The organism is Nocardiopsis suaedae, from assembly GCF_027706745.1.
GTDB lineage: Bacteria > Actinomycetota > Actinomycetes > Streptosporangiales > Streptosporangiaceae > Nocardiopsis_A > Nocardiopsis_A suaedae.
Genome location: NZ_JAQFWP010000015.1, coordinates 1 through 57,671, shown reverse-complemented (window position 1 = coordinate 57,671; position 57,671 = coordinate 1). Strand labels below are relative to the sequence as shown.

Here is a 57,671-nt window from a genome sequence, read left to right as displayed (position 1 = left end):
TGTTTCAAGCCTCAGGAACTCGTGGTGTCCAGCGAGACGAGGACGTCGTCGCCGTCGATCTTGACTGCGTAGGTGGGCACCGCCTGGACGGCGGGCGGGTTGATCGGCTTGCCGGAGGTCAGCTCGAAGCAGGAGCCGTGCAGCCAGCACTCGATGGTGCCGTCCTCGACCTCGCCCTCCGACAGGTTGACCTCGGCGTGCGAGCAGATGTCGCTGATCGCGTACACCTCGCCCTCGCTGCGCACCACCGCCACCGGGGTGCCTCCGACCTCCACGCCGAGCGCCCCCTCCTCGGGGAGGTCGCCCAGCGCGCAGACCCGGGTGAAGGTGCCCTCACTCATGCTCGGCCAGCTTCTCCTCGACCTCGGCCATGATCCGCTCGCGCAGCTCGGGCACGTCGATCCGGCCGATGAGCTCGGCGAAGTAGCCGCGGATGACCAGGCGGCGGGCCTCGTCCTCCGGGATGCCGCGCGAGCGCAGGTAGAACAGGTGGATCTCGTCGAGCCGCCCGCTGGCGCTGGCGTGCCCGGCCCCCTCCACCTCGCCGGTGAAGATCTCCAGGTTGGGGACCGAGTCCACCCGGGTGCCGTCGGTCAGCGCGAGGTTCCGGTTGTACTCGTAGGAGTCGGTGCCCTCGGTGCCCTCGCCGATGATCACGTCGCCGATCCACACGCCGTGCGCGCCCTCGCCGCTCAGCGCGCCCTTGTACTCGACGCGGCTGCGGGTGTGGGAGACGTTGTGGTCGATCAGCGAGCGGTGCTCGTGGTGCTGGCCGTCGCCGGTGAAGTAGAGCCCGTGCAGCTCGGCGTCGCCGCCGGGGGCGGTGTAGCCGACCTTGGGCGACATGCGGACCAGGTCCCCGCCCAGGGTGATCACGAAGCTCTTGAACCGGGCGTCGCGGCCGACCTTGGTGTAGTGGTGGCCCACGTGCACCGCGTCGCGGCTCCAGTCCTGCAGGCTGATGACGGTCAGCTCGGCGCCGTCCCCGACGACGAACTCGACGTTGTCGGCGTAGACCGCCTCACCGGCGTACTCCAGGACCACGGTGGCCTTGGAGTGCGCTTCGGCGCGGACCAGGATGTGCCCGTAGGCGTCGCCCCGGTTCTGGCCGGTGACCTTGATGTAGGCGGGCTCGGCGACCTGGGCGTCCTTGGCGACGGTCACCACGGTGGCGCCGCCGAAGGAGCCGAAGTCGCGGAAGGCCAGCGCCGACACCCGGTCGGTGGGCAGGAACGTGGTGCCCAGCCGCGGGTCGTCGGAGCCGACGGTCTCGTGGGTGACGCCCTCAGGGGCGGTCACCTCGACCGAGACGCCGCCGTCCTTGATGTCGCGGCCGTCGTGCAGCCCGCGCAGACGGCGCAGCGGCGTGAACCGCCACTCCTCCTCCCGGCCCGTGGGGACCGGGAACGCGTCCACGTCGAAGGACCCGTGGACGTCCAGCTTGGAGATCGGGAGCTCGCCGCCGTGGCTGTGCTCCTTGACTCCGAGGTTCGGGCCGGCCATTAACCAACCGCTCCTTCCATCTGCAGCTCGATGAGCCGGTTCAGTTCCAGGGCGTACTCCATGGGCAGCTCGCGCGCGATGGGCTCGACGAACCCGCGCACGATCATCGCCATGGCCTCGTCCTCGTCCATGCCGCGGCTCATCAGGTAGAAGAGCTGGTCCTCGCTGACCTTGGACACCGTGGCCTCGTGGCCGAGCTCGGTGTCGTCCTCGCGGATGTCGTTGTAGGGGTATGTGTCGGAGCGGCTGATGGTGTCGATCAGCAGCGCGTCGCACTTGACCGTGGACTTGGCGCGGTCGGCGCCCTCCTGCACCTGCACCAGGCCCCGGTAGGAGGCGCGGCCCCCGCTCCGGGCCACCGACTTGGAGACGATGGTGGAGGAGGTGTTGGGGGCGCAGTGCACCATCTTGGAGCCGGTGTCCTGGTGCTGGCCCTCGCCGGCGAAGGCGATGGAGAGCGTCTCGCCCTTGGCGTGCTCGCCCATGAGGTACACCGCGGGGTACTTCATGGTGACCTGGGAGCCGATGTTGCCGTCGATCCACTCCATGGTGGCGCCCTCGTAGGCGACGGCACGCTTGGTGACCAGGTTGAAGACGTTGTTCGACCAGTTCTGGATGGTCGTGTAGCGGCAGCGCGCGTTCTTCTTGACGATGATCTCCACGACCGCCGAGTGCAGCGAGTCGGTCTTGTAGATCGGCGCGGTGCAGCCCTCGACGTAGTGGACGTAGGCGCCCTCGTCGACGATGATCAGGGTCCGCTCGAACTGGCCCATGTTCTCGGTGTTGATCCGGAAGTAGGCCTGCAGCGGGATCTCCACGTGGACGCCCTTGGGCACGTAGATGAAGGACCCGCCGCTCCAGACCGCGGTGTTGAGCGCGGAGAACTTGTTGTCGCCGGCCGGGATGACCGTGCCGAAGTACTCCTGGAAGAGCTCGGGGTGCTCCTTCAGCGCGGTGTCGGTGTCCAGGAAGAGGACGCCCTGCTCCTCCAGGTCCTCGCGGATCTGGTGGTAGACGACCTCCGACTCGTACTGGGCGGCGACACCGGCGACCAGGCGCTGCTTCTCGGCCTCGGGGATGCCCAGCTTGTCGTAGGTGTTCTTGATGTCCTCGGGCAGGTCCTCCCACGAGGCGGCCTGCTGCTCGGTCGACCGGACGAAGTACTTGATCTTCTCGAAGTCGATCCCGGACAGGTCGGCACCCCACGAGGGCATCGGCTTCTTGTCGAAGAGCTTCAGCGCCTTGAGGCGGGCCTTCTGCATCCATTCCGGCTCATCCTTCTTGGCCGAAATGTCGCGGACGACCTCCTCGTTCAGGCCGCGCCGAGCGGAGGCGCCGGCCGTGTCGGGGTCGGCCCATCCGTACTCGTAGGTGCCGAGCCCTTCGAGCTCGGGGTGCGCGATAGACGTCATTACGCGGATCCTCCTGGACTCAGACGTCCTGATTCGTTGGTGCTGTCCTCGGCGCCCTCTGCGGCGCCTGCGGGTTCGCTCGGGGTCACGTGGGTGGTGCAGACCCCGTCGCCGTGGGCGATGGTGGCCAGCCGCCGCACGGGGGTGCCCAGCAGCCGGGCGAAGGCCTCGACCTCGGCCTCGCACAGCTCGGGGAACTCGGCCGCCACGTGCCCCACCGGGCAGTGGTGCTGGCAGAGCTGCTGGCCCCCGCCGGGCGCGGGCGCCCGGTCGGCGGCGGCGGCGTAGCCGTCGTTGCTCAGCGCCTCGGCGAGCCTGCGCACCCGCTGCTGCGGGGGCACGCCCTCCAGCAGGGGGCGGTAGCGCTCCTCCAGCTCGGCGACCTGCCGCCGGGCGAACTCGGTGACGGCACCGGGTCCGGCCCGCTCGGCGAGGAAGCGCAGTGCGCTGGAGGCCAGGTCGTCGTAGCCGTGCACGAACGCGTCGCGACCGGCCTCGGTGATCGCGAAGACCCGGGCCGGGCGGCCCCGGCCCCGGCGGCCCAGGGGCCGCGCGTCGCGGGCTTCGACGAGCCCTTCGCCCATGAGGTTGTCAAGGTGCCGGCGGATCGCCGCCGGCGTGAGCCCGAGCCGCTCGCCGAGTGTGGAGGCGGTGATCGGGCCCTGCTCCAGGATGAGGCGCGCCACCCGCGCGCGCGTCCCGGTCTCGGCGCCCAGGTCGGGCGCAGGCGCGCGCGGGACGCCGGGCGCGGCGCCCCCGGTCGTCTGCTGTCCGCTGCTCACCTTTTTCACAACATCAGTGTGGCGTAAATACTTCCGTGCGGGCAAACCGTGATGCATGCCATTGATCACCCAGGCAAGCCTTACCTTTCAGGGGTTTCGCGGTGCGGGCCCGGCACCCGGGTCCGCGCGTGCACGCGCAGGATCGGTTACCCGTCCGTATCGCGAGACGAACGTCCTGCGATCCGGACGCCCGTCGCGCCGTCCGCGCACCCGCCGCCGGGCACCCGGTTCGGGCCCACACGCGGGCGGCCATAGACTCTGAGGCCATGGAGACAGCCGCGGTCGAGGTCACCGACCTGGTGAAGAGGTACGGCGCGACGACCGCCGTCGACGGCCTGTCCTTCACCGCGCCCCGCGGGGCGGTGACGGCGCTGCTCGGCCCCAACGGCGCCGGGAAGACCAGCACCGTCGAGGTGTGCGAGGGCTTCCGCCGGGCCGACGGCGGCACCGTGCGCGTGCTCGGCCTGGACCCGGCCGCCGACGCCGCGGCGCTCAAGCCCCGGGTCGGGGTGATGCCGCAGTCCGGCGGGGTGCCCACCGGCGCGCGCACGGGCGAATGGCTGCGCCTGACGGCCTCGTTCCACGCCCGCCCCCTCTCCGCCGACACGCTGCTGGAACGCCTCGGCCTCACGAATGCTTCCCGCACCCCCTTCCGCCGCCTGTCCGGGGGCCAGCAGCAAAGGCTCTCCCTGGCCGCCGCCGTGATCGGCCGCCCCGAGCTGGTATTCCTCGACGAGCCCACCGCCGGCCTCGACCCGCAGGCCCGCCGCGCCACCTGGGACCTGGTGGCCGAGCTGCGGGAGGCCGGGGTGGGCGTGGTGCTGACCACCCACCACATGGAAGAGGCCGAGAACCTGGCCGACCGCGTGGTGATCATCGACCGGGGCCGGGCGGTGGCCGACGGCGCCACCGGCGACCTCACCCGCGACGGGCAGGAGCTCCGGTTCGAGTGCCGCGAGGCGGTGGACACCGAGGCGCTGCGCGAGGCGCTGCCGTCGGGCGTCCGCGTCGAGGCCCGGCCCGCCACCGCCGGGCAGGCGCCGGGGTGCGCCATCGCCCGCGCGGACGGCGGCGAGATCGGGCCGGAGATGCTGGCCACCGTCGGCACCTGGTGCGCGGCCAACGGCGTGCAGCCGGAGGGGCTGCGCGTGCAGCGCCGCACCCTCGAAGACGTCTTCCTCGAACTCACCGGCCGGGAACTCCGCTCATGACCGAGACCACCGCCCGCGCCGCCCTCGACCTGACCCCCGCCCCGGGCGCCGCGCCGATGGCGCGCATGGTGGCCGCGCAGGCCGGCATGGAGCTGCGCATCATGCTGCGCAATGGGGAGCAGCTGCTGCTGACCATGGTCATCCCCGTGCTGCTGCTGGTGGGGTTCAGCACCGTGGACGTGGTGGAGCTGGGCGACGGGGCGCGGGTGGACTTCCTGACCCCGGGCATCCTCGCCCTGGCCGTGCTGTCCACCGCCTTCACCGGGCAGGCCATCGGCACCGGGTTCGAGCGCCGGTACGGGGTGCTCAAACGGCTGGGGGCGACCCCGCTCTCCCGGTTCGGGCTGCTGGCCGCCAAGACGCTGGCGGTGCTGGCGGTGGAGGCCATCCAGATCGCGGTGCTGTGCGCGGTGGCCCTCGCGCTGGGGTGGAACCCTTCGGGGGGCCTGGCCGCGTTCGGGTACGCCCTCCTCCTCGTCCTCCTTGGCACCGCGGCGTTCAGCTCGCTGGCGCTGCTGATGGCGGGAACGCTGCGGGCGGAGGCGACACTGGCGGCGGCCAATCTGGTGTACGTCGTCCTGCTCGGGCTCGGCGGGGTCATCTTCGCCACCGACCGGTTCCCCGGGGCGGTGCAAACGGCGGTGGAGGCACTGCCGATCACGGCGCTGGCGGGAGGGCTGCGGTCGGTGCTGGCCGACGGGGCCGCCCCGTCGCTGCTGCCGGTGGCCGTGCTCGCCGTGTGGGCGGCGGTCGGCGCGGCCCTGGCGGCCCGTCTCTTCCGCTGGGAGTAGCCGTTGGAGCTGATCGGGGTCCCGGCGTACCAGCTCGTGCGCTCCCTCGCCCCGCCGCTGGTGCTGTTGGCGGTCGCGGCCTACCTGATCCGCCGCAGACGCCCGTCGCGCCCCGGCCTGGTGTGGGCGGCCGTCGGGGTGAACCTGGGGGCCGCCGCACTCCCCTACGCCTGGCTGCTCCTCCAGGCGACGACCGGCATCGGCGGCACGACGCTGATCGGGTTCATCATGACCCTGATCCAGCCGGGACTGGTGTTCGGAGCGTGGCTGCTGATGCTGGGGGCGGTGTTCGCCGGAACGCGCCGCACGAATCCCCGGACACCGCCGGAATCGGCCGCACCTGATGAGATGATCCTCGAAGAGGTCGATTCACCACGCTCCGAGGAGCATCGCTGATGAGCCGGTACGTGGTCCTCGTGGAGCGGAGCGAGGACGGCTTCGGGGCCTGGTGCCCGGACCTGCCCGGCTGCGTCGCCGTCGGTGACACGGTCCCCGAGACCATCGAGGAGATGCGCGGAGCCATCCGCTTCCACCTCGACGGCCTCCGCGAGGAAGGCCTTCCCGTCCCCGCGCCTTCGACCGTCGCGAGTTCCGAGGTCGAAGCCGCCTGATCACGGATCCCGCTGGATAGGGCAGGTCATGCAGTGGGGGCCGCCCCTCCCCCGGCCCAGCTCGCCTCCCGCTATGGGCAGGACCTCGATGCCGCTGGCCCTCAGGTGGGCGTTCGTGGTCACGTTCCGCTCGTAGGACACCACGACGCCGGGCTCCAGGGCGAAGACGTTGCAGCCGTCGTCCCACTGCTCGCGCTCCGAGGAGAACACGTCCTGAGTGGGCGTGAGGACGCGGATCTCGTCCAGCCCGGCCGCCTGGGCGATCGCGCGGTGCATGTCCTCAGGCGGGTGGTCGGTCACCTTGAGTTCCTTGCCCCCGTCGGCACCGCCGTCACCGGGCTCCAGGGTCGACGACGGGAGCATGCCGAGGCCCGCGTACTTGGTGAAGACGCCGTAGTCGACCTCGGTCATGACGGTGTCGAGGTGCATCACCGCGCGCGCGTGCGGCATGCGCAGGCACAGGATGCGCTCGGCGCCACCTCTGGCGAACATCTCCCGCGCGAGCAGCTCCACCGCCTGCGGCCGGGTGCGCTCACTCGTGCCGACGAACACGGCCCCGTTGCCGATGGGCATCAGGTCGCCGCCCTCGATCGTGGCGGGGGCGTGCGAGCGGCCGCGGTTCCACACCTCGAAGCCGCCTTGGGCGAACATCGGGTGCCACTGGTAGACGGCTTCGTAGTGGATGGTCTCCCGGCGGCGGGCCTTCTTGCGCATCGCGTTGATGGAGACCCCGTTGTACAGCCACGCGGAGGTGTCGCGGGTGAACAGGTGGTTGGGCAGCGGGTCGAGGACGAAGTCGTCGTCGGCGAGGGAGTGCAGCCACAGCGAGGCGGGGTCGTCGATGCGCTCGCGGATCTCGGCCTTGGTGATTCCGCCGATGAGGAAGCGCCGCAGCTCGGTGTCGTCCATGGCGTCCAGGGCGGAGCGGATGGGGCCGGCGGCCTGGGGGCCGTGGAAGCGCTCGTCGACGACCTCGGCGAGGATGTGGGCGCGGGCGTCGGGGACAGCCAGCACCTCCTCCAGCAGCTCGTGGAAGTAGTGGACGCGCACGCCGTGCTCGCGCAGGAGGTCGGTGAAGGCGTCGTGCTCCTCCTCGGCGCGGCGCTCCCACAGCACGTCGTCGAAGAGCAGGTCGTCCTTGTTGGACGGGGTGAGACGCCGGAGCTCCAGGTCGGGCCGGTGCACGATGACCTGGCGCAGGCGGCCGACCTCCGAGTCCACGCGGAACACCATGCGTACGCGCCTCCCGTCTCCGGAGTTCCGACGCAGGCTGCATTCCCCCGCTGGGGCGGCCGGAACCCGCGCTCTGGACCCAGACGGCGGGGAGGTCGGCGGGATACCTAGGATGGTGGGACGTGACTACCGACGCCGCCGCCGAGCACCCCGGCGGACTCCCCAGCGCTCCCCGGTTCGCCAACCCGTTCGCGGCCGGGCGGCTGCGCGCGCTCGGCGACTCGATCCCGCCGACGTGGATGGTGCTGGTGGGCATCGTGTCGGTGCAGGCCGGGGCCGGGGTGGCGAAGAACCTGTTCGCGGTGCTGCCGCCGAGCGCGGTGGTATGGCTGCGGCTGCTGACGTCGGCCGTGCTGCTGCTGGCGCTGGCCCGCCCGGCGCTGCGCGGGCGCACGCGCGCCGACTGGGCGGTGGTGGTCGGGTTCGGCGCGGCGCTGGCGCTGATGAACTTCTCGATCTACCAGGCGATCGCGCGCATTCCGATGGGGATCGCGGTGACGATCGAGTTCCTGGGGCCGCTGGCGGTGGCGGTCGCCGGGTCGCGGCGCAAGACGGACGTGGCGTGGGTCGGGCTGGCCGCCATCGGCGTGGTGCTCCTGGGCCGCGACGACGGTTCGGGCACGGTGACGCTCGCGGGCGTTCTCTTCGCCCTCTTGGCCGCCGTCGCCTGGGCGGGTTACATCCTGCTGAGCGCGGCCACCGGGCGCCGGTTCTCGGGCACGTCCGGGCTGGCGATCGCGAGCATGGTGGGCGTGGTACTGGTGGCCCCGGCGGGCATCGCCGAGGGCGGCACCGCGCTGCTGGACCCGCGCCTGCTGCTCTTCGGGCTGGTGGTCGGGCTGCTGTCCTCGGTCGTGCCGTACACGTTGGAGATGCAGGCCTTGCGGAGGATGCCGCCGAGGGTGTTCGGCATCCTGATGAGCCTGGAGCCGGCGGCGGCCGCGCTGGTCGGCCTGGCCCTGCTCGGGGAGATGCTGACGGTGTGGCAGTGGGCGGCCGTCCTGTGCGTGGTGGCCGCGAGCGCGGGGGCGACGAGGTCCCAGCAGAAGCGCGAGAGGCGCGCACGGCCCACGGAAAGCCGACAGGACGCCGACGGACCCGAGTAGCGGGGCGCCTCGCTCAATGGCCCTTCACGCCTGTGTGCGGGTCGAGGCCTAGGGCGTGTTTCTCGGATCATTTTCGGCTCGCGACCACCAGGACGACGCTCGCTGCGCCGGGACGCTCGAGCAGCCAACCAGGATGAACTTCGCGCCCCGTCTTGCGAGCGCCGCCCGGGACGGCCGCTCGCTGATCGAAAAGCCTCCGAGAAACACGCCCTAGGCGAAATCGGCTCAGAGCATCACACCGAGGAAGAACCCGGCGAACGTCGGGATGAGGATCCGGAGACCGAGGTAGGGCCGGACACGCACTTCCGCCCCGACGGCCTTGTCTCCACGGGTGTTCGCGGAGTACCGCACCAGCTCGTCGAGGACGCGCTTGTGCGTCGGGTACCCGGTCAGCGCCCCGATGAGCGACGGGGTCAGGTGCGCGCTCCAGTACTCCTTGCCTCCGACGACCAGCACTGTAGGCCGGGAGAGGTTGCCGACGGCCTCGATCGCCCCACGCGGGATGTGGGCGACGGATAGGAGGTTGTAGATCCGCACCTCGTCGTCCCACAACTCGAACCTGGGCAGGACCAGCATCTTCGTGATGAACCACATCGCGACCGCCGTGAAGACGGAGATGAACAACGCGTTCCCCAGCGACGCGTGCCCACTCACTCTCGTCTCCACCAGCATGATTCCACAGAAGCAGAGAGTCCCGCAGGCGAGGACCACTCCGATGACATACGTGGGCCTGCTGCGAAGGATCTTCCTATTTGAGTCCACAAAACACCTCGATCAACTCCCGTAGAGTCGACGTTCCATGACGCGGTAACCAAGCGCCGCATAGAGGAGCACCCTGACCTGCCCGGTCCAGCCGCCCACCAGGTCGACCTCCGACTCGGCGGCACTCAAGCCGAGGGCCTCGAAGCCGCGCGTCGCCCCATCTTCACCGGTGAGTTCATTCGATCACTCGGCATTCACCACGAAGAGAATCCCCCCAAAGAACATGACACCTGCCATAGCCGGAGGAATCAAGACTCCTACAATCCATTCTGGAGTATTTTCGGACCCCAGTTCATCGAGAGACCACTCTTCCATCGCACTCCTTGCTCCATAGATCGGCCTCCATATACAGGCTTAAGCGGATCTGCCGTATAGAGGAGGAGTCAGCTGACGCCATCAGTGACGCTGCGAGCAGCCGCGCTGCGCCGGGACCCTCAATGCGATTATTGAATTGCGTAATCGCCCCATTGGAATCTATGAGGGCCTGGAGCAGCATGTAGGGGAGGAGATCAGTCGACGCCACCAGTGATGCTGTAGATGGTACCGGCGACGAGGACACTCAGAGTGTATGCCGCAAGCGTGAACTTCCAGGGGAACCAGAGATGTTTGTGCGGCGCCCCGGCGTCCTGATTGGGAGAGGCCGAATCAATCGCCTCCTGGAGCCGCCTCCTGGCTTTCGTATTGGTCGGTTGACCAGCCAACATCCCCACAAGGGAATTGGCCATAATCACCATACCCACCCGCTCACCACCCTGGACACCGATGTACATATCGTCCACCGGCCCCAAAGACCTGACATAGCCGAACGGGATGACATGCTTCACCAAAAAATTGACAACGACGATCCCGTTTGATGTCACGACGACTCGAGAGAAAAATCCAATCATGAGAGCAAAAACAAGGAAACCGACCCCGACCACCGGGAGAACAAACAACTCGAAGAGCACGTTCTCTGCATTTTTCATCCGCGACGTCAGCCATGTGAATGCGACATATACTCCACCGCCGGACAGCAGCGCAAAGGTCGCGGTATACCAATTACGCAACACTTTCCCCTGTTGCGTGCACGGAAATCTATTTAGGCAAAACTTCCCAGGGGGACTCAAGTCGCCACCTCCGACACTAACTAGCCGGCAAATACAAAAACCAGATAGGAGAATAGGCAATAAATACGAGACTGGCGAGCCAATAGAGCGGTAAATTCACCCGCTCGACAATACCCTCGTTTCCGTTTTTCTCGTATTCGCAAAAACACTCGACCCTCTCAACTGCGCGTCGATGAGTGGGGTATTTAAAAATCTCTCCAATGAAGGAACCGCCATACTGCAACGACTCATAGCAAGTTCCATTCCTAACTTCAATCCGAAATTGTCTAGTAGTTGGATCGGAGGCCGAAACGATCTCCCCCCACGGAATCTCCACCTCTTTAAAAACATTTGTGATTTTGACACTTGATTTTGTCAATGCCACCTTCGAATGAATTCCCATAATCCAGATCGCTATAAATATTCCACCAAAAACAGTGCCTGGGCCAAGAAACTCAATAGGCCTTCCACTCTCATGGATTACAAAGGCCGCCAACATCCAACCAAGGAACACCAAGACCATGGCCAGAAGCAACGAAGACGAGAACACCCATCTCCTTACAGGCCTCGCCGGAGACTTCGAACACTTATCCCGATTCCAATTACCTTTGCGCACGCAACACCCCCTTCTTCGACGATAAGTGAAAGTGCAAAACAAATTTGGGCCCCGATTCGAGTCGTCGAAACGGGGTCCAGGGATTCGGTTAGACCCATTGCCTCTGCGACACTCCACCCGCCAAGGATGCGCCAACTGCATTACCGGCAAAATTCTTTCCCAAGCAAAGACCGCAGCGAACGGGTTGCCTACAGATTGCTTCCTTGAAATTATTCCCACATTTCTCAAACCCGCATCAGGCTAATCAGATATTCCCCGACTTCCAGCCACTACCCGAACAATTACCTACCGTTACACATGACCGAAAAATCGTAGGGAAACGACTTAAAACTATAACTCATAATTGTAGGTAGCTAGCACCCACCCACAGTCGCTGCACCATGCACTATCCTCCACGCGAGCAGCGGTAGCACACGCATCTCATGTGACCATCGTCGGAGCGCTCCGACTATCTGCCCTCGCACGGATTCAATAATTCCAAGGAGGCCGGATATCGCTGCCGGAAAAGCGATGAGCCCAGCGATGAAGTAGGCGATTTTCCCCCAGTCAGGGTTCACCCGCGATACCACTTCGGCGACGACCCCAACCGGGACCATATACGCGACACTCACCCAACCATCGACAAAATTCCACTGCATCACACTCCATGCATTCCGACGTCCACTCCTAACCTTTCTTCTTTCTGACACCACAAGGGTGATCGTTTTTCGCAGACAGGGAAAACACACTGCCAGGAGCCACTCCATCCATCGAACTCTTCCATAGCCGAACACAATATGACCGAAAAGAGATTTACCCTTCTGCGCATCAGACCCGTCATCCAACATGAAAGTCTCACCACCCCCAAGACGGATCCTGCACCGTACGTGCTGCACTGACACCAGCATGCACGTCACCTGCCAAGTTCATCGTATCCTGAATTACGAAATCCCGGCCCCGCATGCCCCCGATCTGACTTTGCAGAGAATCAAACCTGTCACGGACGGCCTTGCTCCCTTTCTTCTTCTTGATCGACTTGTAGTCGAAATATTCCTTAGCCGCTCCTCTGATCTTCCCTCGCGTTACCACTTTAGAGATTCTTCCAACGCCAAACGGCAACGCTCCCACCATGTCCCAGATTCCGTCTTTTGCATTTCCTTTCACAATCTTGTAGGCACCCAGACCCGCGCTCACCCCTGCTGCTACTCCGGCGCAAACAGCGCAAAGCAACCCGCCGACAAGCGCTGCATCACCGAGGATGTTTACCCAGTTCAGCCCTTTCAGGTTATCCATGAACCCTTGGTCTGAGTCCCAGCTTCCCCAGCGTTCGCTCGCCCAACTCGCCGCCTTGTCTATGGCAGCCTCACCCAGCGACTTCTCGCCGGAGTTGTTGTCGTAGGGGTCATAGGTCGGTGCAGGCGCGGCAGTCACGCCGGTGTAGAACGTGCTTCTGGAGTTCTGGTAGTACGGCCGCTGGTACACCCCACTGCCCTGGCGCATCTTCGCCACATCGCGGCCCTGCTGGGTCCACATCGCCTCCTGCTTGATCTGGGTGAGGTCGTTGATCCCCTGCGGAGGACTCGATGTGCACCCGCACCCGCCCGGACCGATCATCAGCAAGCCCGAGGCATCGCTGGAGGCGACCGGACTGCTGTTGGCATAGGAATAGCCGTGCATCTGCTGAGAATCATCAGCCTTCATCAACGGGTCCACCGAGATGAACCGGCCGATCGACGCATCATAGGCCCGCGCCCCCAACTGGGTCAGGCCCGTCGCCTCATCGATCGTCCCGCCGACGAACCCCTTCTCCCCCGGCCAGCTCGCCGACGACGAGCGCAGCTCACCGAAGGGGGAGAATCTTCGCTGTACCGTCTCGCCGGTCCGAGCATCGAGCGCGATCTGGGAAGAACCGTTGTGGTCGGAGAACAGCCAATACAACCCTTCCCCATCGCGAACCGCGACCGTTTCGCCGGCGTGCTCGTAGTAGCGGGTCGCCTCAGCCGTCTCGTCACCAGCGGTCCAGGTCACCTCCTGGCCAGGCAGGTACAGGGTCCACTCCGGCCCCTCGCGGCGAATCAACCGCTCCCCGTCGGCGTCGTAGACGTAGTCCGTCTGAGCCGCTTCGCCCGTGACACTCTTCAGATTGCCCTCGGCGTCCCAGGTCAGCTCCTAGTCGCCGTCCTCGGAGTTGCGGCGCACCATGTTGCCCGCCTCGTCGTACTCGTACGTCGAGACGCTCTCGCCCTCATGGCCGTTCTGATCGACCTGTGCCACGCCGTGCCCCGGGCCGCCGGTCTCCGCCGTGCCGGTGTACGCACGATCGGTCGTCCCGCCCGGCGTGCGCTTGGTCTCGCAGACCTGGTTCCCGGACTCGTCATATCGCCCACTTGGCAAACACCGCGCCACCCCCGACGGGCGCAGCGTTCACACCGCCCCCTTCCGGGAAACACTATCCCCTCCTTCAGAGAGTAGATAAAGTTGCAATCACCCAACACGAAGCACCGGAAAATGTAATTGCAAAAAGAAGTACGCCTAGATTCAAATCAAGAGATATCTCTTTTTCGCCCCCCCTCTTTCGACTTTCCCTCCTATTCGTCTTTACATACCTCTCAACCTCTTCGGCGCAGCGTAGATTTACTTTATTTCCAAAAATATCTCCAATAAGAGACGAAGTCAGCGGCATGCACCATAGAACTTGCTTGTCGCTCAGGATGATCCGAACACCGTCGTGCGCAGAAACCCGGCTCACCATATATGCGGGCGCTGCAACTCTCTTCAAAAAATTACGAACAACGACACACCCGTCTTCCAGTTCGACGCGAGACAGCCACGCCATTTTCAATGACCACCACCAGACCGCCCCAATAACGATTGGAGCAATCAGCTTTCCACTCCAGTCGGCTTCCAGCCATTTATCACCCTCAGCCATCATTGCAAGTGCAGCCAGTAACGACAGAGCCGTGCATGCCACGACCGCAAATGCCAGTGAATAGGGGTTCCCCAGCCTCTTCTTCACTTCAATATCCCTCACCCTTATAGCCCACTAGTGTACAGACCATGGCCATTGTATATCATTCCGTCCCGGGCATTATCCATGTAATTTGCGCGAGTCTGGGTTCGCGCAGACTCTGGGGATACACCCCAGAACCCTTCTCTGCGTTGCGGGTTACCGGACCTGGGATTCTGATCCCAGAACGGCTTCACCCTGGGGGAGGAAAACATCCCCCTCACGGAGCCAGCAGCTACCCTCGCAGCCCCTACCCCGGATGCATAGAGCGCGCCGTCGACAGCGTGCTTTTTCCAATTCATCTTGCCACCATCCCAATTATTCTTAGCGCCATCCATAAAGATATTCGCCCCCCAGAGTACACCTCCCGCTACCGCACATGCCCCTGCAGAGACGAATACGCAGACGCCAAACGCCCCGATCCCCGCCCATGTCGAAATGGTGCCCCAGTTGTCAACTGTCCAGTCCCAGGCCGACTCAGCCCAGTTCTGATCGCTTTCGGCTTGCTGCTGTGCCTTCTCGCTAGCACTCTGTCTGTGAGAGTCGTTGTCATAGGGATCGATATAGGTGGGTGCGGGGGCCGACCCTCGTGCTCCCGTGTAGAACGAGCTCCGGGAGTCCTGGAAGTACGGCCGCTGGTACACCCCACTGCCCTGGCGCATCCGCGAGACGTTGCGCCCCTGCTGGATCCACATCAACTCCTGCCTGCGCTGCCTGAGGTCATGGTTCCCCTGCGGCACGCTGTACCCGGAGTCCCTTCGGCTGGTGGGATGGCCGCTCGGCTTACTCGGGCTCGTGCACCCGCATCCGCCCGGGCCCATCATCAGCAGGCCCGAGGCATCGCTGGAGGCGACCGGACTGTTGTTGGCGTAGGCATAGCCGTGCATCTGCTGAGAATCATCAGCCTTCATCAACGGGTCCACCGAGATGAACCGGCCGATCGACGCGTCATAGGCCCGCGCCCCCAACTGGGTCAGGCCCGTCGCCTCATCGACCGTTCCGCCGACATACCCCTTGTCCCCCGGCCAGCTCGCCGAGGACGAGCGCAGCTCACCAAAGGGCGTGTACCGCCGCTGCACCGTCTCACCGGTCCGCGCATCCACCGCGAGCTGCGAAGAACCGTTGTGATCGGAGAACAGCCAGTACAAGCCCTCGCCGTCCCGCACCGCCACCGTTTCACCGGCGTGCTCGTAATACCGCGTCGCCTCGGTCGTGTCCTCGCCGGCCGTCCAGGTGACCTCCTGGCCCGGCAGGTACAGCGTCCATTCCGCCCCCTGGCGGCGGATCAACCGCTCCCCGTCGGCGTCGTAGACGTAGTCCGTCTCGGCCGCACCACCCGTGACACCGGCCAGGTTGCCCTCGGCGTCCCACGTCAGCTGCTGGTCGCCGTCCTCAGAGTTGCGGCGCACCATGTTGCCCGCCTCGTCGTACTCATACGTCGAGACGCTCTCGCCCCCATGGCCGCTCTGGTCGACCCGGGCCACGCCGTGCCCCGGGCCCCCGGCCTCCGCCGTTCCGGTGTACGCCCGGTCGGTACTCCCGCCCGGCGTGCGCTTCGTCTCGCTGACCCGGTTCCCGGCCCCGTCGTAGGTGTAGGAGTCCCAGCATGCAGCCCTTCCGAATCTATGAGGGCCTGGAGCAGCTTGTAGGGGAGGAGATCAGTCGACGCCACCAGTGATGCTGTAGACGGTACCGGCGACGAGAACGCTCAGGACGTATGCCGCCAGCGTGAACTTCCAGGGGAACCAGACATGCTTGTGCGGAACCCCCGCATCCTCTCTGTCTGGAGGGGCCGAATCGAGCGCCTCCTGGAGCCGCCTCCTGGCCTTCGTATTGGTCGGCTGCCCAGCCAACATCCCCACAAGGGAATTGGCCATAATCACCATACCCACCCGCTCACCACCCTGGATATCGATGTACATATCATCCACGGGGCCAAGAGACTTGACATAGCCAAACGGGATAGCATGCTTCACTAAGAAATTTGTCACTAGAAATCCGCCGGGCGTCACAGTCACTTGCGTGAAATATCCGACCAGAAGGGAAAAGACAAGGAACACGACGCCGAAGAGAGGGGCAAGGAGGAGCTCAAGGATAACATTTTCAGCATTTTTCATGCGCGATGTCAGCCATGTACTCGCAACATACACACCTCCCCCAACCAACAAAGCAAAAGTTGCAGTATACCAGTTGCGCAGAACTTTCCCTTTTTGCCTACATGGAAAGGTGCTCGCACATTTTCCCTCCCGGAGATTCATGTGAGCACCTCGGAACCAGACTGCCCGATCGTCCACGACCCGGCATTGACCCCCATATTAAAGGTCGTCTGCCCGGGGTGCCGTGGGGTAACAATCGGCTTTCCGGCAGGAATCGAATTGCCGTACACCTTTCTGTTCGCTTCGAGATACCTCGTGTAGGCATTCGGGTCGAACCTGGTCATCTTTTCGTGAGGAAATTTCGTCATGAAATCCTTCCAACCTCGCGTAGTCACAACTCTCCCGCTCATCGCCCACTTGGCGAATACCCCGCCACCCCCGACAAGTGCAGCGTTGGTGGCATGCCTCCCCCACGAGGCCCCGCTCCATCCGTTCTTATTTACATCGACCAGCGCTTGAGCGGCCACCAGCGCTCCACCGGCGAGAAGACACGCGCCGGCCGTAGTCGCAATGCAAACTCCCATGACTCCTACCGTGGCGATATTCTCCCAGTTGTCCTTGGTCCAATCCCAGGCAGCTGATGCCCCGCTCTTCGTGGCGTCCCAAGCTGCCGACCCCCACTCCTTTGCCGTATCCAGCGCAGACGACACCGGATCCTGCTCATAAGAGGTGTTGTCGTAAGGGTCGACTGGCACCGGAGCCGAGTAGCTGACCCGACTGACGCTGCCCGAACCGGAGTAACTCGTGCGTGTAATCTGGCCCGAGCGGTAGTTCCTGGTCGTCCTTCCGTAGTAGGACACATACGGCCGCCCGCTGGAAGTCCTCACCGCGGTGTTGTACGTGATCCGCGTCGTGGTCGTGCCCTTCTTCGACTTCGACTTGCCGATCACCGTCGTCCGACTGCCGCCCACACACACACCGTCCGAAGGCGAGCATGCCGCCGCAAGACCACTGGCGTCGTGGAGCGCAAGCGGGCTGTTGTGCGCGTACGCGTACCCGTTCATCGACTCCGAACTCCCGGGCATCATCAGCGGGTCCACCGAGATGAACCGGCCGATCGACGCATCATAGGCCCGCGCCCCCAACTGGGTCAGGCCCGTCGCCTCATCGACCGTTCCGCCGACATACCCCTTGTCCCCCGGCCAGCTCGCCGAGGACGAGCGCAGCTCACCAAAGGGCGTGTACCGCCGCTGCACCGTCTCACCGGTCCGCGCATCCACCGCGAGCTGCGAAGAACCGTTGTGATCGGAGAACAGCCAGTACAAGCCCTCGCCGTCCCGCACCGCCACCGTTTCACCGGCGTGCTCGTAATACCGCGTCGCCTCGGTCGTGTCCTCGCCGGCCGTCCAGGTGACCTCCTGGCCCGGCAGGTACAGCGTCCATTCCGCCCCCTGGCGGCGGATCAACCGCTCCCCGTCGGCGTCGTAGACGTAGTCCGTCTCGGCCGCACCACCCGTGACACCGGCGAGATTGCCCTCGGCGTCCCACGTCAGCTGCTGGTCGCCGTCCTCAGAGTTGCGGCGCACCATGTTGCCCGCCTCGTCGTACTCATACGTCGAGACGCTCTCGCCCCCATGGCCGCTCTGGTCGACCCGGGCCACGCCGTGCCCCGGGCCCCCGGCCTCCGCCGTTCCGGTGTACGCCCGGTCGGTACTCCCGCCCGGCGTGCGCTTCGTCTCGCTGACCCGGTTCCCGGCCCCGTCGTAGGTGTAGGAATCCCAGTAGGGCGCCGCGCCGCCGAGGGTGTCGGTGCTCGGGGTCTGAGAACAGGCGCTCTCGCCCGTGGCGTTCGGGGTCCAGGCCTCGCTCAGGCGCTGCAGGTGGTCGTACTGGAAACACTGCACATCCGAAGGCCGCTCCTCGTCCGTGGGCTCATCGCGGATGGACAGGATGTTGCCCGCGTCGTTGTAGTCGTAGGACTGCGTGGTCAGGGACCCCGCACCGACCTCGTGGACCATGCTCGCCTCGGCCAGACGGTCGGTCGCCTCGTCGTAATCGCGGGTGACCCACGTCTCCTCGGATCCGCTCGTTCCGCGGGTGAACTCCCGCTGGAGGAGATTGCCCGTCTTGGAGTAGATGGTCTCCTTGATCATCCGCTGCTGGAATCCGGCATCGGTGCCGTCGAGCGCGACCTCCTGTCCGATGTCGTCGTACCTGTAGCCGACCCTCTCCTTTTCAAGGTCGCCGACCTCGGGGACGATCATCGATTTCCGGCTGCCGTCGCCGTTGTAGGTGTACTCGTAGGAGTAGCTTCCGGCGAGCCCTTCCTCGGATTCCGGGATGGAGATCTTCTTCTCCTCCACCCGGTTCATCCGGTCGTAGCTCACGATCTCCGACGTGTAGGCGTCACCGTCGACGTAGCGGGTGGAGGAAGCGGGCTGTCCCTTGGCCACGGTGTCGTAGGTCCACTCCGCGCGCAGTGCCCCGTCCGGGCCGTCGTCGCGGCGCTCGGTCTCCCGGCCCAGCGCGTCGTAGCCGGTGTAAAGGGTGCGCCCCCGCGCGTCAGTCGTGGTCACCAGCCGATCGGCCGCGTCATAGGTGAAGGTGGTCCGACCGGTGTCGGGATCGACCTCCTCGATCTTTCGGCCAGCAAGGTCGTAGGTGTACTCCCAGGTGTTGCCGCCGGGATCGGTGATCGAGGCGATCTCGTCGTTCTTGGCGTAGGTGTAGGTGGTGGCGTCGTACTCACCGATCGGCTCGCGGCCGTGGTGGGTGCGCTTCTCGGTCGTTCGGCCGCGCGCGTCGGTGAGTGTGGTCGTGCCCGTGCCGCCTTCGGGCTCGGTCACGAGAGTGCGGTCCCCCAGGTACCCGGTGCTGGTGCGCCACTGCTCTTCGCCACGGGCGACGTGCACCGAGGCCGTGACCCGCCCGGCACCGTCGTACTTGGTCTCGGTCTGGCGGGGGATCTCGTCGTGGTTGTTGACGATGAACAGGTCCCCGGAGGGCTCCTGTTCGTTGTAATACGTGTCGCGCTCGATCACCGTGTTGCCACGGCTGTCGTGGAACACGTCGGTGATCCGGCGCCCTCCGTCGGTCGCTGGCGACTGCGTCTGACGCTTGCGGAGCAGGCCATCGTAGATCTCGTACGAGGTGACGTAGTCGGCGCTGGCGTTGAGGGTCTTGGTGACCACTTGCGCCGGCGCGTCCTTGGCCACGTGGTACTCGAAGGCCATGCTCGGGCGCGGATTGTTGGCCTTGGGCCGGTCCGGCAGCCAGACCTGGGTGAGCCGCCCGAAGGCGTCATAGGTGAGATCCGCGCGGTTGCCGTTCGCGTCGATCTCTGCGACAGGGTTCCCGCGCAGGTCGTGCTCGGTCTTCTTCGTGTGCCCGAGCGCGTTCGTCACCGTCGTGGTGGCCGGGGCTCCTCCTGCCACGTTCGACGTGTACTCGGTGGTCGCCGTGTTGCCGAGCGCGTCGGTCGACGTGAGCGCACGCCCGTAGGAGTCGTAGGTCGTCTCTTCGGTCACCTGGTACTGCGGCGTGCCGTCCGCGTAGTCATCGACACGCTCACTGGTGGTCGGCAGGCCCGCCGTGGGCGCTTCGCCGTAGGCCTTGCCGTCGAAGTGCGTGCGCACGTCGCTGATCACGTCGCCGGGCTTTTCGGCGGTGTCGGCATCGGCGCAGGCCACGTCGAGCGTCTGCACCCGCGAGACCGTCTTCATGATCCAGGCATCGGTGTTGCGGTTGTACGTGGTCAGCGTGCAACGGTCATCGCCCGGGTCGCTGGTGTCGCCCTCGTCGTGGGTCTCGACGACGTACCCGCGGTCATCGAATGTGTTGGTGGTGCGGGTGGTGCGCCAGCCGTCCGCGCCGTCCTTGCCCAGGGCGGTGTAGGCCTCACTGGACTTGGTCTTGATGATGTGGGCCTGGAGGGTGCCCCAGGAGTACTCGCGCTCGGCGGTCTTCTTCTTCCAGGGCTCGCTGATGGTCTTGGACACCACCGCGCCGTCGGGGCCGTTGCGGGTGATGACCTCGCGAGTCTGGCCGTTGAACTGCTCGTCGTCGGTGACCTCGTTGCCTTCGGTGTCGGTGATGGTCACCGACCGCTCACCGCCGTCGGGCAGCTCGTCGCCGTCCATGCCCCGGTAGTAGAGGTACTCCTCCTCCGTCTGCGTCGCGTCCGGGTGGCCGGTGCGGACCTTGACGGTCTCATAGCCGCGGAAGACCGACCAGGTCTGGTTCTCCTCAGGGGTGAAGCCGTTAGGTTTCGCGTGCGCCCAGGCCGCGTCGCCCACGTAGTCATAGGAGGTGAGGACATCGGGCTGGTCACCGACCAGGTCGATCTCGGCGACCTGGGTGACGGTGTACTTGTGGAACCAGTCGGTGAGCTCTTCCTCGCCCTCGGGGGTCCAGATCACCGGGTAGCACGCCTTGGTGTTCTCGTGCGGCTTCGGTGTCTCGCCGGCCGTGCACTCCGGTTGCGAGTAGGAGACGTCGACCTGCCCGCCGGTCTCGGTGTAGATGGCGGTGACGCGCCACTTGTACATCTCGGCCAGGCCGTCGGTGGTGGCGTCGACCCGGTTGACCATCGGGGTGCCGCCGAAGGTCACCGAGGGGTAGGCCTGCGGGTCGCCGCTACCGGTGTGGCCGGTGTGGGTGATGGAGTCCAGCCACAGGGCCGGGTCGGTGCCGTCGCCGGGATCGGGGTACTTGTGCTCCAGCTCGAAGGAGTCGATGGTGGCGTAGCCGTCGCCATCGTGGGCCTTGGTGGTGATGCTGTCGAGCTTCTTGGTGGAGAAGAACGCCGGGGAGTGGTTGCCCGTGCAGTCCTCCCCCGATCCGCATTCGCGGTCGATGGGCACGTCGGGCCAGTGGTCGGCGTTGTCTTCGGTCCGGTCGTCGGGGTCGCAGGAGAAGGAGTCGGTGGGCAGGCAGCGCTCGGACACGCCGAACTCGACCTTGGCCGGAGCGGTGCCGTACACGTCGTCCGAACGCAGCCCGTACTCGATGCGCTTGAGGTATCCAGCCCGGTCGTAGGGGGTGGCGGTGGACTCCAGGTTGCGCCCGTAGTGATTGCCTTCAACGTCGTAGTAGAAGGCCATGGCGTTGCCGTGGGCATCCTCGACGTAGTCGAGGTTCCACTTGTAGGCCTGCTGGCACCAGGAGTCGGCGAAGGTGGTGGCGTTGCAGGGCTCGCCCGAGTCGTCGCCGTAGACGGGCTGGGTCCAGGCCGAGTCGGTCTCCCCGTCGCCGCTGGTGTAGCCGGGCAGGCGGTTGCGGCCGAAGTGGTACTGGGTGCCGTCGGGGGTGGTGAGCTTCCAGTACTCGCCGTCGTCGTCGCCGTTCTTCGCGCCGGTGAGCTTCTCGATCCTGGAGCCGTCGTCGTTCTTGAGGTGCCACTCGCCCTCGGAGTCGATGATCAGCTCCGAGGACATGCCGTTCAGCGACAGGGTGGCGTTCTCGCGCTCCCAGCACTGGTCGGCGACCTCGTGCCCGTCCTCCTGGCACAGCTTGTAGCGGCGCTCGATGTAGCCGGGGTGGTAATCGAAGCCCTCGCCGACCCAGGAGGTCTGGTTGTTGGAGGAGGCGGTGCGCCCGTCCACGCTCTGCGAGGAGTAGCCCAGGGCGATGTCGGGGGTCAGGCCAGAGGCCACCGGGGGCGTGCTGACCGGGTAGGACCAGGTGAACCCGCCGGTCTGCGGCCCCACGTTCCACTCGGAGGAGGCCTGGAGCTTGGTGGCCGAGTAGTCGCCGTCGCCGCCGTTGCTGGTCGCATCGGCGGTCGCGGCCAGCAGGGTGCCCTCCCCCGAGGTAGCCGGGGCGACGGCGCTCAGGGTCTGGGCCTCGGTGTCGTTCTCGGAGTCCAGGTCGACGGTGGCGACGCAGTCGGGATCGGCGCCTTCGCCGCACGCGTCGAGCGCGGTGAGCTCCAGCCGACTGCCGTAGTCACCGCCGAAGGCGGTGGCGAAGTCGGAGTAGTCGACCTCGACCCGGACGGGGGCGTGCTCGCTGCCGCCGTCGGTGCGCTTGAGGCGCAGCAGGAGGCCGTCCACGCCGCGGGAGTCGGCCTGTTCGCGGCTGAGGACTTCCAGCTCGGCGGCTTCGAGGTTTTCCGGGGCCTGGGCCTGTTCCTGTCCCTCCTCGGTCGGTTCCTCCTGAGGCCGTTCTTCCTCGGTGGACTCGTCATCCCCGTCTTCCCTCTGCTCGGGAGCGGGTGTCCCTTCTTGTCCTTCGTCCTGTGGGGAGGGGCTGGTGGAGGGCTCGAGCGACGGGGCCGGGCTGGACGAGACACCGGGATCCGGCTCCTGCGGCTCGCTGGGGAACCGGCGCTCACTGACCCGGTCGGCCTCCTTCTCGGCCCCGGCCCCCTTGAGCGGCGACTCCCACTTGTCGGCTTCCGAAGCCTCGACCGGCCCGAGGCTCACCGCCTTCCCCTCGCCTTCCTCCTGCTGTTCACCGTCGGCGGGGGCGCTGAAGGAACGCATCTCCTGCCGCCCGTCGAGCGCGAGCGCCACGCTCTCCGGCTCTGGCCACTCAGCCGCGTCGAGTCCGGTCACCGCCGCCTTGTCCACGGTGTCGTCCTGAGCAATGGCCTCTTGAACGGCGGCACGGCCGTCGATGGACCGGTCGTCCTCGACACCGGGCCGGTCGTTGAACATCAATGCCGACGCGGGTACCGCGAACAGCGAGCCGGCCACGAGAACCATCGCCGTGGCCTTGACTCCGAGCCGGGAGATCGTTCCTCGCCGCCGGGCGCCCGTGGCGTCGGCGGACGTGGTCGCGTTCGCGCTCTCGGGGGGATTGGACACTTTTTGCCTCCACCCCGGCGGCCGAAGTGCCGGGGATACCTCAAGGGGGTCGCGGGCTCGGGGTCAGAGACTGCTCGGAGATGGGAGGAACCCGTCGGCGATGGCCTGGACCTCCCTCTCTTCGAGCACGCCTTGGTAGACGTGGACGTCGTCGATGTCGCCGTTCCAGGCGCCGGTCAGCTGTTCCTCGAACCGGGCGGCGCCGATGACCAGGGAGCCGTCGGCGTGCCAGGGCGTCTCCTGCACGTCCGTGCCGACCTCGGTTCCGTTGAGGTAGAGCGTCATCCGCCCACCGGTGTGGTCGTACGTGGCTGCCAAATGCGTCCAGGTGCCCAGCTCGGGGGCTTCTTCCGAGAGCGCACGCGACCAGCCCGAGGCGCCGATCTCATCGGAGGGGGCCATCTTGAGCACCCACTGGTCCCAGTCGTAGGTGTTCTGATGGCCGAGGTAGAAGCCCGAGTGCGCCTGCCCGTCCTGAGACAGGGCCGTGGAGTTGGTGCCGGTCTCGTCCAGGCGCACCCAGGCGGCCACGGAGAAGCTGCGGTCCGTGCGGATCGCAGGGCCATCAGTGGTCAAGCGCTCGTCCTGACCGTTGAGCGTGGCGCCGTCGCCGCCCTCCGGCCACACGGTGGCCGGGTCGCCGTGCAGGGTGGCGTCCAACCCGTGGTCAGAAGAGTCGGCGGCCGTGGTCCCCTCGGTCTCGTCCAGCTTCCAGCGCCCCTCAAGGGCCACTTGGTTGGCCAGAAGCCACGGCTCCGAGCGCTCCTCGGGGGCGTCGGTGGGCCGGACGCCGATGACGACCCGGTCCCACACGCGCACGTCGTCGACGGCGCCGGGCCAGAGCTCGGCCGCCCCGCCCTCGAACTTGCCCCGACCGAACACCAGGTCTCCCGTGCCGTTCCACGGCTGGGCGATGGTCTCTGTGGTCTCCTGGCGCACGCCGTCGACATAGAGAACGGCTTCACTGGTCTCCGGGTCGACCACTCCCAGCAGGTGGGTCCATACGCCGACCCGCGCCGGTTCGTCCGAGACCGCGCGTGTCCACCCGGAGGCCCCCGTCTCGTCCGACGGCGGGAGCTTGAGGACCCAGTTGTCGTAGCCGTAGGTGGACTGGTAGCCGAGGAAGAAGGAGCTGTGCACGCTTCCGTCCTGGCTGACCGCGGTGGCATTGCCGTTCTTGTCGTCCAGCCGCACCCACGCCGAGACGCTGAACGCGCCCGAAGTGTCCACCACCGGGCCGTCGGTGGCCATGTGGCCCCCGGCCCCGTCGGTGGCGATCGCCGCGCCCTCCAGCTCGTGCCGCTCGCCCACACGGCCGCGCGTCCACTCCACGCCGCCCGACACCTGGGCGGTGCGCCCGTCGCCGATGCTGTCGGCCGCCGTGTCGCCGCTGCCCTCGTCGAAGGTGAAGTGGGCGACCGGGTTGCTCGGCGGCGCGACGGTGAAGGTGTGCACCAGCACGCACCCGGACGAGTTGCCGTGCGCATCGACGGTGCGCGCGTGGATCAGGTTGGGGCCCGAGTCGCGCGGCGTGATGGTCACCGTCGCATCCGCCCCGGCCTCGTCGAGTTCCACCGTGGTGGAGCAGGAGGCGTCGTTGACGCTGTAGTGATAGGCGGCCGCATCCTCGACCCCGTTGGCCGAGAAGGTGAAGTCGCCCGGACGCCCGACACCTGCGACGGCCTCGTCGCTCTCCGGGTAGTCCTCAGAGGCCACCGCCGGACCGGTGTCCGGTGCCGAGGTGTCGACCTCGATCCAGCACGGGTCCGACCACGCCCCCCAGTGCTGCCCGTCGTAGACCACCGCCCGGTAGGAGAGCAGTTCGCCCTCAGGAAGGTCCTTCGCGGTGGCGCTGCGGTAGATCCCGTCCGGATACGGCTTGGGATCGGCGTAGGAGGCGTCCGCCTGTCCCAGCCGGTCCCCCGTGTCGTTGATCCACCACGCGAAACGCGTCAGGAGCTTCTGCGAGGCGAACTTGGTGTCGTAGTCGCGCACGTAGGCGCGCAGCACCGGCGAAGTGGAGTTGATCAGCCGCGGGTTCTCGGGGTCGGTCGAGCACACCCCGCCCAGCGAGTCCGACATCTTCGAGGTCGAAGGCTGGGACGGCTTGTTGTTGTACCGGACGACCAGCTTGGGGTCCTTCTTGAAGCGCCGCCAGTCCCAGTTGCTCCCCGACGTGCTCTCGTTGCCGAACAGCCCGTAGGTCACCGTCTGGTTGTCCGAGGCGGCCGCCGACTCGTACGCCTGCGTGGCGTCGAACTCCACGCCCTCGCCCCCGCACTGCGGTCGGCCGATGTCGACGTTGACCTCGTCCTGCTTGGTCAGCTTCTCCGGCTGGTCGTTCCAGGTCGCGCTGGACTTCAGGTACCGGGTGCGCCACAACTCGAAGGTGGCGTCCGTGCAGGCGAACCCGTGCGAGACCTCGAAGCGCATGGTCGCCGAGTCGATGACCGTCCCGGACTTCTTGGTGCGCTCGTAGACCTTGAACCGCCAGAACGCGCGCTTGGTGTTGCCGTACTGCGGCTCATAGCCCACCCCGGTGTCGGAGTCGGAGGAGTTGTAGTAGCTCGTCGACGGAAAGCGCTTGTTCACGTACGCCCACGAGTGGCGCGCCACCGACACCGACGGGTCGATGTAGACGGGGAACTCCGTCGCCTCGTCGGCCAGCATGTCCGCATCAGGCGTCAGGCGCAGCCGGTCGACCTCCACCTCGGCCTCGACCTGCTCGACCCGCGCCCCGGCCTTGGGGGCGACGGCCTGCTCTTGGGTGCTCATCTCCTCGCTGCCCGAGGAGTCCCACATCTCCGGGGCCGGCGCGGTGAACACCTGCTCGCCGCCGTTGTCGCCGACCGCGCTCAGGTTGCCCGCCGTGTCCTCGCGCATGGTGACGCCCTGGGTGGCCAGGGCCATCTCCACCTGGGCGAGCGCGTCCTGCTCGGCTGCCTCGCGGGTCTTGACCGCGAGCACCTGGTTGAACCCGTCCACCGAGGCGGTGAGCACCAGGTCCACGCCCGGCAGCACCTCCGGGTAGGTGGCCTGGGCGCCCTCCAGCTCGGGTTCGGGCAGCGGCTCGGGCCAGTCCAGCTCGACGGCGTTGGAGCCGATCCCCACCCGGGCCATCGGCGCGCCGTCGCCGCCGCCGGAGAAGGCGACCTCGGCCGCCGACGCCTTGGGGCGCACCGTTCCGTCACCGGTCGTGACCAGGTCGGTGTCGACCGGCGCCCACCCGTCGTCGGCGCGGACGCGCTGCGGGACCGGGGAGCTCTCCATGGTGAACGAGCCGTCGGGCTCGGCGAAGACCTGGGTGGTCTCGTCGGTGAAGGCCTCGATCTCCACGCGCTCGCCTGAGGAGGCGGCCTGCTCGGCGGCCTGCTCCTCCTCCGGGGAGAGGTCGCTCGGCTCGGCCGAGGCCGGGGCGGCCAGCAGCGACGTGGTCAGCAGCAGGCCCAGTGCCGCGGCGCCCGCAGGCTTTCCGGACAGCATTCGGACACACCTGTTCCAGGGTCGGGGGATGAGCCCACCTGGAGCGGGTGCGGCAGGCCGTGCATAAAACGCGGGTAAACGTAGACACGCCCCACAGACGACCGCAACACGTGACCCGAATCACACAGAAAACTTTCCTGACAGTTAGCGACACCCTGTCCTGCGAACCTGAGAATCCGTTCAGGTTTCCCGCGGCTTGTCTGGGAATCCTGTGTCCGCGTCCGGCCACGCCCGCAATCGTCTTGTTATGTCCGTTATGCCCTCTTTACTTGCGCGACGTACCGTCTGGTTGGCCGCATCTTCGCAGGCCACAGCAATCATGCCCGGTTTCCGGGTGAACAGGTGAAACGTCGAGGCGTCCCCCGCTCCGCCTCCGGAAGGAGCGCCGCATGGGCGCCAAAGCGCGCATCAGAAGAGCAGGGAAGCACCTCCTCCCGCCCACCGTCCGGACCCGCATCGAAGAGGAGCGCCGCCGCGAGCGCGAGGAGGCCGCAGAGCGCAAGCGGGCCGAGCGCAAGGCCGCCGAAGAGCGGGAGCGCGCCGAGCGCATCGCCCTCAAGCGCCGCGCGCTGCTGGCCTCCGACGAGCGCCTCCGCGCCTTCGCCGGCCCCGACGGGCAGGAGCTGATCGGCCGGACCGTCGACGCCTTCACCTCCCGCGACGCCTCCGCGCACAACCTCCGCCTGGTCACCGAGGCCGCCGTCCGGGCCGGCGCCGACTACTTCCTCGTGCCCGGCCGCTCGCGCACCCGCCACGTGGTGGGGCTGCGCCGCGCGGACAAGAAGGCCTTCCTGGAGGCCATGCGCGCGCTGTACGGCGCCGCCTCCGTCTATGCCGCCAAGCCCGCCCCGGGCGGCACGCTCGCCGCCGGTCCCGCCCTCTACGCCGAGGGGGCGCTTCCCTCCGGAGTCAAGAAGAGCGCCGTGATCCGCTTCGGCCGCCATCTCCTCGGCCCGGACGGCCAGCTCCTCTCGGGCCTGGAACACGGGTGCGACGTGGAGTTCTGGCGCGACGGAGAGGAGTTCTCGGCCGATGAGGCGTACACGGAGAAGTACGCCCGGCTGCGCGTCCAGGCGCCCGAGGACGTCCTGGCCGACTCCTGGGTCGCGCCGCGGCGCAACCAGGTCGCCGACGTCCTGCCCACCGGCCAGCGGATCCCGGCGACCACGCTGGTGGACGGCCGCGAGCACCCCCCCTTCGCGCCGTTCACCCGCCCGCGCCCCGACCGGGTCGACTTCCCCGTCGACGCCGTGTTCACCTGGGTCGACGGCGACGACCCCGTGCTCGCGGCCGAACGCGAGCGGCACCGCGGGGGGACCGGGGAGATCGCGGCCCGCGAGACCGGTGCCTCCCGGTACACCGACCGCGACGAGCTCAGGTACGCGCTCCGGTCACTGCACACCTACGCCCCGTTCATCCGGCACGTCCACATCGTCACCGACCGCCAGACACCGCACTGGCTGGACACCTCGGCGAGCGGGGTGACCGTCGTCGACCACCGGGAGATCTTCGCCGACCCCTCGGTGCTGCCGGTGTTCAACTCCCACGCCATCGGGACGCAGCTGCACCACATCCCCGGGCTCAGCGAGCGCTACCTGTACCTGAACGACGACGTCTTCTTCGGCCGGGCGGCGGCCGCCGAGGACTTCTTCCACGCCAACGGCATCGCCCGGCTCCCGTTCTCCCCCTTCCAGTTCGGCCTCGGCGAGCCGCACCCGGAGGAGCCCGCGCCCAACTCGGCGGGCAAGAACGTCCGCAGGCTTCTGGAGGCCGAGCACGGGCGGTTCATCACCAACAAGTTCAAGCACGTCCCGCACCCGCAGATCCGCGAGGTCATGGGCGAGCTGGAGAAGACGTTCGCCGAGGAGGTGGCGGCGACGGCGGCCTCGCGCTTCCGGTCGACCGGCGACGTCGGGATGGGCGCGACGCTGCACCACCACCACGCCCTGCTCACCGGGCGGGGGGTCCCGGCCGACTACCGGCTGCGCTACGTCGACGTGGCGACCGACGACGCCCCGGAGCGGTTGGAGGAGCTGCGCACCCGGCGCGGACACGACTTCTTCTGCCTCAACGACGTGGACACGCCCCCGGAGCGCAGAGAGGAGATCGACGCCATGGTGCGCGGCTTCCTTGAGGAGTACTTCCCCTTCCCCTCCCCCTGGGAGAAGAAGGGGTCGTAGCAGGAGCGGCGGCGCGGGCCGCGTGACCGGCCCCCGCGCCGCCGCGGTGTCGCAGTGCCGCGGTGCCGGAGGGGCCGACACGCCGGGGCGTCCGTCGGTCCACGGCGGGGAGCGCCGCCTTAGCCTGGTACGACGACCGCGCACCATGGCCAGGGCGGGCTGCACTGATGGACATCGACACGCTGGTCAACTTCGGACTGGTACTGGCGTTCGTCCTTCTGGGAGGCGTGTTCGCCGGGACCGAGCTGGCGCTGGTCTCGCTGCGGGAGAGCCAGATCCGACAGCTTGAGCGGCGCGGACGCCGGGGCGCCAGGGTCGCGGCACTGGCCCGCGACCCCAACCGGTTCCTGTCCGCCGTGCAGATCGGCGTCACCGTGACCGGGTTCTTCTCGGCCGCCTACGGCGCGTCGACCCTGGCACCGGACTTCGCGCCCCTGCTCGTGGAGGCGGGCCTGGCCCCGGCGCTCGCCGACGGGGTCGCCCTGGTCGTGCTGACCCTCTTCGTCGCCTACCTGTCGCTGGTCCTCGGCGAACTGGCGCCCAAGCGCTTCGCCCTCCAGCAGGCGGCGGGGATCGCCCTGGTGGTGGCGCCGCCCCTGGACAGGTTCGCGACCGCGATGCGCCCGGTCATCTGGCTGCTGTCGGTCTCCACCGACGCGGTGGTCCGGCTCTTCGGCGGCGACCCCTCCGCCAAGAGCGAGGACGTCACCCGCGAGGAGCTGCGGGACATGGTGACCACCAGCGCGGATCTGGCCACGGACGAGCGGGAGATCGTGGCCGACGTCTTCCAGGCCGCGGACCGGTCGGTGCACGAGGTGATGCGGCCGCGTGTGGAGGTGGAGTTCCTCGACGCCGGCATGGGCATCGCCGAGGCCGCCGACCGGGTGGCCGACCGGCCGTACTCCCGCTACCCGCTCAAGGGCGAGGACATCGACGACATCGTCGGGTTCCTCCACATCCGCGACCTCTTCGTGAACCTGGGCCGCGGCGGGCGCCTGCGCGACATCATGCGGCCGATCGTGGCGCTGCCCGCGACCAACCTCACCCTGTCGGCCCTGAGCCTCATGCGGGACCGGCGCACCCACATCGCCGTGGTCGTCAACGAGTACGGGGGCACCGACGGCATCGTCACGCTGGAGGACCTCGTCGAGGAGCTGGTCGGCGAGATCCACGACGAGTACGACGTCCCCGGGCCGCCCTCCGGTGCCGAGGACGGCTCGGGGACCTACGACGCCGGCCTGCGGCTGGAGGAGTTCGCCGAGCAGGCGGGCTTCCCCCTGCCCGAGGGGCCGTACGAGACGGTGGGCGGACTGGTGATGCACCGCCTGGGGCGGATCCCCCAGGAGGGCGACTCGGTGACGGTGGACGGGCACGTCCTGCGCGTCGTGCAGATGAGCGGCAACCGCACCCGCCTCGTCGAAGTGCGCGGCCCCGGCCCGGGGCGGGCCCCGGCGGGGTGACCGGCGGTTCGTCGTCCTCCGGCCGGTGATCCGTGTCGAAGGACGGGGCATTGCGGCCGTCGGAGTCGAGCACCGCGAACTGGCCGGAGCGCGGAGAGGGGATCGGCGCCGCGGTGCGGGACCTCCTGGAGGAGTACTTCCCCTTCTCCCTCGTCCTGACCGGAGCCAGGTGGCGGCCGGGGCCGGACACGGGCGGTTATGTAAAAAATCTTGGACATCATGTCAATGATGCTTTACATTGAGCGTACCCCCCGCCCCTGCCTGAGGAGGCTTCACATGGACGCACCTCCCTCTTCCCCCCGGACCTTGCGCGCCCCGTCGCTCACGGCCGGGGTCGCCCTGATCCTCATGGGCGTCCTCGGCGCCTTGGGCGGCGTCGTCGTGCTCCAAGGGCTCGTCACCCCCGGTGACGCCGCCCGCACCGCCGCCGACATCGCCGCGTCGGAGTCCCTCTTCCGCGCGGGTGTGGCGGCCCTGGCGACCGTCGCCGTGCTCGACATCGTCGTCGCCGCCGCCCTGTACGCACTGTTCGAGGGCGTGAACCGCGCCGTGGCGACCGCGGCGGCGTGGTTCAGGGTCGCCTACGCCGCCGTCCTGGCGGCCTCGACCGGACACCTCGCGCTGGCGCTGGACCACCTCGACGACCCGGAACGCGTGCTCGCGGCCACCGAGGCCTTCGCCTCCGTCTGGGGTCTGGGCCTCGGCGTCTTCGGCGTCCACCTGCTCGCCGTCGGCTGGCTCGCCGTCAAGGCGGACTTCATCCACTCGGCGTTCGGCGTGCTCCTGGCCGCGGCCGGCCTCGGGTACCTCGCCGACGCGCTGGGGCCCATCCTGTTCAGCGGCTACGCCGTCCCAGCGGCGCTGTTCACCTTCGTCGGCGAGCTCGCCCTCATCGTCTGGCTGCTCACCAGGGGTCCCCGCGTCGTCCTGCCCGCCCGGGCTCACTCACCGTCGGGGTAGGCGAACACGTCGTCGATCCGCACACCGAAGACCCGCGCGATCTGGAAGGCCGTCTCCAGCGACGGCGAATAGCGCCCCTGCTCGATCGCGATGACCGTCTGGCGGGTCACCTCGATGCGGTCCGCCAGCTCGGCCTGGGTCATCCGGCCGTTGGCGAACCGCAGGTCACGGATCCGGTTGGTCACCTTGGTGGGCTTGCCCATGGTCACAGCCCCCGCCGGTAGAGCACGAGCTTCACCGCCGACGACACCACGGCCGACGCCACATAGGCGAGGTACATGGCGTGGGCGGCCCAGAAGTACGCGGCTTCGGCCATCACCAGGGCGAACGGGACGACCATCGCCGCCCCCAGCACGATGAAGCCGACGCGCTCCCCTCTGCGGTCGATCTCGGCGTCCCGCTCGTCGCGGCGGTCCCGCCCCTTGCGCGGCGGCCGGACGAAGAACATGTTGGCGACGATCCCCGCGCCGACGGCGGCCAGCAGCGGCGCCTGGAAGGCCCCGTCGGCCGAGGCGGAGAGGCCGCCCGGCCCGACGAGGAGCACCAGGAGGTAGCCCACGGGGATGACGAGCGCGGTCGCGAGGTAGGCCCACGTGCGCCGCTCCCCGTAGGGCATGGCCGCCTCCCGATCGTCTTTCCCCTCGGCCGGAGGCGCCACCAAAGCACGGAGCGGCGGGATTGTCAACTATTTTTGACATAACCGCGGGGGCCGGGTCAGGGAGGGACCCGCCCCGGCCCCCACGCGGACGGCCGACGGCTACGGCAGGTCGTCGGTGACCCGCTTGCCGTCGCCGCCCTTGGTGATGTGGAAGCGGTCGACGATCTCGCCCTCGCGGGTCTTGGAGACGTAGTCCAGGCGCGAGCCGTCGACCTCGACGATCTGGTAGGTCTGCGCCTCCTCGCGCTGCACCCGCGCCTCGGCGCCGTTGTCCGTCCAGTTGGCGTCGCTGACCCCGTACATCTTCGGCCCGGTCACCGCGACCGCGTAGACGGGCCCGGTCTGCACGTCGGGGTCGCCGGTGCGGTTGTCGACCAGGTTGCCGCGGCCGTAGCCGTGGTCGTGGCCCTGGAGCACCAGGTCGACGTCGTACTCCTCGAAGACCTCCAGCCACATGTCGCGCAACCGCCCGTTGTCCCGGGTCGGCGAGTTGGAGAAGACCGGGTGGTGGAAGGTGACCACGGTCCAGGGGTTCGGGTTGTCCTCCAGCACCCCGCGCAGCCAGTACTGCTGGTCCTCCAGCCAGTCCTTCGTGTCGAACCACGGGGCGTTGCGGTAGTTGGAGTTGAGCACCACGAACCGCACGCCCTGGTGGTCGGTGTAGTAGACGGTGTCCTCCAGGTCGTCGTCATCGGGGCCGTTTCCGGCGCCCGGGAACTGCAGGCCCCAGTGGTCGGTGATGCTCCACCCGGAGTACTCGTGGTTGCCCGGGGCGGTGACCTGGTTCATGCTCCCGGTGGCGTCCTGGCCGAACGCGCCGAACCACTCGCCCCATTCGGCGTCGGACCCGCCGGAGTTCACCAGGTCCCCGGCGTGCACGGCGAGCTCGGCGTCGGGGGCGTCGGCCAGGGCGGCCTCGATGGTGGGCGCGGCGCCGCCGGTGATGTCGTTCTGCACGTCGCCGAAGTAGAGGAAGCGGAAGGGGTCGGGCCCGTCGGCGGCGGTCTCGAAGGCCAGCCAGTCGCCGAACGCCCCGCCTTCGGCGGAGCCGACCCGGTAGCGGTAGTCGGTGCCGGGTTCGAGGCCGTCGGCGGTGGCGCGGTAGTGGACGCCGTCGGTGGAGCCGGTGCGCTCGCCCTCGACGCGCCGCACCTGGTCGGGGGCCGAGGCGGGGGCGATCTCCAGTACGGGCGCGTAGTCGTCGGCGGCCCGCCAGGTGACGGTCTGGGAGGTGGAGGGGTCGGCGGTCGGCGACAGGGTGGTGCGCTCGGGCGCGGAGGCCGCCTGGGCGGGCGCGGCCGCGGCGGCGAAGGTCAGGGCCGCGGCGACGGCGGCCCCGCGGTGCAGGGCGGCGCGCGGGGCGCGGGAGGTTCGGGGCGCACGGGAGGTACGGGGGAAGGGGGATCCGGCCATGGCTCCTCATCCACACGGGGGCGATGCGGTCGTCCGTGACGATAAGGAACCATGGGTAACGTGTGGTGAATAGTCGGGTACGGGGCGGATTCCTCGGCGTGCCCGTCAGGCCTTGCGGGCCAGGCCGCAGTACTGGGCCACCCGGTCCGACGGGCGGACGATGCCCTCGGGCCGCCAGTCGGTGCAGGACACCACACCGGGGTCGAGCAGCTCCAGCCCCGCGAACATCGCCTCGATGTCGGCGGCCGTGCGCAGCAGCAGCGGCGTGGAGCCGCTCTCGTTCCAGATGCGGGCGCCCTCCTCGGCGTTCTCCTTGCGCACCTCGGTCGTGCTCAGGGACAGCGCCAGGAGGCTTCCCGCGGGCACGGCGGCCATGACCGCGTCGATGATCCCCTTGGCCTGCTCGTTGTCGGGGACGAACTCCAGTACCGCCAGGAACATCACCCCGACGGGGCGGTCCAGGTCCAGCGTGCGGCGCGCCCCGTCCAGCACCGTTCCGGGCTCGCGCAGGTCGGCGTGGACGTAGTCGGTGGCCCCCGGGGCGCCGTCGGCCATGAGGGCGCTGGCGTGGGCCAGCACGACCGGGTCGTTGTCGACGTAGACCACGCGCGCGTCCGGGTCGACCTGGCGGGCGATCTCGTGCGTGTTGCCGGGCCCGGGGATCCCCGTACCGATGTCGAGGAACTGGCCGATGCCGTGCTCGGCCGCCATGCGGCGCACGGCGCGCGCGAGGAACGCCCGGTCGGCGCGGGCGTTGGCCGCCATGTCCGGGATGGCCTCCAGGACTTGGTCGCCCGTCTCCCGGTCGGCGGCGAAGTTGTCCTTGCCTCCGAGCCAGTAGTCCCAGATGCGGGCCGGGTGCGAGACGGAGGTGTCGATCCCGGCCGGAACGCGGCCCGGCGTGCCGACGGTGTCGGAGTCGGGTTTCATCCACGCGGGAACGTCGGTCATGAGGGGGTCCGTTCCGGTCGGGGGCATGACGGCGGTCCCGGGCAGCCTAGGGACTCCCGGCGATCGGCGGATGGGACGTCCGGCCCTCCGGGGCGGCCGACTCCGGCCATGGCGCGCGGGACGCACGCGGGGGCGCGGTGCGCGAGCAGGGGGCGCTCAGGCCTCGGCCACGTCCTCCGCGTGCCGGTCGAAGAGGTCCTCGACCAGATCGTGGGGGACGTCCCGGTGCTCCCAGGAGCAGTTGCAGCACCTCAGGGTCACCGTCGGCGCGTACTCGTACCGCGGGGCCCCGCGCGGCCGGGGGACGAGGCTGCGGGTACCGGACTTGATCACCCAGTGGCCGTTGCCCGCGTCCAACTGGACCGAGTAGGGCTCGACGGACATGCCGCACCTCCGGAGGACGGGACCTTCGGCGAGGATCTGTGCTTGGGAAGACGAACGGCGGCCGGGTAGGGGTTGCCACCCAGCCGGGTTTTCCGGGTCGTCGCAGCCCACCGGCCGTTTCCGGCCATGGTCGTGACGCAGGGCGACCGCCGGGTTACCTTCGATGCGGCGGGGCGGCGCGAACGGAGGGGCCGGATGGCCAAGCACGCGGACCAGGACACCCCCGGGGACGGCGGGTCGGGCGGGAGCGCGGGAACGGACGGCGACAAGCCGAACGACCACGGCGCGGAGCGCTTCCCCGAATCGGGCCCCGACGGAGAGAAGCCCGAACGGTGACGGGTCGCCCCGGCGCCGGACTGGCGCGTGAACTCACCGCCCGCGGCGTGATCACCGACCCGGCCTGGCACCGTGCGGTCCTGGCCGTCGGCCGGGGGCCGTTCGTCCCGGACACGGTCTGGGTCGGCTCCAAGGAGCACCCCGGCTGGAACGTCCCCGTCACCCGGGAGGACCCGGACCACGCGCGCTGGGTGGACTCCGATCTCGCGCTGGTCACCCAGGTGGACGACGGCGTCCCCGCAGGCGGGGACGGTTGGGGGCGGCTTCCGACCTCCAGCGTCTCCCAGCCGTCCCTGGTGGTGGCCATGCTCCAGGCCACCGGGGCTCGAGAGGGCGACACCGTGCTGGAGATCGGCACGGGCACCGGCTGGAACACCGCCCTGCTGGCGACCCGGCTCGGCGACGAGGCGGTCACGTCGATCGAGGTCGATACCGGCGTCGCCGCCCGCGCGAGGGCGACGCTGGAAGGGCAGGGGTTCAAACCGTTCCTGGTCACCGGCGACGGGGAGGCGGGGGTGCCGGAGCGCGCCCCGTTCGACCGTGTACTGTCCACGGTCGCGGTGCACTGGGTGCCCCCCGCCTGGATCGAGCAGACCCGGCCGGGAGGCACGGTGGTGACGCCGTGGTCGACCTGGTTCGCTCCCGGGTCCCTGCTCCGGCTGGAGGTGCTCGGCGACGGTACGGCGAGCGGGCGCTTTCTGGGGACGGCCGCGTTCATGATGCTGCGCGCGCACCGCTCGGCCCACCCGGTGGACGAGTGGTCGCGGTTCGTCGACGAGGACGACCCGGCCGCGCGGCCCGGTGGCACCCGCACCAACCCCCGGTGGATCGCCCACCGGGACGAGGGATGGCGCCTGGTGGCCGGGCACCTGGTCCCCGGTGTCGATTTCGCGTCCTCCGAGGCCGAGGACTCCTCGGGCGAGGCGAGCGTGTTCGTCTACGACCGCGGCACGGCCGGCGGGTCATGGGCGCTGGGCGAATACGAGCCGGACCGCACCGAGTGGGAGACGCTCGCCTGCGGACCGAGGGACCTGTGGGAGGAGGTCGGACGCGCCTGGGACGTGTGGCGGCGGGCGGGGCGCCCGGGGCGGGAGCGGCTCGGGCTGACGGTCGGCGCCGACGGCGCCCAGACCCTGTGGGTGGACACCCCGGAGCGGGTTCTGGCGCCGTGACCGTTCCCCGGCCGCCCGCGGTCGCGGCCGGAGAACGGCCGGAAACCGATGGGGGGGCACCGGTTCTCCCGCGCGGTACGGTCGTGCGATGCCCGGAACGACTGCAGACTCACCCGGCTCCCCCGCCTCCCCTGGCCCGGTCACCGCCGACGACCTCGACCGCGCCGTCCGGCTCGCCGTGGACGCGCTCCACGGGGCGCCCGCCGACGGGTGGGGCCGCAACGCCGGCCCGGTGGACTGGGACTGCTGGGAGACCGTCGAGCACCTCAGCGACGACCTGTTCGCCTACGCGGTACAGCTCGGCCCCCGGAATCCGCCGGTGGAGGGCGAGGTGCCGATCACCTACGCGAGTCGGCGGCCCGGCGGCCCGGAGACCACCATCCGCGTCGGGCGCGAGGCCGGGGCCGCCGGCCTCCTGCAGGCGCTGGAGGCGAGCGGCGCGCTGCTGGCCGCCATGGTGCGCACGGCCTCTCCCCGGACACGCGCCTACCACCCCTTCGGCGTCTCGGACCCGGAGGGCTTCGCCGCCATGGGGGTCGTGGAGACCCTGGTGCACACGCACGACCTGGCGCAGGGGCTCGGGCTGGAGTGGGAGCCCCCGCCGGACCTGTGCGCCCGGGTGCTCGCGCGTCTGTTCCCCGACGTGCCGGTGCCTGGCGACGGCACGGAGTCCGGGCCATGGGGCACGCTGCTGTGGGCGACCGGTCGCGCCGACCTGCCGGGGCGGCCGCGTCGGACCGGATGGCGGTGGGACGGCACCCCTCGGCCTTAGGGCGTGTTTCTCGGATCATTTTCGGCTCGCGACCACCAGGACGACGCTCGCTGCGCCGGGACGCTCGAGCAGCCAACCAGGATGAACTTCGCGCCCCGTCTTGCGAGCGCCGCCCGGGACGGCCGCTCGCTGATCGAAAAGCCTCCGAGAAACACGCCCTAGGGGCGGCCGGGGTCTGCGGCCCGCCGCCGTCTTCGGACGGAGCGGTGGGCCGCAGACCCCGCACTGTGCCTGGGAGCGCCTACTCCTTCGACATCACGGTCGGCATCACGGTGAAGGCGAACCCGGTGCTCGTCGGACGGCGCAACGGAGCCTCGCTCTTGACCCGGCGCAGGACTTCGCTCCTGCTGAGGCCGAGCCCTTGGGCGATGAGCCGTTCCGGGCGCACCGGCACCGGGGCCTCGAACGCCACCTCCACGTCGACCGGCCACGGCTCGTCGAGCCAGGGCGACAGCACATCCAGCCGCCAGGCCCCCGTCCAATCGAGGGTGAAGCGGTTGCGCCGGGCGAGTTGCGGATCCAGCAGTGTGGACGCCACCAGCTCCGGGTCACTGGTGTGGTAGCCGTCGAGGTCGGCCGGGTCGAGGGTCCTGACCGGCGCACGGTCGTGCACGGTGAGCTTGTGCGTCCGGTCGCAGGAGGTGCAGCGCACCAGCAGCCACACGTCCAGCAGCTTGCCGTTGGCGTTGACGCGGAACCTGCCGTCGCCGGTGGTGGCCGACTCCGAGCGGCAGTCCGGGCACCGCATCGACAGCAGGGGCAGCCCGGTCCGGCGGACGACCCAGGGCAGCACGATATTGAGGTTTGAAGACATAGAGCTCTCTAAGACCTGACACGAGGCCGATTGCGCGCGGCCTCGAACGCTGCGTGACCGGGCGCGCGAAGGCAGCCCGGCAGAGCCGACGGCAGCGCGTCGGCTTACAGGTGAGCGGTAAAGGTGTCAGGCCTAAAGAGCGGGGGGCGTCAAGCGCTATGTCCTTCGTCCTCGGTGCGACAGGGCCGCAAGGAAGCTACGGGCACCGGAGTAGGGGGCGCAAGTGGTTTTTTGCGCCCCGTGGGAGGACCCGGCGTTGTTCCGGGCCCTCCCTCACCGGTGAGCGGCTACCGCACCCACGGCCAGTCGGCGGTCCGGCCTGCCTCGATCAGCGGGATCATGCGGAAGGCCGCGTCCGACAGCCCGCCGAACGCGTGCCGCCCGGCCTCGCCGCTCGGGCCGTGGCCGTACCGGTAGCCCGCGAGGTTCCAGGTGTACACGGGAACCTCCGGCGGGACCGCCTTGGTGGGCTCGGCGCCGCCGCGCCCGGCCCACGCCTGCTCGTCGGTGACGATGACGACCCTGTCGTGCCCACTGAAGTGGTCGCGCACCGCCTGGGCGGTCTGGGTCCCTCCGCCCGCGCCCCAGAACCGTTCGACCACTCTGAGCAGGGCGTCCCCTCGCCCGACGGGCACGGCAGCGCTGGTGACGCTGAACTGGACGAGGTCGGCGTCGGCGCACCTCAGCGCGAGGGCCGCGCCGAAGATCTGCGCGGCCTGCGCCCGGGACAGGTCGGATCGGGCCGACAGGGGGCTGACCATCGAATAGGACTGGTCGACCAGGACGAGCGTGCGCCCGTCCAGGCGCGGCACGTTCTCCAGGCAGTGCCCGAGCGCCTTCTCCAGGGCGTTCGCCCACCGCAGGGACGGGGCGGCCCGGTAGGCGGAGAGGAAGCGCAGGGGCAGCTGCCGCGACCGGGCCACCTCGTCGGGGTCGGCGAGCTTGGCGGCGACGCGCTGGGCGACGTCGTCCGAGACACCGGCCTCGTCGAAGTTGCGCAGGTTGCGAAGGAGTGCCATGTACCCCATGGAGGGGATGAGCGCCTCCCACAGGCGGGCCTTGTCGACCCGGTCCCCCGCCAGCGACAGCGCGTTCTCCCACGTCATCCCGGCGCCGCGCAGCGCCTCGGGGTCGAGCAGCGCCCCGGGGTCCGCGTCGGCCCGGCCGCGCAGGTCGGCGTTGCGGGTCAGGACGCCCAGATTCTCGGGGATCGGGGCGTCGGCACGGTGGCGCCGGTCGATGGCGTGCTTGAACAGGTCGCCCTGCCGGGGCTTGCCGGCCGCCGGGGACGGGTGCGCCAGCTCCAGCACGTCGGCGAAGCGGAACCCCTTGGAGGCGGTGTCGTACTTCAGCAGGGAGCGCTCGTTGTACAGGCGGGTGGCGGCGTCGGCGATCCCGCGCTTGACGGGCTTGGGCACGGCGCGGCCGTAGCGGCCGGTCCAGTAGGCCAGGGCCTCGCCGGGCTCGTCGGCGCGCGCCATCGCGGCGTCGACGATCTGCCGGGAGTGGCCGTGCTCCCCCGCGTCGACGCGCGCGCGGGCGCCTTCGAGGGCGGCCACGAGGGCGGCGCTGCGCATGTTCGCCTCGGTGCGCAGCCAGCGGACGAAGCCGGTGAACCAGTCGGGGTCGTCGACCGCGAGGCCGTGGACGAGGGAGCGGAAGCGCGCGTCGCGCTCGTCGGCGGCCTCGTAGAAAGTCTGCTCGCCGACCATGTTGGACACGGCCAGGAGGAACAGCTCGCCCTTGGCGTCCCGGGCGTAGCCGGGAGCGCCCTCGTAGGTGCGGCCCGAGGGCGCCTGCTCGGAGGCGATGGGGCCGCGCCCGACGGGGCGGGCGCCGGTCCGGTTGAACTTGGCCATAGGAAAGGCTCCTTCCGCACCGGGAGGAACCGCATTCAGAAAAGACGCCCGAGGTCAATGGCGACGGCGGGCACAGAAATGCTCACCTATGAGAGCCGCACCGGACATGCCGATGCCAGGAATCGAACCCGAAGTAACCGCCGTCTGCGCACCGGGCGCCCCTTCTGAAGTTGTGTCCTCCCGAGATCAAAGGCGGCGACGGCTTCACCCGCCGTGATGATGCGGGTTTACGGGCCCCGACAGCCCGCGCGGTTTCGCCAGAAGTACCCGTCGCCTACGCACCGGGAGGTGCCCTCAGAAGCTAACAGCGCCCCGGTTCGCGGAGAAAGCGGTTTTCCTCCGGGAACCATTCGGCGGCGTCGATGCCGTTCCGCGTACCAGCGGATCCGGGCACCCTTAGCCGTGCGGACCTCGGAATCGTGTCCAGGTCAGCGCTGCGCGGCGGGGCGGACGATGATCTCGTTGACGTCCACGTCGGCCGGCTGCGCAACGGCGAAGCCGACGGCCCGAGCGATGGCGTCGGCGGGGACGGCGGCCGCGCGGTAAGCGACCATGGCGTCCGCCGCGTAAGGGTCGGTGATGTGGTCGGCGAGTTCGGACTCGGTCACGCCCGGAGAGACGGTCGTGGCGCGGATGGCGGGGTCGGACTCCTGGCGCAGGCCCTCGGTGAGCGCCCACGCCGCGTACTTGGTCGCCGAGTAGATCGCCGAGGTCGGGACGACCTCGTGCGCCCCGATCGAGGCGATCGTGACGACGTGCCCCGCCCCCTGCTCCCGGAAGTGCGGCAGGACGGCGGCGATCCCGTTGTACAGACCGCGGACGTTGACGTCGAGCATCCGGTCCCATTCGTCCACGAGCAGCGCGTCGAGCCGGGAGAGCAGCATGACGCCCGCATTCCCGACCAGGACGTCTAGGCCGCCGTGCCGGGCGGCAACGTCGTCGACGAGTTCCCCGAAGCGCTCCCTGTCCGTGACGTCCAAGGCGCGGCCCTCCGCGCTGTGCCCGGCGCGGCGCAGCTCCTCGGTGATGGCGTCGAGCCGGTCCGTGCGCCTGGCGGCGAGGACGACGTGGTGGCCCTCGGCCGCCAGGTGCCGCGCCGTGGCCTCTCCGATGCCGCTGGAGGCACCTGTCACCAGGACGACCTGTCGCCTGTCGTCGGTCTCGGCGTTGTTGTTCATGGCGTCGGTGGTCATGACGGCCACTCTCACCGACCGCGCGGGGGCGGGGAAGGCGGCGGTGCGCCTGGGAGCAGCACACCCAGGAACGGGGACGGAGCGCGGCCCAGCATGGCCGCATGACCGACAACCTCCTGGGAACGCCCCGGCCGGTCGGGGCCTTCGACCGCTGTTCCACCGGGGGGCGCGCCCGACGGCGCACATGCGCGGGGCCCTGGGAATTCCCAGGGCCCCGCGTCCATGCCTCGTCCGATGCCCGTCTCTCCCTCCATGAGACGGAGGTCAGGCAGGCGTGACGTCCTTTTCCGCTTCAGCGGAACGCCGGTCACGCCTCATGGGCGCCCACGGCCGAATGCCTCCGGACGTCCCCCGCCCCTTCGCTCCGGTTCCGTCCTCCCCCAACGCGACGTCGATGGACTCCCTCGTCCCCCATTGGGCGATCCTGCGGCACGTCAGCATGGCGTACAGGTACAGCGGGCGGAGCATGATGATCCGCCACGCACCCGCCACAGGGGACAGGAGGAAGAGCAGAACGCGGTAGGCGGGCGACTCGTCGCTGCGCCGGACCGCGAAGATGCGCAGCGCCATCACGTAGTTGAGCACCGACCCGATCAGGAGCGCGGCGAAGCCGATCTCCTGCCAGTGGGCCCGCAGCACCGGATCGGCGAAGACCACCGCGGGGATCGCGACCCCCAGCAGGAGGTGCAGGTACTCGGCGACGGTCCCCCAGAACACCACCCCGGTCACCGGCATGTAGCGCAGCCACCACAGGTGCCGCACCGTCGTCCCCCGCATCCAACGCAGCTGCTGGCCCAGGTAGTGACGGAGGCGCTCCGGAACCAGGGTGAACACGAGCGCCGAGGGCTGGTGCACGGTGTTGCCGCGCAGAAGCGCGTAGAAGGTCAGCATGGAGTCGTCGTTCATCTGCATCGGACGGCCCCAGAACTGCTCGTGCTCGTAGACCCCGGCGACGGAGCGCACCGTCTCCGCACGGTAGAACGCGAGCGTCCCCGAGTTGATCGTCACCCGCCCCAGCACCGATTGGGCGCTCCGCAGCCCTCGGGTGAACGGCAGGTAGAGCAGGCAGGTCAGACGGGTCAGCAGCGTGGCCCGGCTGTTCAGGACGATCACGTGGCCCGCCACCGACTGCACCTTCGGATCCGCGAACGGCTGCAGGCCCTCACGGACGGCGTTGCGGTCCATGATGGAGTCGCTGTCGAGCGTGATGAAGATGTCGGCGGGGTCGGTGCCGAGGACGTGCATCTGCGCGAAGCGCTTGCCCCTGTTGACGGTCCGGTCCCAGGTGGCCTCCACGCCCAGCGCGGTGGCGCGGGCGAGGAAGTCGTCCCGGATCCGCGCATAGGTCATGGGCTCCCCGGTCCCGGGGTCGACGGAGCCGTCGTCCACGACCCGGACCCGCTGGACCGGCCGGGTCTGCTCGAGGACCGAGCGCAGGCACTGGCGCAGGATGCCCGGGTCCTCGTTGTAGACGGGGATCTGCACGGTCACGGCCAAGCCGTCGAGTTCGGCCCGCTTGTCGGCGGGCGCCCGTGTCGGCCGGTCGAACCAGGCCAACGGCACCCACCACAGGAGCAGGAAGCAGACCGCCCAGACCATCGCCAGGCCCTCCGAGCCCGACCGGTGGGCCGCGACCGCGTAGAACAGGTGCAGCACGGCCCACACTCCGAAGAGGAGCAGGGCGATCGATCCGCACACGACGGCCACCCCGGGACTGCTGGAGTCGGCACGCGGGAGTTCGGCTTCCTCAGGGCGGCGGGGGGCGTCCCCCGCCGCCGGCCCGGCGGCCGTCACCGTTCCAGCGGCCCCGTCTTCCGCCGGAAGGAGAGTCTGATCATGAGCGCTCCGGCCACCACGAGGATCAGGCCGGTGGCCACCAGCCACGTGTAGCCGGTCGCCACCCCGGTCGCCGCGAGTGTCGCTCCCGGGCCGGACGCACTTCCGTAGGGCATGCGGACCTCTCCTCCGCTCGTCGCCGTTCTCGGTCGAGTAGGTATCTCCCACACGACGCCGCCGAGCACCAAGCGTCACGGCCCGTCATCAGCGATTCTTGGCCGTCGTTGGCAGAAGACGTGACCCGGCTCGTCAGGCCTTCGCCGCCGTCGCGCCGAGCCGGGTGTCCTCCGCGTTCCCCGCTCCCCCGTCGGGGGCCACGCGTTCGGCGGTGGCGAAGTACAGGCGCAGGATCGCGATCCACACCACCGCCGAGCCCAGGACGTGCAGTACGACCAGCCACTCGGGCAGGCCGGTGAAGTACTGGACGTACCCGATCGTGCCCTGGGCCACGATCGCGGCGATCAGCAGGAGGCTCTGCCGCCGGGCGGCGGCGGGCCCGCGGCGGGTCAGCACCGCCATGGCGACGGCTCCGACGCTGGTCGCCCACGCCAGGAGCGAATGCGTGCGGGCCACGACCACCATGTCGAAGCCCCAGCGCGGAGCGTCGATGTCGCCGCCGTGCGGTCCGGTCCCGGTGACGACGGTCCCGGCGGTCAGCAGCACGAACCCCAGCGGGACCAGCGCGGTGGCCAGAAGCCGGGCGGCGGGGCCGACGGTGGGCCGCAGGACGCCCTGCGGCTCGCGGCAGCGCACGTAGAAGGCCATGGTGAGCACGACCACCACCATGGACAGCAGGAAGTGCGCGGCGACCGAGGCCGGGTGCAGCCGGCTCCACACGGTGATGCCGCCGACCACCGCCTGGCCCATCACCCCGAGGGGGATGGCGACGGCGAGCGCGGTCAGGTCGCGGCGGCGGGGCCGCATGCGCAGCACGGCCACCAGCACGATGACGCCGACCGCCAGCACCAGGAAGGTGAGCGTGCGGTTGCCGAACTCGATGGCGGCCTGCCAGGCGGTGTGCCCGGTGTCGACCGGGACGAAGCTGTCCTCGGTGCAGCGCGGCCACTCCGAGCACCCCAGCCCGGAGGAGGTGACGCGCACGGTCGCGCCGGTGACCGCGATCCCGGCGTTGACGATCACGTTGCCCAGCGCCCACCACCGCAGGGTGCGCGTCGTGGGGTGCCAGATGGTGCGCGCGAGCAGCACGAGCGCGACCACCCCGGCGACGGCGAAGGCCACCTGCCAGGCCCACAGGGGCAGGGAGAGGATCTCGATGTCATCGGCCGCCAGCGCCGCCGGACCAGGCTCAACATGCATACGACAAAGCGTAGTACTGGCCCGCCCGCACCTCGAACCAGGGCGCGGTTCCCCCTCCCCCGGAGGGCCGTGCGGGCCGATGGCCGTAACCGGACATCACGGATGATCCGCCTCCCGCGTCCCGGAGCGTAAGGACCGTGCGCCGCCGTCGCCGCCGTGCGAGCGCCCATCACCACCGCGAACACGGTGTGCGAGGACGAGTCGAGCACGCCCCCCGACGAGGCCCGGCTCGTGGCGGCCCGGCGCAGGCGAAGCCGACACGAAAAGCCCGCAGTGAGGGGAAAACCGGCGCCTGCGCCGACGCGTCCTAGCGCACGGCGCCGGTACCCCACTCGTTCGCATCCCGGTTCCCTGCCCTCACTCTCCGGCGTCCAGGGCAGTGGGCCTGTGGAAAGAGACTCAGTGATCTTCAAGCGCATGCTCGCCAGCGTCGGCATCGGCGGGGCCACCGTGGAGACCACCCTGGACGGGGAGAGCGTCCACCCGGGCGGCACCGTCACCGGGACCATCAAGGTCACCGGCGGCAGTGTCGCCCAGACGATCGAGGGCATCAGTGTCGGTCTGCGCGCCACGGTGGAGAAGGAGTACCAGTACGAGGACTCCGAGGGTGAGGAGCACTCGGGCGAGTACACCATCGACGTGGTCGTCGCCGAGCAGGTCGTCTGCTCCGATCAGATGGAGCTGGAGCCCGAGCAGGAGTTCGAGCTGCCCTTCGCGCTGACCGTCCCCGTGGAGGCGCCCGTCACCGCCGTGGAGGGGAACCACATCCTGGAGGGCGTGGGCCTCAACACGCGCCTGCACGTGGACAACGCCCTTGACCGCAAGGACGTGGACCCGCTGCTCATCGAGCCCCTTCCGGTGCAGGCCGCGGTCCTGCGGGCGCTGCACGCGCTGGGCTTCGAGCTGAAGGGCGTCGACCTGGAGAAGGGCGAGATCGCCGGGACCCGCCAGAAGCTGCCCTTCTACCAGGAGTTCGAGTACGCGGGCGGCGGACGGTACGCGGGCCTGGAGTCCCTGGAGCTGACCTTCCTCACCGACGAGGAGGGGGTCGACGTGGTCCTGGAGCTGGACAAGAAGCCCGGCATCCTGTTCAGCGAGGGCGGCGACACCCTCCTGCGCCTGACCGCCGAGCACGGCACCGCCGACCCTGAGGAGATCGCGGGCCGGCTCCACACGTGGATCCACACCATCGCCGGTGAGCGCAGCCTGATCTGAGTACGGGCGCACCGCTGACCCCCGCCGCCCGGCGGCGGCCCCCGTCCCGCCTCAGGGACGGGGCCGCGGCGCCGTCCGGCGCCCCCTCACCCGCGTCCGCCTCAGCGCCCCGGCGGGCCTGGGGGCCCCGGGGGCGGGAAGGGGCCCTGGGCCGGGCCCGGGGGCGGGGCCTGGGGCATCTGGCCGGGGCGTTCGCTGAAGCCGCGCTTGGCCTGGGCCTGGGTGATCACGTGCTGGAAGTCCGACCGCTTCAGGAAACCGGAGTCGGTCGGGGACGGCGCCCACGCCGGGGCCGCCGGGCGGGCCACCCGGCCCAGGAACGCCTCCCTGGCCACGTGCATCAGCGCCAGGAAGCCGTCGCGCCGCTGCTCCCACTCCGGGCGCGCCACGCCCCGGTCGAGCCGCTGGTGCAGCAGCGCCAGCTCGGTGGCGGCGAGCTGGTAGTCCTTCATCGCCACCTTGCCGCGCCCGCCGGCGTTGCGCTGGGCCCACCCGCGCGCGGCCCGGCGCCCCTTGATGGTGCTGAGCATGCGGATGTCGGCGGGGGTCACCAGCCCGGTGGGCACGTACTGCGGCAGGTAGTAGGAGATCGCCCCGACCTGGCGCCGCCGGTCCTGCACCGCGATGGCGATGATCGCCACCAGGACGAAGAAGAGGATCCCGTAGGCGGCCCCCACCACGGCCCAGCCGAACACGGTGGAGCCGTTCCACAGCGCGTGCAGCAGGACCGCGCCGACCCACCCGGCGACCGGGGCGAAGAACCGCCCCGCGCCCCGGTGCATGGCGGCGTACGCCACGCCGATGCCGATCATCGCGGTGTACAACGGGTGCCCGAACGGGCCGATGAGGCCGCGCAGCACGAAGGTGAACGCCAGCCCGAAGAAGCCCTGCTCGAAGTAGGACGTCAGGAAGTACAGCACGTTCTCGGTGAACGCGAAGCCGGTGGCCACCATGGCCGCGTAGGTGACGCCGTCGGTGAAGGAGTCGATCTCGTACCGGCGCCGCCACAGCAGCACGAGCAGGACCAGCCCCTTGGCGCTCTCCTCCACGATCGGGGCGACCGCGGTCGTCGTGATGATCTCGCCCATGTCGGCGCCGAACAGCGGCACCGCCCACATCTCCATCCCGGCGGTGTTGAGGATGAAGGAGGCCCCCACCGCGACCCCGGCGCCCCACACGAACGCGAAGAGCATCATGGACCGCGGCTCGGGTTCGAGCCGGTCCAGCATGAGGATCAGCGGCACCAGGAAGGCCACCGGGATGACGGCGGCGACCAGGGCGATCAGGAACCCGGCCACACCGGCCACGCCGCCGCCGGCCAGCCCGGCCAGCAGCAGGTACCCGAGCATGGCCAGGGTGCACAGCACGCTGACGAAGATGCCCACGAACAGGCCGATCGAGCGCCTGCCCGGGCGGCGGCCTTCGAGGATGGCTTTGGTGTCCAGACCCGACATGGTGCCCGATGGTAGCGGTAGACGGGCCGCGGGGCCGAAGCCGCCGCGCGTCCGGCGGCCCCGGGCGCCCCCGTCCCCATCTCGGGAAAGGCGGGAAGGAGCGGGGAGGAAGGGGGCGGGCGGGGCGTCAGGCCAGCCAGCCCGCCAGCAGCGGGTCGATGGTCACCGCGGTGAACAGCAGCGCCAGGTAGGCGTTGGACAGGTGGAAGAAGCCCATCGTCTTGAGCTGGGCCCCGGACACCCCGGCCCGGGACCGCGCCAGCAGGCGGTGCGCCTGCACCAGCAGCAGGCCGCCCAGGACCACCGCGACCGCCAGGTAGAACAGGGTGGTGCCGGCCACCGGCCACAGCAGCACCGAGGTGACCACGGTGGCCCAGCTGTAGAGCACGCACTCCAGCAGCACCCGCCGGTCGGTGGCCACCACCGGCAGCATCGGCACCTGCGCGGCCGCGTAGTCCTCCCGGTAGCGCATGGCCAGCGCCCAGGTGTGCGGCGGGGTCCAGAAGAACACCACGAGGAAGAGCACGAACGGAGCCCAGTCCAGGCGCTCGGTGATGGCGGCCCAGCCGATGAGCACCGGCATGCACCCGGCGATGCCGCCCCACACCACGTTCTGCGCGGTGCGCCGCTTGAGCAGCAGCGTGTACACGAAGATGTAGAACAGGATCGCGAACACCGACAGCGCGGCCGACAGCCAGTTCACCGCCAGCGCGAACCCGGCCGTGGAGCCCACCGCCAGCACGAGGCCGTAGACGAGCGTCCCGCGCGGGGTGACCTGGTGCATGGCCACCGGGCGGCGCCGGGTGCGGCGCATCTCCTTGTCGATGTCCCGGTCGATGTAGCAGTTGAGCGCGTTGGCGCTGGCCGCCGACATGGTGCCGAACACCAGGGTGGCCGCGGCCGTCCACAGCGGGGGCACCCCCTGGGCGGCCACGAACATCACCGGGATGGTGGTGATCAGCAGCAGCTCGATGACCCGGGGCTTGGACAACGCGACGTAGGCCCGCACGTAGGCGCCCACGGAGGCGCGGCGCCCCGGCCCGTCGCCGCTCTCGTCGCCGGTGGGGGACGACGGCGCGGGGGACATCCGCTCTACGGACAACGACACGCTGAACCTCGGAGAAAGATCGGGATGCTTCTGCTCGCCACGCCGGGGCCGGAACCGTTCTCCCGCACCTGCCAAGAGCCGGTAAAACCCCGTCGACGACTTACTGTAGTACTCCCGCGGGCGGGTGCTTGACCGGGGCGCCCCCTGCGGCGCGTCACCGCGCATTCCCGCATCGGAGGGCGACGAGGGCCACGTGACGCGGTGCGTGTGGCGGCGCGCCCGGGCCCTGCCCGGGGCGATAGGCTCGTAGGCGGTCAAACCTGCCGTGACCGGCCCCGGGGCCACGCGGGGCGCGGAGGCGGCGGTGGGGCCGCATCCGGCATGCACAACCTCACATTCGCCGCACCCGGGCTCCCCCAGTGGCCGGGCGCCGGTCGAATGCGCGAACGCGCGAAAGGAGCCCTGAGCCCGCGTGAACATCGGCAGCTCGAATTCCCTTGAGTGGTCGGACCTCGACCGCCGCTCCGTCGATGTGGTCCGTGCGCTGGCCATGGACGCCGTCGAAGAGGCCGGCTCCGGGCACCCCGGCACCGCGATGAGTCTGGCCCCCGCGGCCTACCTTCTCTACCAGAAGGTCATGCGCCACGACCCGGCCCGACCCGACTGGGTCGGGCGGGACCGCTTCGTGCTCTCCGCCGGCCACTCCAGCCTGACCCAGTACATCCAGCTCTACCTGGCCGGGTTCGGCCTGGAGCTGGACGACCTCAAGCGGCTGCGCCAGTGGGGCAGCCTCACCCCCGGCCACCCGGAGTACGGCCACACCGCCGGCGTCGAGACCACCACCGGGCCGCTGGGCCAGGGCGTCGGCAACGCGGTCGGCATGGCGATGGCCGCCCGCCGCGAGCGCGGCCTGTTCGACCCGGAGGCCCCAGCGGGTGAGAGCCCCTTCGACCACTACGTGTACGCCATCTGCTCCGACGGCGACGTCGAGGAGGGCGTCAGCCACGAGGCCAGCGCGCTCGCGGGCGTGCAGGAGCTCGGCAACCTGGTGCTGATCTGGGACGACAACCGGATCTCCATCGAGGACGACACCCGTATCGCCTTCTCCGAGGACGTCGCCGCGCGCTACGAGGCCTACGGCTGGCACGTCCAGACCGTCGACTGGATCGCGGGCGGCTCCTACCAGGAGGACGTGGAGGCGCTGCACACGGCCGTCCAGGCCGCGCGCGCGGAGACCGGCAAGCCGTCGTTCATCCGCCTGCGCACCATCATCGGCTGGCCTTCGCCCAACAAGCAGAACACCGGGGCGATCCACGGCGCCGCCATGGGTGCCGAGGAGGTCGCCGCCACCAAGCAGGTCCTGGGCCTGGACCCCGACGCGCGCTTCGACGTGCCGCAGGACGTCCTCGACCACACCCGCGGCGCCCTGGAGCGCGGCCGCGAGGCCCGCGCCGCCTGGCAGAAGGGCTTCGAGGCCTGGCAGGCCGGGGCGGGCGAGCGCGCCGAGCTGTTCGAGCGCCTGGAGGCGGGCAAGCTCCCCGAGGGCTGGGAGAAGGCCCTGCCGGTGTTCGACGCCGACGCCAAGGGCGTCGCCACCCGCAAGGCCAGCGGCGAGGTGCTCAGCGCCGTCGCCCCTGAGCTGCCCGAGCTGTGGGGCGGGTCGGCCGACCTGGCCGGGTCGAACAACACGACCCCCAAGGGCCAGCCGTCCTTCCTGCCGGAGAAGGCCGCCAGCGAGATGTTCCCCGGCAACGAGTACGGCCGGGTGCTGCACTTCGGCGTGCGCGAGCACGGCATGGGGTCGGTCCTCAACGGCATCGCGCTGCATGGGCCCACCCGCCCCTACGGCGGCACGTTCCTCGTCTTCAGCGACTACATGCGCCCGGCGGTGCGCCTGGCCGCGCTGATGAAGCTGCCGGTCACCTACGTGTGGACGCACGACTCCATCGGCCTGGGCGAGGACGGCCCCACGCACCAGCCGGTCGAGCACCTGTGGTCGCTGCGCGCCATCCCCGGGCTGGACGTGATCCGCCCCGGCGACGCCAACGAGACCGCGGTGGCCTGGCGCACCGTGCTGGAGAACGGCGACCGCCCCTCGGCGCTCGCCCTGACCCGGCAGAACGTCCCCACCCTGGACCGCTCGGAGTTCGGCTCGGCCGAGGGCACGGCCAAGGGCGGCTACGTGCTGGCGGAGGCCTCCGGCGATGCGCCGCGGGCCATCCTGATCGCCACCGGCAGCGAGGTCGCCATCGCCCTGCAGGCCCGTGAGCGGCTGGAGGCCGCCGGGACGCCGACCCGCGTGGTGTCCATGCCCTGCGTGGAGTGGTTCCGCGAGCAGGACGCCGCCTACAAGGAGAGCGTCCTGCCGGCCGCGGTGCGCGCCCGGGTCTCGGTCGAGGCCGGGATCGCCATGGGGTGGCGCGAGTTCACCGGCGACGCGGGCGAGGCCGTCAGCCTGGAGCACTTCGGCGCCTCGGCCCCGTACGGCGAGCTGTACGAGCACTTCGGCCTGACCGCCGACGCCGTGGTCGCCGCCGCCGAGAAGAGTGTCGCCAACGCCTCCTAGCCCGGAGGGAACGCCACCGGCCCGGCGCGTGTTGTGCGCGTCGGGCACCCAGAAGTCTTCGAGGAGTACGAGAAGCGATGACCAACCCGCTCACTGAGCTCTCCGGGCAGGGCGTCGCGGTCTGGCTGGACGACATCAGCCGCGACCGCCTGCGCACCGGCAACCTGCAGGACCTGATCGAGACCCGCAGCGTCGTCGGGGTCACCTCCAACCCGACGATCTTCGAGAAGGCGCTCGGCGAGGGCGACGCCTACGACGCCCAGCTGCGCGACCTGGCCGCCCGGGGCGTCTCGGTCGACGAGGCCGTGCGCTTCCTGACCGGCTACGACATCCGGTGGGCCGCCGACGTGCTCCGCCCGCTCTACGAGCGCAGCAACGGCGTCGGCGGCCGGGTGTCGCTGGAGGTCGACCCGCGGCTCGCGCACGACACCGAGCGCACCGTGGCCGAGGCCCGCGCCCTGTGGTGGATGGTCGACCGGCCCAACCTGATGATCAAGATCCCGGCCACGGTGGAGGGCCTGCCCGCCATCACCCGGGCGATCTCCGAGGGCATCAGCGTCAACGTCACGCTGATCTTCTCGCTGGAGCGCTACCGCGCCGTCATGCAGGCCTTCCAGGACGGCCTGGCCCGGGCCCGGGAGAACGGCCTGGACCTGACCAAGATCCACTCGGTGGCGTCGTTCTTCGTCAGCCGCGTGGACAGCGAGGTCGACAAGCGCCTGGACGCCGTCGGCACGCCCGAGGCGAAGGCCCTCAAGGGCAAGGCCGCCATCGCCAACGCGCGCCTGGCCTACCAGGCCTACGAGGAGTTCTTCGCCAACGACGCCTGGCGCGTGCTGGAGTCCGCCGGTGCGCGCCGCCAGCGCCCGCTGTGGGCCTCCACCGGCGTGAAGGACCCGGCCTACCCGGACACCCGCTACGTCGACGAGCTGGTCGCCCCCGACACGGTCAACACCATGCCGGAGGCCACCCTGGAGGCCGTCGCCGACCACGGGCGGATCACCGGCGACACGGTGCGCGGGGAGTACGCCTCCGCGCGCGCCGACATGGACGCCATCGAGGCGGCCGGGGTCGACTTCGCGGACGTGCTGCGCCTGCTGGAGGACGACGGCGTCGCCAAGTTCGAGAAGTCGTGGGAGCAGTTGCTGGACCGGGTGCGGTCCGCCCTCGGCGGATCCGCGTGAGTCACGGGGCCGGGGCGCGGGAGCGCCCCGGCCCTTCTTCTCTCCTCTCGCACAAGGGACACCGGGAACACACGGGAATGAGGTCGTCGAGTTGAGCACGCAACCCCGAGTCGAGGAGGCCGCGAGCGCCGGGTTGTCCGTGCGCGTCACCGGCGCCGCCGCCGAGGCCGCCGCCGAGGCGGTCGGGCGGCTGGCGGCGGACGGCGTGCCGGCGGCGCTGGCCGCCAAGGACAGCACCCTGTGGGGGGCCGACGCCCAGGACGAGGCGTCGGTCCGGCTGGGCTGGCTGGACCTGCCGCGCACCTCCCGGGAGCTGCTGCCGGAGCTGGCCGAGCACGCGCGCTCGCTGCGCGCGGCCGGCGTGGACCGGGTCGTGCTGGCCGGCATGGGCGGCTCGTCGCTGGCCCCCGAGGTCATCGCCGCCACCCGCGGGGCCGAGCTGACCACCCTGGACACCACCGACCCGGCGCAGGTGCAAGCCGCCCTGGACGACCGGCTGCACCGCACCCTCGCCGTGGTCTCCTCCAAGAGCGGCGGCACCGTGGAGACCGACAGCCACCGCCGCGCCCTGGAGCACGCCTTCACCGGCGCCGGGATCGACCCGGCCGAGCGGATCGTCGTCGTCACCGACCCCGGGTCGCCGCTGGCGGGCCTGGCCGCCGAGCGCGGCTACCGCACCTACCTGGCCGACCCGAACGTGGGCGGCCGCTACAGCGCCCTGTCGGCGTTCGGCCTGGTGCCCACGGCGCTGGCCGGGGTCGACGTGGAGGCGCTGCTGGACGAGGCCGAGGCGCTGGTCCCCTCGCTGAAGACCGACACCGGCAACCCGGCGCTGCTGATGGGGGCCGCCATGGGCGCGGCCGGGCGGGACAAGCTGGTGCTGGCCGGGTCCACCCCGGTGGGGCTGGGCGACTGGATCGAGCAGCTGGTGGCCGAGTCCACCGGCAAGGAGGGCACCGGGCTGCTGCCGGTGGTCGCCGAGGGCACCAACGCCCCGGGGTTCGCCGACGCGCCCGACGCGCTGCCCACGTCGTTCTCCGAGGCCGGCCCCGCCCCCGCCGACGGGGCGCTGATGCAGGTCACCGGCCCGCTGGGGGCGCAGTTCCTGGCGTGGGAGTACGCCACCGCCGTCGCCGGGCGCCTGCTGGGCATCGACCCGTTCGACCAGCCCAACGTGCAGGAGTCCAAGGACAACACCAAGGCGCTGCTGGACGGCGCGGCCGAGGGCCCGCTGCCGCAGGGCGCCCCGCTGTTCACCGACGGTGTGGTGGAGGTGCGCGCCTCGCAGGCGCTGCGCATGGACGGCGGACGCGGCCTGGAGGGCGTGCTGCGCGCGCTGCTGGGGGCGGTGCCCGAGCGCGGATACCTGGCGGTCATGGCCTACCTGGACCGGGTCGCCGACGCTCCGGCGGCGGGGCTGCGCGCCGAGCTGGCCGACGCCTCCGGGCGCCCGACCACCTTCGGGTGGGGGCCGCGGTTCCTGCACTCCACCGGGCAGTACCACAAGGGCGGCCCCGCCGAGGGCGCGTTCCTGCAGATCACCGGGGAGAACCCGGACGACCTGCCGGTGCCGGGGCGCCCCTACTCCTTCGGACGGCTCCAGCTCGCCCAGGCGCTGGGCGACTTCGGGGCCCTGGACACGCGCGGGCGCCCCGCCGTGCGCCTGCACCTGCTCGACCGGGCGGCCGGGCTGGCACAGATCCGCCGGGCGCTGGCCCGGGTGCGCGCCTGACGGCCCGACCACACGGCCCGACCACAGGGGAGTTCAACGTGAAAGAGCCGGTGATGCCGGGGGCGACCCCGAACCCGCTGCGCAGCGAGCTGGACCGGCGCCTGCCCAGGATCGCCGGGCCCAGCGTGCTCGTGCTCTTCGGGGTCACGGGCGACCTGGCCCGCAAGAAGCTGCTGCCGGCCATCTACGACCTGGCCAACCGGGGGCTGCTGCCGCCCGGCTTCGGACTGGTGGGCTTCGCCCGCCGGGAGTGGGAGCACCAGGACTTCGCGAAGGAGGCCTACGAGGCGGTGCGCGAGCACGCCCGCACGCCCTTCCGCGAGGACGTGTGGCGCCAGCTCAGCGAGGGCGTCCGGTTCGTCCAGGGCGAGCTGCACGACGACGAGGCGTTCGACAGGCTCGCCGACACGGTGCGCGACCTGGACGCCGACCGCGGGACCGGCGGCAACTACGCCTTCTACCTGTCGCTGCCGCCCAAGCTGTTCCCGACCGTGGTCAAGCAGCTCAAGCGGTCCGGGCTGGCCGAGCAGCGCCAGGACGCCTGGCGGCGGGTCATCATCGAGAAGCCGTTCGGCCACGACCTGGAGAGCGCCAAGGAGCTCAACGCGGTCGTGGACGACGTCTTCCCGCCGCAGTCGGTCTTCCGCATCGACCACTACCTGGGCAAGGAGACCGTCCAGAACATCATGGCGCTGCGGTTCGCCAACACGCTCTTCGAGCCGATGTGGAACCGCGACCTGGTGGACCACGTGCAGATCACCATGGCCGAGGACATCGGGGTGGGCGGCCGGGCCGGGTACTACGACGGCATCGGCGCCGCCCGCGACGTCATCCAGAACCACCTGCTGCAGCTGCTGGCGCTGGTGGCCATGGAGGAGCCGGTGTCGTTCTCGGCCGACGCCATCCGCACCGAGAAGGAGAAGGTGCTCTCGGCGGTGCGGCTGCCCGCGGACCTGGCGGCGGGCACCGCCCGCGGCCAGTACGCGCCCGGGTGGCAGGGCGGCGACGAGGTCTGCGGGTACCTGGAGGAGAAGGGCATCCCCGACGACTCCATCACCGAGACCTACGCGGCGCTGCGCCTGGAGGTCAACACCCGGCGGTGGGCGGGGGTGCCGTTCTACCTGCGCACCGGAAAGCGGTTGGGGCGGCGGGTCACCGAGGTGGCGCTCGTCTTCCGCCGCACGCCCAACCAGGTGTTCAGCCAGATGGACACCGAGGACATGGGGCAGAACGCGCTGGTGCTGCGCATCCAGCCGGACGAGGGCGTCACCATGCGCTTCGGGTCCAAGGTGCCCGGGGCGGCCATGGAGGTGCGCGACGTGACCATGGACTTCACCTACGGCCAGTCGTTCACCGAGGCCAGCCCGGAGGCCTACGAGCGGCTCATCCTGGACGTGCTCATCGGCGACCCGCCGCTGTTCCCGCGCCAGCAGGAGGTCGAGCTGTCGTGGGAGATCCTGGACCCGGTGGAGGAGCACTGGGCCAAGGAGGGGCGGCCCGAGCCGTACGAGTCGGGGACGTGGGGGCCGGAGTCGGCCGACGCCATGCTCGCCCGGGAGGGGCGCCAGTGGCGGCGCCCGTGACGGCGCCGGGGGCGCCCCCGAGGACGGAGGACCACCGATGACGATGTACCTTCCGCGCACCGACACCTCGCAGATCACCGAGGCCCTGGCCCAGGAGCGGCACAGCGTCGGCGGCGGGGCCATGAACATGGTGCTGACCCTGGTGATCGTGACCGACGAGGCCGACCACTACGACGCGGTGCGGGCGGCCACCGAGGCCGGGCGCGAGCACCCCTCGCGCATCATCGCGCTGATCCGGCGCGACCCGGACGCCGAGTCGGCCATCGACGCCGAGATCCGCCGCCCCGGCACCTCGGGGCCGGGCGAGGCGCTGCTGCTGCGGCTGTACGGGCCGCTGGGCGAGCACGCCGACTCGGTCATCACCCCGCTGCTGGTGCCGGACGCGCCGGTGGTGGCCTGGTGGCCGGGGGCGGGCCCGGCCGAGCCCGCCGCCGACCCGGTGGGGCGGCTGGCGCACCGGCGGATCACCGACGCGCTGCGGGCGCCGGACCCGATGGCCGACCTGCTGGGGCGGATCGGCAACTACCGGCCCGGCGACACCGACCTGACCTGGACGCGGCTCACCCCGTGGCGGTCGATGCTGGCCAGCACCATGGACCACCCGTCGGGGTGGGTGACCGCGGCCGAGGTGACCGCCGAGGACCACTACCCCAGCGCCGACCTGCTGGCGGCCTGGCTCGCCCACCAGCTGGACGTGGAGGTGGTGCGGACCGTGTCCAACGGGCCGGGCATCACCGGCACCCGGCTGGTGACCGACGGCGGGGACATCGCCCTGCGCCGCCAGGACGGGCGGGTGGCCACCCTGTCCCGGCCGGGGCAGCCCGACCAGACCGTGGCGCTGGCCCGGCGGCGCGCCTCCGAGGCCCTGGCCGAGGAGCTGCGGCGGCTGGACCCGGACCTGATGTACGAGAGGACCGCGACATTCCTGAAGGACATGACCGAGCGGGGGGAGTCCCCGGGGCAGCGCGCGGTGCGGGCCCAGGCGGACGAGTCGGCGGGGGCGGCGCAGTGAGCGCGCCGTCGGTGGTGGTCCACCCGGATACCGGGCTGCTGGCCAAGGCCGCCGCGGCGCGGGTGGTCACCCGACTGGTGGACGCCCAGGCCGCGACCGGGTCGGCGTCGGTCGTGCTGACCGGCGGCGGCATCGGCATCGCCGTGCTGTCCGAGCTGGCCCAGGCCCCGGCGCGGGACGCCGTGGACTGGTCGGCGGTGGACGTGTGGTGGGGCGACGAGCGGTTCCTGCCGACCGGCGACCCCGAGCGCAACGAGACCCAGGCCCGTGAGGCCCTGCTGGACCAGGTGGGCGTGGACCCGGCGCGGGTGCACGCGATGCCCGCCTCGGACGGCCCGGACGGGGCGGTGCCCGAGCCGGGGGCCGAGCGCTACGCCGAGGCGCTGCGCGCGGCGTCCCGGCCGGAGGACCACGCCGACGTCCCGGCGTTCGACGTGTGCCTGCTGGGCATCGGCCCGGACACCCATGTGGCGTCGCTGTTCCCCGAGCAGCCCGCGCTGTACGAGGAGGAGCGCACGGTGGTGGCCGTGCACGGCGCGCCCAAGCCGCCGCCGACGCGGGTGTCGCTGACCTTCCCCGCCATCCGGGCGGCGAAGGAGGTATGGGTGCTGGCCTCCGGCGAAGGCAAGGCCGAGGCGGTGCGCCTGGCCCTGTCCCCCGAGGCCGGGGAGGTCCAGGTCCCGGCGGCCGGGGCGCGGGGCCGTTCCCGGACCCTGTTCCTGCTGGACAGGGCGGCCGCAGCGAAACTCCCGGAGGGCATCAGCGGCCAGGGGCTGTTGTAGAGGCCAGACCGCAGACCCGTTAACGGTGGCCGGTGGCCTGCGAAGACGCAGGCCACCGGCCACCGTCGCAAGTCCGTGGAGGGCGGGTGCCCCGCTCAAGGCCCCGACCGGGCGGCAGGCCACCGCGGTGTGAGGTCGGAGGCGGGTCATGTCCGCTGGAATGGTGTAGCTCTCCGATGCTGTTCGAACATGAGCGCCCGTGCTGACCAGCCGTTTGGTGCTCATGGCGATGCAGATTCGAAATTGGTTGCACCACTCTGCAGGACACGATCCGGAGGCGGCGACGACGAAGGTCGGCACTCCTACCTGCAACGCTGTCGGCCGCACGGCGCGTGCGTGGTCACCGGGATGGGCAGCAACGGCCGAAGCCGGGCGGTTCCCCGGGCCTGCTTGCTGGGCGGCGTGTCCCTCGCGGTCCGGGTGGGCGGGCGGCTCGGCTGGTTCCCCGCTGACGGACCCCGGCCGGGCGACGGGTTTCCGGGGTGCCGGGTGGAGGGCGGCAACGACGGGACCAGCGGGTACCCTGCTCCGGGCCCTGGCCGGACGGCGGGCCGCCGGGGTGCGAGGTGGAGGGCGGCGACGAGGCAGGTCGGCGCCCCTACCTGCAGCATCGTCGGCCGCACGGCGCGTGCGTGGTCACCGGGATGGGCAGCAACGGCCGAAGCCGGGCGGTTCCCCGGCCCTGCTTGCCGGGCGGCGTGTCCCTCGCGGTCCGGGGGCGACGCGACCAGGAACGTGAGGCTTATTCGCGTTCGTGGCGGCCGCGAGGCCTGTGCCCCGACCCTCCAGGGGCGAGGGGCGACAAGATGCGCCCGGCGGCCGGGCCCCCGGGCCGGTCTCAACCACCGTGCAGCCCTCACCAGAGAACCTCCCGCATGGTGAGACGAACCGGCCGGGGTTCGCGCTCTCCGACACCCGGCCCTGCCGCTGCCGGGCCCACCTCGAACCCGATAGGGGCATGACCTGGGCGAACACTCCGCGTTAAGGGCAGGCAGAGGCGGGAAACGCGCTCAGCGACACCCAAGAGCGCCCCGGCCGTGCGAAGTCGGCGATTCCAGAACACGTTCTGGGAACGGAATGCCCGATCCGTTCCCGCTTGGGCGGTTCCAGTGGGGCGCCGAAGCGGGCGCGCGACACTCCGGGCCCCTCTGCCGAGCGCCGGGGATCCTCTCCGGGCCGATATCGGCTACACGCCGTGACAACAGGAGCAGTAAACGGTCCCGGTGTGCCGTTTGGCGCCCTCCCGGGCGCAGAACGTGTTCTGGAATCGCGATGACCGCGCACCCCCGCCGCCCGCGCCGCCG

General features: G+C 70.0%; 45 protein-coding genes. 18 read left to right on the top strand and 27 right to left on the bottom strand.

Annotated features, from left to right (window positions below; translation table 11 throughout):
* Positions 1–11: 11 nt before the first annotated feature.
* Genes O4U47_RS10505 through O4U47_RS10490 form a run of 4 tightly spaced genes read right to left on the bottom strand, consistent with a single transcriptional unit; the run spans position 12 to position 3,697 of the window.
* Positions 12–341 (bottom strand): non-heme iron oxygenase ferredoxin subunit, encoded by a 330-nt coding sequence (locus tag O4U47_RS10505; protein WP_270677557.1) that lies wholly within the window; start codon positions 339–341, stop codon positions 12–14.
* Positions 334–1,503, bottom strand: a complete 1,170-nt coding sequence (gene sufD / locus O4U47_RS10500; RefSeq protein ID WP_270677555.1) for a Fe-S cluster assembly protein SufD — start codon at positions 1,501–1,503, stop codon at positions 334–336. Before sufD ends, O4U47_RS10505 begins: the two co-directional genes overlap by 8 nt.
* Positions 1,503–2,915, bottom strand: coding sequence for a Fe-S cluster assembly protein SufB (sufB, locus tag O4U47_RS10495; protein WP_270677554.1), 1,413 nt, complete (start codon positions 2,913–2,915; stop codon positions 1,503–1,505). The genes sufD and sufB overlap by 1 nt, the downstream gene beginning before the upstream one ends.
* A complete protein-coding gene (locus O4U47_RS10490; protein ID WP_270677553.1) occupies positions 2,915–3,697 on the bottom strand; it encodes a helix-turn-helix transcriptional regulator in 783 nt (260 codons plus the stop codon). Before O4U47_RS10490 ends, sufB begins: the two co-directional genes overlap by 1 nt.
* Before the next feature lie 266 nt (positions 3,698–3,963).
* On the opposite strand from O4U47_RS10490, the gene O4U47_RS10485 reads away from it, so the two are divergent.
* Genes O4U47_RS10485 through O4U47_RS10470 form a run of 4 tightly spaced genes read left to right on the top strand, consistent with a single transcriptional unit; the run spans position 3,964 to position 6,310 of the window.
* Positions 3,964–4,908 carry an ABC transporter ATP-binding protein gene (locus O4U47_RS10485; protein ID WP_270677552.1) on the top strand — a complete coding sequence of 315 codons (945 nt, stop codon included), beginning with the start codon at positions 3,964–3,966 and terminating at the stop codon, positions 4,906–4,908.
* Entirely contained in the window at positions 4,905–5,699 is a 795-nt protein-coding gene (locus O4U47_RS10480; RefSeq protein ID WP_270677551.1) for an ABC transporter permease, read from the top strand. The genes O4U47_RS10485 and O4U47_RS10480 overlap by 4 nt, the downstream gene beginning before the upstream one ends.
* 3 nt (positions 5,700–5,702) lie before the next feature.
* A complete protein-coding gene (locus O4U47_RS10475) occupies positions 5,703–6,095 on the top strand; it encodes a hypothetical protein (RefSeq protein ID WP_270677550.1) in 393 nt (130 codons plus the stop codon).
* Positions 6,095–6,310: a type II toxin-antitoxin system HicB family antitoxin gene (locus O4U47_RS10470; RefSeq protein WP_270677549.1), complete on the top strand. Its 216-nt coding sequence runs from the start codon at positions 6,095–6,097 to the stop codon at positions 6,308–6,310. The genes O4U47_RS10475 and O4U47_RS10470 overlap by 1 nt, the downstream gene beginning before the upstream one ends.
* Here the strand turns inward: O4U47_RS10470 and O4U47_RS10465 are convergent, their stop codons facing one another.
* Positions 6,311–7,543, bottom strand: coding sequence for an arginine deiminase (locus O4U47_RS10465; RefSeq protein WP_270677548.1), 1,233 nt, complete (start codon positions 7,541–7,543; stop codon positions 6,311–6,313).
* Positions 7,544–7,665: 122 nt separating this feature from the next.
* Here O4U47_RS10465 and O4U47_RS10460 point away from each other — a divergent pair, with 122 nt between their 5' ends.
* Positions 7,666–8,649, top strand: a complete 984-nt coding sequence (locus O4U47_RS10460) for an EamA family transporter (RefSeq protein ID WP_270677546.1) — start codon at positions 7,666–7,668, stop codon at positions 8,647–8,649.
* Between the two features lie 225 nt (positions 8,650–8,874).
* On the opposite strand, the gene O4U47_RS10455 is transcribed toward O4U47_RS10460, so the two are convergent.
* The 9 genes from O4U47_RS10455 to O4U47_RS10410 form a co-directional block, all read right to left on the bottom strand.
* Positions 8,875–9,315, bottom strand: coding sequence for a hypothetical protein (locus O4U47_RS10455; RefSeq protein ID WP_270677545.1), 441 nt, complete (start codon positions 9,313–9,315; stop codon positions 8,875–8,877).
* Between the two features lie 605 nt (positions 9,316–9,920).
* Positions 9,921–10,358: a hypothetical protein gene (locus O4U47_RS10450; protein WP_270677544.1), complete on the bottom strand. Its 438-nt coding sequence runs from the start codon at positions 10,356–10,358 to the stop codon at positions 9,921–9,923.
* A 175-nt stretch (positions 10,359–10,533) separates the two neighbouring features.
* Complete coding sequence (locus O4U47_RS10445) at positions 10,534–11,046, bottom strand: hypothetical protein (protein ID WP_270677543.1); 513 nt, start codon at positions 11,044–11,046, stop codon at positions 10,534–10,536.
* A gap of 900 nt (positions 11,047–11,946) precedes the next feature.
* On the bottom strand, positions 11,947–13,170 hold the full coding sequence (locus tag O4U47_RS10440; protein ID WP_270677542.1) for an RHS repeat-associated core domain-containing protein: 1,224 nt from the start codon (positions 13,168–13,170) through the stop codon (positions 11,947–11,949).
* A 382-nt stretch (positions 13,171–13,552) separates the two neighbouring features.
* Positions 13,553–14,107 carry a hypothetical protein gene (locus O4U47_RS10430; protein ID WP_270677540.1) on the bottom strand — a complete coding sequence of 185 codons (555 nt, stop codon included), beginning with the start codon at positions 14,105–14,107 and terminating at the stop codon, positions 13,553–13,555.
* A gap of 17 nt (positions 14,108–14,124) precedes the next feature.
* Positions 14,125–15,582, bottom strand: coding sequence for an RHS repeat-associated core domain-containing protein (locus O4U47_RS10425; RefSeq protein ID WP_270677538.1), 1,458 nt, complete (start codon positions 15,580–15,582; stop codon positions 14,125–14,127).
* Positions 15,583–15,756: 174 nt separating this feature from the next.
* Positions 15,757–16,356 carry a hypothetical protein gene (locus O4U47_RS10420; protein ID WP_270677537.1) on the bottom strand — a complete coding sequence of 200 codons (600 nt, stop codon included), beginning with the start codon at positions 16,354–16,356 and terminating at the stop codon, positions 15,757–15,759.
* Positions 16,353–23,003 carry an RHS repeat-associated core domain-containing protein gene (locus tag O4U47_RS10415; protein ID WP_270677535.1) on the bottom strand — a complete coding sequence of 2,217 codons (6,651 nt, stop codon included), beginning with the start codon at positions 23,001–23,003 and terminating at the stop codon, positions 16,353–16,355. Before O4U47_RS10415 ends, O4U47_RS10420 begins: the two co-directional genes overlap by 4 nt.
* Before the next feature lie 63 nt (positions 23,004–23,066).
* The gene (locus O4U47_RS10410) at positions 23,067–26,486 is read right to left on the bottom strand and encodes a LamG-like jellyroll fold domain-containing protein (protein ID WP_270677534.1); all 3,420 of its coding nucleotides are present in this window, start codon (positions 26,484–26,486) and stop codon (positions 23,067–23,069) included.
* 389 nt (positions 26,487–26,875) lie between these two features.
* Between O4U47_RS10410 and O4U47_RS10405 the strand changes: the two genes are divergently transcribed.
* From O4U47_RS10405 to O4U47_RS10395, 3 genes are all read left to right on the top strand, one after another.
* A complete protein-coding gene (locus tag O4U47_RS10405; RefSeq protein ID WP_270677533.1) occupies positions 26,876–28,666 on the top strand; it encodes a stealth family protein in 1,791 nt (596 codons plus the stop codon).
* Positions 28,667–28,833: 167 nt separating this feature from the next.
* The gene (locus tag O4U47_RS10400; protein WP_270677532.1) at positions 28,834–30,126 is read left to right on the top strand and encodes a hemolysin family protein; all 1,293 of its coding nucleotides are present in this window, start codon (positions 28,834–28,836) and stop codon (positions 30,124–30,126) included.
* A gap of 276 nt (positions 30,127–30,402) precedes the next feature.
* On the top strand, positions 30,403–31,086 hold the full coding sequence (locus O4U47_RS10395; protein WP_270677531.1) for a DUF4386 domain-containing protein: 684 nt from the start codon (positions 30,403–30,405) through the stop codon (positions 31,084–31,086).
* Here O4U47_RS10395 and O4U47_RS10390 read toward each other — a convergent pair.
* The 5 genes from O4U47_RS10390 to O4U47_RS10370 form a co-directional block, all read right to left on the bottom strand.
* A complete protein-coding gene (locus O4U47_RS10390; protein WP_270677650.1) occupies positions 31,068–31,289 on the bottom strand; it encodes a helix-turn-helix transcriptional regulator in 222 nt (73 codons plus the stop codon). The two genes, O4U47_RS10395 and O4U47_RS10390, sit on opposite strands and share 19 nt — an antisense overlap.
* Positions 31,290–31,291: 2 nt before the next feature.
* Positions 31,292–31,702: a hypothetical protein gene (locus O4U47_RS10385; RefSeq protein ID WP_270677530.1), complete on the bottom strand. Its 411-nt coding sequence runs from the start codon at positions 31,700–31,702 to the stop codon at positions 31,292–31,294.
* A 141-nt stretch (positions 31,703–31,843) separates the two neighbouring features.
* Complete coding sequence (locus tag O4U47_RS10380; protein WP_270677529.1) at positions 31,844–33,157, bottom strand: purple acid phosphatase family protein; 1,314 nt, start codon at positions 33,155–33,157, stop codon at positions 31,844–31,846.
* Between the two features lie 105 nt (positions 33,158–33,262).
* Positions 33,263–34,108: an SAM-dependent methyltransferase gene (locus tag O4U47_RS10375; protein WP_270677528.1), complete on the bottom strand. Its 846-nt coding sequence runs from the start codon at positions 34,106–34,108 to the stop codon at positions 33,263–33,265.
* Positions 34,109–34,264: 156 nt separating this feature from the next.
* The gene (locus O4U47_RS10370; protein ID WP_270677527.1) at positions 34,265–34,492 is read right to left on the bottom strand and encodes a hypothetical protein; all 228 of its coding nucleotides are present in this window, start codon (positions 34,490–34,492) and stop codon (positions 34,265–34,267) included.
* Positions 34,493–34,687: 195 nt separating this feature from the next.
* Between O4U47_RS10370 and O4U47_RS10365 the strand changes: the two genes are divergently transcribed.
* The 3 genes from O4U47_RS10365 (at position 34,688) to O4U47_RS10355 (ending at position 36,772) form a co-directional block, all read left to right on the top strand.
* On the top strand, positions 34,688–34,828 hold the full coding sequence (locus O4U47_RS10365) for a hypothetical protein (RefSeq protein ID WP_270677526.1): 141 nt from the start codon (positions 34,688–34,690) through the stop codon (positions 34,826–34,828).
* A complete protein-coding gene (locus O4U47_RS10360; protein ID WP_270677524.1) occupies positions 34,825–36,000 on the top strand; it encodes a methyltransferase domain-containing protein in 1,176 nt (391 codons plus the stop codon). Before O4U47_RS10365 ends, O4U47_RS10360 begins: the two co-directional genes overlap by 4 nt.
* Before the next feature lie 88 nt (positions 36,001–36,088).
* The gene (locus tag O4U47_RS10355; RefSeq protein ID WP_270677523.1) at positions 36,089–36,772 is read left to right on the top strand and encodes a maleylpyruvate isomerase N-terminal domain-containing protein; all 684 of its coding nucleotides are present in this window, start codon (positions 36,089–36,091) and stop codon (positions 36,770–36,772) included.
* Positions 36,773–37,013: 241 nt separating this feature from the next.
* On the opposite strand, the gene O4U47_RS10350 is transcribed toward O4U47_RS10355, so the two are convergent.
* The 6 genes from O4U47_RS10350 to O4U47_RS10325 form a co-directional block, all read right to left on the bottom strand.
* Positions 37,014–37,565 carry a DUF1062 domain-containing protein gene (locus tag O4U47_RS10350; RefSeq protein WP_270677522.1) on the bottom strand — a complete coding sequence of 184 codons (552 nt, stop codon included), beginning with the start codon at positions 37,563–37,565 and terminating at the stop codon, positions 37,014–37,016.
* 308 nt (positions 37,566–37,873) lie between these two features.
* Positions 37,874–39,445 carry a TROVE domain-containing protein gene (locus O4U47_RS10345; RefSeq protein WP_270677520.1) on the bottom strand — a complete coding sequence of 524 codons (1,572 nt, stop codon included), beginning with the start codon at positions 39,443–39,445 and terminating at the stop codon, positions 37,874–37,876.
* A gap of 428 nt (positions 39,446–39,873) precedes the next feature.
* Complete coding sequence (locus tag O4U47_RS10340; RefSeq protein ID WP_270677518.1) at positions 39,874–40,638, bottom strand: SDR family oxidoreductase; 765 nt, start codon at positions 40,636–40,638, stop codon at positions 39,874–39,876.
* A 264-nt stretch (positions 40,639–40,902) separates the two neighbouring features.
* The gene (locus O4U47_RS10335; RefSeq protein WP_270677517.1) at positions 40,903–42,336 is read right to left on the bottom strand and encodes a glycosyltransferase family 2 protein; all 1,434 of its coding nucleotides are present in this window, start codon (positions 42,334–42,336) and stop codon (positions 40,903–40,905) included.
* A gap of 92 nt (positions 42,337–42,428) precedes the next feature.
* Positions 42,429–42,590 (bottom strand): hypothetical protein, encoded by a 162-nt coding sequence (locus tag O4U47_RS10330; protein ID WP_270677515.1) that lies wholly within the window; start codon positions 42,588–42,590, stop codon positions 42,429–42,431.
* Between the two features lie 133 nt (positions 42,591–42,723).
* Positions 42,724–43,791 (bottom strand): COX15/CtaA family protein, encoded by a 1,068-nt coding sequence (locus O4U47_RS10325; RefSeq protein WP_270677513.1) that lies wholly within the window; start codon positions 43,789–43,791, stop codon positions 42,724–42,726.
* A 402-nt stretch (positions 43,792–44,193) separates the two neighbouring features.
* On the opposite strand from O4U47_RS10325, the gene O4U47_RS10320 reads away from it, so the two are divergent.
* Positions 44,194–45,006, top strand: coding sequence for a sporulation protein (locus O4U47_RS10320; RefSeq protein WP_270677511.1), 813 nt, complete (start codon positions 44,194–44,196; stop codon positions 45,004–45,006).
* Between the two features lie 101 nt (positions 45,007–45,107).
* On the opposite strand, the gene O4U47_RS10315 is transcribed toward O4U47_RS10320, so the two are convergent.
* The gene (locus tag O4U47_RS10315) at positions 45,108–46,460 is read right to left on the bottom strand and encodes a PrsW family intramembrane metalloprotease (protein ID WP_270677510.1); all 1,353 of its coding nucleotides are present in this window, start codon (positions 46,458–46,460) and stop codon (positions 45,108–45,110) included.
* Between the two features lie 127 nt (positions 46,461–46,587).
* A complete protein-coding gene (locus O4U47_RS10310) occupies positions 46,588–47,547 on the bottom strand; it encodes a heme o synthase (protein ID WP_270677649.1) in 960 nt (319 codons plus the stop codon).
* A gap of 433 nt (positions 47,548–47,980) precedes the next feature.
* Here O4U47_RS10310 and tkt point away from each other — a divergent pair, with 433 nt between their 5' ends.
* The 6 genes from tkt (at position 47,981) to pgl (ending at position 56,367) form a co-directional block, all read left to right on the top strand.
* On the top strand, positions 47,981–50,074 hold the full coding sequence (tkt, locus tag O4U47_RS10305) for a transketolase (protein WP_270677509.1): 2,094 nt from the start codon (positions 47,981–47,983) through the stop codon (positions 50,072–50,074).
* A gap of 77 nt (positions 50,075–50,151) precedes the next feature.
* On the top strand, positions 50,152–51,258 hold the full coding sequence (gene tal / locus O4U47_RS10300; protein ID WP_270677508.1) for a transaldolase: 1,107 nt from the start codon (positions 50,152–50,154) through the stop codon (positions 51,256–51,258).
* 91 nt (positions 51,259–51,349) lie between these two features.
* Positions 51,350–52,990: a glucose-6-phosphate isomerase gene (locus O4U47_RS10295; RefSeq protein WP_270677507.1), complete on the top strand. Its 1,641-nt coding sequence runs from the start codon at positions 51,350–51,352 to the stop codon at positions 52,988–52,990.
* A 53-nt stretch (positions 52,991–53,043) separates the two neighbouring features.
* Complete coding sequence (gene zwf / locus O4U47_RS10290; RefSeq protein WP_270677648.1) at positions 53,044–54,573, top strand: glucose-6-phosphate dehydrogenase; 1,530 nt, start codon at positions 53,044–53,046, stop codon at positions 54,571–54,573.
* A 37-nt stretch (positions 54,574–54,610) separates the two neighbouring features.
* Positions 54,611–55,585, top strand: a complete 975-nt coding sequence (locus O4U47_RS10285) for a glucose-6-phosphate dehydrogenase assembly protein OpcA (protein WP_270677506.1) — start codon at positions 54,611–54,613, stop codon at positions 55,583–55,585.
* Entirely contained in the window at positions 55,582–56,367 is a 786-nt protein-coding gene (gene pgl, locus O4U47_RS10280; RefSeq protein ID WP_270677505.1) for a 6-phosphogluconolactonase, read from the top strand. The genes O4U47_RS10285 and pgl overlap by 4 nt, the downstream gene beginning before the upstream one ends.
* Positions 56,368–57,671: the final 1,304 nt, after the last annotated feature.

Coding starts and splice junctions, on each gene's coding strand:
- O4U47_RS10505 (WP_270677557.1), bottom strand. CDS start 341: ATGAGTGAGGGCACCTTCACCCGGGTCTGCGCGCTGGGCGACCTCCCC.
- sufD (WP_270677555.1), bottom strand. CDS start 1,503: ATGGCCGGCCCGAACCTCGGAGTCAAGGAGCACAGCCACGGCGGCGAG.
- sufB (WP_270677554.1), bottom strand. CDS start 2,915: ATGACGTCTATCGCGCACCCCGAGCTCGAAGGGCTCGGCACCTACGAG.
- O4U47_RS10485 (WP_270677552.1), top strand. CDS start 3,964: ATGGAGACAGCCGCGGTCGAGGTCACCGACCTGGTGAAGAGGTACGGC.
- O4U47_RS10480 (WP_270677551.1), top strand. CDS start 4,905: ATGACCGAGACCACCGCCCGCGCCGCCCTCGACCTGACCCCCGCCCCG.
- O4U47_RS10470 (WP_270677549.1), top strand. CDS start 6,095: ATGAGCCGGTACGTGGTCCTCGTGGAGCGGAGCGAGGACGGCTTCGGG.
- O4U47_RS10465 (WP_270677548.1), bottom strand. CDS start 7,543: ATGGTGTTCCGCGTGGACTCGGAGGTCGGCCGCCTGCGCCAGGTCATC.
- O4U47_RS10420 (WP_270677537.1), bottom strand. CDS start 16,356: ATGAATCTCCGGGAGGGAAAATGTGCGAGCACCTTTCCATGTAGGCAA.
- O4U47_RS10410 (WP_270677534.1), bottom strand. CDS start 26,486: ATGCTGTCCGGAAAGCCTGCGGGCGCCGCGGCACTGGGCCTGCTGCTG.
- O4U47_RS10405 (WP_270677533.1), top strand. CDS start 26,876: ATGGGCGCCAAAGCGCGCATCAGAAGAGCAGGGAAGCACCTCCTCCCG.
- O4U47_RS10400 (WP_270677532.1), top strand. CDS start 28,834: ATGGACATCGACACGCTGGTCAACTTCGGACTGGTACTGGCGTTCGTC.
- O4U47_RS10395 (WP_270677531.1), top strand. CDS start 30,403: ATGGACGCACCTCCCTCTTCCCCCCGGACCTTGCGCGCCCCGTCGCTC.
- O4U47_RS10390 (WP_270677650.1), bottom strand. CDS start 31,289: ATGGGCAAGCCCACCAAGGTGACCAACCGGATCCGTGACCTGCGGTTC.
- O4U47_RS10385 (WP_270677530.1), bottom strand. CDS start 31,702: ATGCCCTACGGGGAGCGGCGCACGTGGGCCTACCTCGCGACCGCGCTC.
- O4U47_RS10380 (WP_270677529.1), bottom strand. CDS start 33,157: ATGGCCGGATCCCCCTTCCCCCGTACCTCCCGTGCGCCCCGAACCTCC.
- O4U47_RS10375 (WP_270677528.1), bottom strand. CDS start 34,108: ATGACCGACGTTCCCGCGTGGATGAAACCCGACTCCGACACCGTCGGC.
- O4U47_RS10370 (WP_270677527.1), bottom strand. CDS start 34,492: ATGTCCGTCGAGCCCTACTCGGTCCAGTTGGACGCGGGCAACGGCCAC.
- O4U47_RS10365 (WP_270677526.1), top strand. CDS start 34,688: ATGGCCAAGCACGCGGACCAGGACACCCCCGGGGACGGCGGGTCGGGC.
- O4U47_RS10355 (WP_270677523.1), top strand. CDS start 36,089: ATGCCCGGAACGACTGCAGACTCACCCGGCTCCCCCGCCTCCCCTGGC.
- O4U47_RS10345 (WP_270677520.1), bottom strand. CDS start 39,445: ATGGCCAAGTTCAACCGGACCGGCGCCCGCCCCGTCGGGCGCGGCCCC.
- O4U47_RS10340 (WP_270677518.1), bottom strand. CDS start 40,638: ATGACCACCGACGCCATGAACAACAACGCCGAGACCGACGACAGGCGA.
- O4U47_RS10330 (WP_270677515.1), bottom strand. CDS start 42,590: ATGCCCTACGGAAGTGCGTCCGGCCCGGGAGCGACACTCGCGGCGACC.
- O4U47_RS10325 (WP_270677513.1), bottom strand. CDS start 43,791: ATGCATGTTGAGCCTGGTCCGGCGGCGCTGGCGGCCGATGACATCGAG.
- O4U47_RS10315 (WP_270677510.1), bottom strand. CDS start 46,460: ATGTCGGGTCTGGACACCAAAGCCATCCTCGAAGGCCGCCGCCCGGGC.
- O4U47_RS10310 (WP_270677649.1), bottom strand. CDS start 47,547: ATGTCCCCCGCGCCGTCGTCCCCCACCGGCGACGAGAGCGGCGACGGG.
- tal (WP_270677508.1), top strand. CDS start 50,152: ATGACCAACCCGCTCACTGAGCTCTCCGGGCAGGGCGTCGCGGTCTGG.
- zwf (WP_270677648.1), top strand. CDS start 53,044: ATGCCGGGGGCGACCCCGAACCCGCTGCGCAGCGAGCTGGACCGGCGC.
- O4U47_RS10285 (WP_270677506.1), top strand. CDS start 54,611: ATGACGATGTACCTTCCGCGCACCGACACCTCGCAGATCACCGAGGCC.